At 70.5% G+C, this 57671-nt stretch carries 52 protein-coding genes (1 of these 52 only partly in view); 39 read left to right on the top strand and 13 right to left on the bottom strand.

All coding sequences use genetic code 11. From position 1 onward, the window contains the following. The 4 genes in view from AB0A61_RS29445 to AB0A61_RS29430 are tightly spaced (each overlapping or abutting the next) and all read left to right on the top strand, a layout consistent with a single transcriptional unit that may run on beyond the window. Positions 1 to 164, top strand: the 3' end of a protein-coding gene (locus AB0A61_RS29445) for a glycosyltransferase (RefSeq protein WP_361298700.1). 1105 nt of this gene lie to the left of the window's left edge; the window shows 164 of its 1269 coding nt (coding positions 1106-1269); the start codon falls outside the window, past its left edge; the stop codon is at positions 162 to 164. Further along, positions 161 to 1825, top strand: a complete 1665-nt coding sequence (locus AB0A61_RS29440; protein WP_361298697.1) for a phospholipid carrier-dependent glycosyltransferase — start codon at positions 161 to 163, stop codon at positions 1823 to 1825. The genes AB0A61_RS29445 and AB0A61_RS29440 overlap by 4 nt, the downstream gene beginning before the upstream one ends. Further along, on the top strand, positions 1822 to 3009 hold the full coding sequence (locus AB0A61_RS29435; RefSeq protein WP_361298694.1) for a glycosyltransferase family 2 protein: 1188 nt from the start codon (positions 1822 to 1824) through the stop codon (positions 3007 to 3009). Before AB0A61_RS29440 ends, AB0A61_RS29435 begins: the two co-directional genes overlap by 4 nt. Continuing rightward, positions 3006 to 5417 (top strand): galactose oxidase-like domain-containing protein, encoded by a 2412-nt coding sequence (locus AB0A61_RS29430; protein ID WP_361298692.1) that lies wholly within the window; start codon positions 3006 to 3008, stop codon positions 5415 to 5417. The genes AB0A61_RS29435 and AB0A61_RS29430 overlap by 4 nt, the downstream gene beginning before the upstream one ends. A gap of 36 nt (positions 5418 to 5453) precedes the next feature. On the opposite strand, the gene AB0A61_RS29425 is transcribed toward AB0A61_RS29430, so the two are convergent. The 3 genes from AB0A61_RS29425 to AB0A61_RS29415 all read right to left on the bottom strand — a co-directional run bounded on the left by AB0A61_RS29425 (position 5454) and on the right by AB0A61_RS29415 (position 7839). After that, a complete protein-coding gene (locus AB0A61_RS29425) occupies positions 5454 to 6185 on the bottom strand; it encodes a Mut7-C RNAse domain-containing protein (RefSeq protein WP_361298689.1) in 732 nt (243 codons plus the stop codon). A 33-nt stretch (positions 6186 to 6218) separates the two neighbouring features. Next, positions 6219 to 6857: a TetR family transcriptional regulator gene (locus AB0A61_RS29420; protein ID WP_361298685.1), complete on the bottom strand. Its 639-nt coding sequence runs from the start codon at positions 6855 to 6857 to the stop codon at positions 6219 to 6221. A 268-nt stretch (positions 6858 to 7125) separates the two neighbouring features. After that, positions 7126 to 7839: a hemolysin III family protein gene (locus AB0A61_RS29415; protein ID WP_361298682.1), complete on the bottom strand. Its 714-nt coding sequence runs from the start codon at positions 7837 to 7839 to the stop codon at positions 7126 to 7128. Positions 7840 to 8118: 279 nt separating this feature from the next. On the opposite strand from AB0A61_RS29415, the gene AB0A61_RS29410 reads away from it, so the two are divergent. Next, a complete protein-coding gene (locus AB0A61_RS29410; RefSeq protein WP_361298679.1) occupies positions 8119 to 9951 on the top strand; it encodes a phosphoenolpyruvate carboxykinase (GTP) in 1833 nt (610 codons plus the stop codon). A gap of 173 nt (positions 9952 to 10124) precedes the next feature. Next, the gene (locus tag AB0A61_RS29405) at positions 10125 to 10313 is read left to right on the top strand and encodes a hypothetical protein (protein ID WP_361298676.1); all 189 of its coding nucleotides are present in this window, start codon (positions 10125 to 10127) and stop codon (positions 10311 to 10313) included. 131 nt (positions 10314 to 10444) lie between these two features. Here AB0A61_RS29405 and AB0A61_RS29400 read toward each other — a convergent pair whose 3' ends face one another. Both AB0A61_RS29400 and AB0A61_RS29395 read right to left on the bottom strand, forming a co-directional pair. Next, entirely contained in the window at positions 10445 to 10876 is a 432-nt protein-coding gene (locus tag AB0A61_RS29400) for a hypothetical protein (protein ID WP_361298673.1), read from the bottom strand. A gap of 101 nt (positions 10877 to 10977) precedes the next feature. Beyond that, positions 10978 to 12189, bottom strand: a complete 1212-nt coding sequence (locus AB0A61_RS29395) for a pyridoxal phosphate-dependent aminotransferase (protein ID WP_361298670.1) — start codon at positions 12187 to 12189, stop codon at positions 10978 to 10980. 126 nt (positions 12190 to 12315) lie between these two features. Between AB0A61_RS29395 and AB0A61_RS29390 the strand changes: the two genes are divergently transcribed. Both AB0A61_RS29390 and AB0A61_RS29385 read left to right on the top strand, forming a co-directional pair. Beyond that, positions 12316 to 13074, top strand: a complete 759-nt coding sequence (locus AB0A61_RS29390; protein ID WP_361298667.1) for a hypothetical protein — start codon at positions 12316 to 12318, stop codon at positions 13072 to 13074. A gap of 150 nt (positions 13075 to 13224) precedes the next feature. Further along, the gene (locus AB0A61_RS29385; protein WP_361298664.1) at positions 13225 to 14106 is read left to right on the top strand and encodes a serine protease; all 882 of its coding nucleotides are present in this window, start codon (positions 13225 to 13227) and stop codon (positions 14104 to 14106) included. A 48-nt stretch (positions 14107 to 14154) separates the two neighbouring features. Here AB0A61_RS29385 and AB0A61_RS29380 read toward each other — a convergent pair whose 3' ends face one another. Beyond that, positions 14155 to 15780, bottom strand: coding sequence for a D-aminoacylase (locus AB0A61_RS29380; protein ID WP_361298661.1), 1626 nt, complete (start codon positions 15778 to 15780; stop codon positions 14155 to 14157). A 77-nt stretch (positions 15781 to 15857) separates the two neighbouring features. Next, on the bottom strand, positions 15858 to 17123 hold the full coding sequence (locus tag AB0A61_RS29375) for an amino acid deaminase (RefSeq protein WP_361298658.1): 1266 nt from the start codon (positions 17121 to 17123) through the stop codon (positions 15858 to 15860). Positions 17124 to 17246: 123 nt separating this feature from the next. Between AB0A61_RS29375 and AB0A61_RS29370 the strand changes: the two genes are divergently transcribed. The 5 genes from AB0A61_RS29370 to AB0A61_RS29350 all read left to right on the top strand — a co-directional run bounded on the left by AB0A61_RS29370 (position 17247) and on the right by AB0A61_RS29350 (position 21925). Next, entirely contained in the window at positions 17247 to 18323 is a 1077-nt protein-coding gene (locus tag AB0A61_RS29370; RefSeq protein ID WP_361298724.1) for a sugar kinase, read from the top strand. Beyond that, positions 18320 to 19081, top strand: a complete 762-nt coding sequence (locus AB0A61_RS29365) for an IclR family transcriptional regulator (RefSeq protein ID WP_361298655.1) — start codon at positions 18320 to 18322, stop codon at positions 19079 to 19081. The genes AB0A61_RS29370 and AB0A61_RS29365 overlap by 4 nt, the downstream gene beginning before the upstream one ends. Then, entirely contained in the window at positions 19078 to 19488 is a 411-nt protein-coding gene (locus AB0A61_RS29360; RefSeq protein WP_361298652.1) for a RidA family protein, read from the top strand. The genes AB0A61_RS29365 and AB0A61_RS29360 overlap by 4 nt, the downstream gene beginning before the upstream one ends. A gap of 128 nt (positions 19489 to 19616) precedes the next feature. Continuing rightward, a complete protein-coding gene (locus tag AB0A61_RS29355; protein WP_361298649.1) occupies positions 19617 to 21164 on the top strand; it encodes an SLC13 family permease in 1548 nt (515 codons plus the stop codon). A gap of 65 nt (positions 21165 to 21229) precedes the next feature. After that, complete coding sequence (locus tag AB0A61_RS29350) at positions 21230 to 21925, top strand: hypothetical protein (protein WP_361298646.1); 696 nt, start codon at positions 21230 to 21232, stop codon at positions 21923 to 21925. 91 nt (positions 21926 to 22016) lie between these two features. On the opposite strand, the gene AB0A61_RS29345 is transcribed toward AB0A61_RS29350, so the two are convergent. Together AB0A61_RS29345 and AB0A61_RS29340 are read right to left on the bottom strand one after the other, a co-directional pair. Next, on the bottom strand, positions 22017 to 23264 hold the full coding sequence (locus tag AB0A61_RS29345) for a hypothetical protein (protein WP_361298643.1): 1248 nt from the start codon (positions 23262 to 23264) through the stop codon (positions 22017 to 22019). A gap of 59 nt (positions 23265 to 23323) precedes the next feature. Continuing rightward, a complete protein-coding gene (locus AB0A61_RS29340) occupies positions 23324 to 23839 on the bottom strand; it encodes a SigE family RNA polymerase sigma factor (RefSeq protein ID WP_361298640.1) in 516 nt (171 codons plus the stop codon). Between the two features lie 168 nt (positions 23840 to 24007). Between AB0A61_RS29340 and AB0A61_RS29335 the strand changes: the two genes are divergently transcribed. Genes AB0A61_RS29335 through AB0A61_RS29320 form a run of 4 tightly spaced genes read left to right on the top strand, consistent with a single transcriptional unit; the run spans position 24008 to position 30251 of the window. Next, complete coding sequence (locus tag AB0A61_RS29335) at positions 24008 to 24562, top strand: hypothetical protein (RefSeq protein WP_361298637.1); 555 nt, start codon at positions 24008 to 24010, stop codon at positions 24560 to 24562. After that, on the top strand, positions 24559 to 25218 hold the full coding sequence (locus tag AB0A61_RS29330) for a hypothetical protein (RefSeq protein WP_361298634.1): 660 nt from the start codon (positions 24559 to 24561) through the stop codon (positions 25216 to 25218). The genes AB0A61_RS29335 and AB0A61_RS29330 overlap by 4 nt, the downstream gene beginning before the upstream one ends. Next, positions 25218 to 29912 (top strand): putative T7SS-secreted protein, encoded by a 4695-nt coding sequence (locus AB0A61_RS29325; protein ID WP_361298631.1) that lies wholly within the window; start codon positions 25218 to 25220, stop codon positions 29910 to 29912. Before AB0A61_RS29330 ends, AB0A61_RS29325 begins: the two co-directional genes overlap by 1 nt. 18 nt (positions 29913 to 29930) lie before the next feature. After that, positions 29931 to 30251 (top strand): hypothetical protein, encoded by a 321-nt coding sequence (locus AB0A61_RS29320; protein WP_361298628.1) that lies wholly within the window; start codon positions 29931 to 29933, stop codon positions 30249 to 30251. Between the two features lie 151 nt (positions 30252 to 30402). On the opposite strand, the gene AB0A61_RS29315 is transcribed toward AB0A61_RS29320, so the two are convergent. From AB0A61_RS29315 to AB0A61_RS29305, 3 genes are all read right to left on the bottom strand, one after another. Then, entirely contained in the window at positions 30403 to 32100 is a 1698-nt protein-coding gene (locus AB0A61_RS29315) for a glycoside hydrolase family 18 protein (RefSeq protein ID WP_361298625.1), read from the bottom strand. Positions 32101 to 32264: 164 nt separating this feature from the next. After that, positions 32265 to 32465: a hypothetical protein gene (locus AB0A61_RS29310; RefSeq protein WP_361298622.1), complete on the bottom strand. Its 201-nt coding sequence runs from the start codon at positions 32463 to 32465 to the stop codon at positions 32265 to 32267. Continuing rightward, a complete protein-coding gene (locus tag AB0A61_RS29305) occupies positions 32462 to 33082 on the bottom strand; it encodes a hypothetical protein (protein ID WP_361298619.1) in 621 nt (206 codons plus the stop codon). Before AB0A61_RS29305 ends, AB0A61_RS29310 begins: the two co-directional genes overlap by 4 nt. Positions 33083 to 33475: 393 nt before the next feature. Between AB0A61_RS29305 and AB0A61_RS29300 the strand changes: the two genes are divergently transcribed. The 16 genes from AB0A61_RS29300 to AB0A61_RS29225 all read left to right on the top strand — a co-directional run bounded on the left by AB0A61_RS29300 (position 33476) and on the right by AB0A61_RS29225 (position 49738). After that, positions 33476 to 34285, top strand: coding sequence for a hypothetical protein (locus AB0A61_RS29300; protein ID WP_361298721.1), 810 nt, complete (start codon positions 33476 to 33478; stop codon positions 34283 to 34285). A gap of 54 nt (positions 34286 to 34339) precedes the next feature. Next, positions 34340 to 35047, top strand: coding sequence for a Flp pilus assembly protein CpaB (gene cpaB / locus AB0A61_RS29295; RefSeq protein ID WP_361298616.1), 708 nt, complete (start codon positions 34340 to 34342; stop codon positions 35045 to 35047). A 9-nt stretch (positions 35048 to 35056) separates the two neighbouring features. Beyond that, on the top strand, positions 35057 to 36310 hold the full coding sequence (locus tag AB0A61_RS29290; protein WP_361298613.1) for an AAA family ATPase: 1254 nt from the start codon (positions 35057 to 35059) through the stop codon (positions 36308 to 36310). A gap of 2 nt (positions 36311 to 36312) precedes the next feature. Beyond that, on the top strand, positions 36313 to 36705 hold the full coding sequence (locus tag AB0A61_RS29285; protein ID WP_361298610.1) for a TadE family protein: 393 nt from the start codon (positions 36313 to 36315) through the stop codon (positions 36703 to 36705). A gap of 1 nt (position 36706) precedes the next feature. Next, positions 36707 to 37066: a TadE/TadG family type IV pilus assembly protein gene (locus tag AB0A61_RS29280; RefSeq protein WP_361298607.1), complete on the top strand. Its 360-nt coding sequence runs from the start codon at positions 36707 to 36709 to the stop codon at positions 37064 to 37066. A 42-nt stretch (positions 37067 to 37108) separates the two neighbouring features. Further along, positions 37109 to 38446 carry a CpaF family protein gene (locus AB0A61_RS29275; protein WP_361298604.1) on the top strand — a complete coding sequence of 446 codons (1338 nt, stop codon included), beginning with the start codon at positions 37109 to 37111 and terminating at the stop codon, positions 38444 to 38446. 10 nt (positions 38447 to 38456) lie between these two features. Next, positions 38457 to 39398 (top strand): type II secretion system F family protein, encoded by a 942-nt coding sequence (locus AB0A61_RS29270; RefSeq protein WP_361298601.1) that lies wholly within the window; start codon positions 38457 to 38459, stop codon positions 39396 to 39398. Positions 39399 to 39451: 53 nt separating this feature from the next. Then, on the top strand, positions 39452 to 40339 hold the full coding sequence (locus AB0A61_RS29265) for a DUF5936 domain-containing protein (RefSeq protein ID WP_361298598.1): 888 nt from the start codon (positions 39452 to 39454) through the stop codon (positions 40337 to 40339). 708 nt (positions 40340 to 41047) lie between these two features. After that, a complete protein-coding gene (locus AB0A61_RS29260) occupies positions 41048 to 42367 on the top strand; it encodes a histidine kinase (protein ID WP_361298595.1) in 1320 nt (439 codons plus the stop codon). Between the two features lie 51 nt (positions 42368 to 42418). Beyond that, positions 42419 to 43384, top strand: coding sequence for a response regulator transcription factor (locus AB0A61_RS29255; RefSeq protein WP_361298592.1), 966 nt, complete (start codon positions 42419 to 42421; stop codon positions 43382 to 43384). 150 nt (positions 43385 to 43534) lie between these two features. Further along, positions 43535 to 43768 carry a hypothetical protein gene (locus tag AB0A61_RS29250; protein ID WP_361298589.1) on the top strand — a complete coding sequence of 78 codons (234 nt, stop codon included), beginning with the start codon at positions 43535 to 43537 and terminating at the stop codon, positions 43766 to 43768. Beyond that, complete coding sequence (locus AB0A61_RS29245; protein WP_361298718.1) at positions 43765 to 44388, top strand: pilus assembly protein TadG-related protein; 624 nt, start codon at positions 43765 to 43767, stop codon at positions 44386 to 44388. The genes AB0A61_RS29250 and AB0A61_RS29245 overlap by 4 nt, the downstream gene beginning before the upstream one ends. Positions 44389 to 44404: 16 nt before the next feature. Beyond that, positions 44405 to 44983, top strand: a complete 579-nt coding sequence (locus tag AB0A61_RS29240; RefSeq protein WP_361298586.1) for a hypothetical protein — start codon at positions 44405 to 44407, stop codon at positions 44981 to 44983. 11 nt (positions 44984 to 44994) lie between these two features. Beyond that, complete coding sequence (locus AB0A61_RS29235) at positions 44995 to 45648, top strand: OmpA family protein (RefSeq protein ID WP_361298583.1); 654 nt, start codon at positions 44995 to 44997, stop codon at positions 45646 to 45648. Between the two features lie 189 nt (positions 45649 to 45837). Then, entirely contained in the window at positions 45838 to 48399 is a 2562-nt protein-coding gene (locus AB0A61_RS29230; protein WP_361298580.1) for a hypothetical protein, read from the top strand. A 46-nt stretch (positions 48400 to 48445) separates the two neighbouring features. Next, the gene (locus AB0A61_RS29225) at positions 48446 to 49738 is read left to right on the top strand and encodes a hypothetical protein (protein WP_361298577.1); all 1293 of its coding nucleotides are present in this window, start codon (positions 48446 to 48448) and stop codon (positions 49736 to 49738) included. 118 nt (positions 49739 to 49856) lie between these two features. Here AB0A61_RS29225 and AB0A61_RS29220 read toward each other — a convergent pair whose 3' ends face one another. Then, positions 49857 to 50270, bottom strand: a complete 414-nt coding sequence (locus AB0A61_RS29220) for a DUF192 domain-containing protein (RefSeq protein WP_361298574.1) — start codon at positions 50268 to 50270, stop codon at positions 49857 to 49859. A gap of 124 nt (positions 50271 to 50394) precedes the next feature. Between AB0A61_RS29220 and AB0A61_RS29215 the strand changes: the two genes are divergently transcribed. The 6 genes from AB0A61_RS29215 to AB0A61_RS29190 all read left to right on the top strand — a co-directional run bounded on the left by AB0A61_RS29215 (position 50395) and on the right by AB0A61_RS29190 (position 57645). After that, complete coding sequence (locus tag AB0A61_RS29215; RefSeq protein ID WP_361298571.1) at positions 50395 to 51138, top strand: A24 family peptidase; 744 nt, start codon at positions 50395 to 50397, stop codon at positions 51136 to 51138. A 170-nt stretch (positions 51139 to 51308) separates the two neighbouring features. Further along, positions 51309 to 52184: an LLM class flavin-dependent oxidoreductase gene (locus AB0A61_RS29210; protein ID WP_361298568.1), complete on the top strand. Its 876-nt coding sequence runs from the start codon at positions 51309 to 51311 to the stop codon at positions 52182 to 52184. Between the two features lie 234 nt (positions 52185 to 52418). Then, a complete protein-coding gene (locus AB0A61_RS29205; protein WP_361298565.1) occupies positions 52419 to 53207 on the top strand; it encodes a methyltransferase domain-containing protein in 789 nt (262 codons plus the stop codon). An 832-nt stretch (positions 53208 to 54039) separates the two neighbouring features. Next, positions 54040 to 54813, top strand: coding sequence for an isoprenyl transferase (locus tag AB0A61_RS29200; protein ID WP_361298562.1), 774 nt, complete (start codon positions 54040 to 54042; stop codon positions 54811 to 54813). A gap of 380 nt (positions 54814 to 55193) precedes the next feature. Then, positions 55194 to 56519, top strand: coding sequence for a PhoH family protein (locus AB0A61_RS29195; protein ID WP_361298559.1), 1326 nt, complete (start codon positions 55194 to 55196; stop codon positions 56517 to 56519). A gap of 427 nt (positions 56520 to 56946) precedes the next feature. Further along, positions 56947 to 57645 (top strand): transglycosylase SLT domain-containing protein, encoded by a 699-nt coding sequence (locus AB0A61_RS29190; RefSeq protein ID WP_361298556.1) that lies wholly within the window; start codon positions 56947 to 56949, stop codon positions 57643 to 57645. Positions 57646 to 57671: the final 26 nt, after the last annotated feature.

Below are 57671 nucleotides of genomic sequence, written 5' to 3'. Positions count from 1 at the left end.
TGAAGCTCGTCGTGGGCGGGCCCTTCTACCAGGTCCTCCTCGCGGGGGCCGCGATCCGCGCCGTGTGGCGCGAGCAACGCGGCCGCAACGACTGGGAGCTGACCACGCACGTGGGCGCCCACCTCACCGAAACCGCCGTGATCCGAGAGGACGTTGCCGCGTGACCTCCACACTTCCCGCGGCGACCGGTGCCCAGGTCCCCGCGCAGCGCCGGCCTGTGCCGGAAGCCGGTTCGACCGGTCGGACAACACCGCCCGGCCCGCCGCCGGGCCGCTTCCGCTCCCTGCGCCCGGACCTTCTGCTGTGCGGCGCGATCCTCGTGGCGATCCTGGTCGTGCAGGGCTGGAACATCGCCGACTACCCGACCCTCAGCGACGACGAGGGCACCTACCTCGCCCAGGCCTGGGCCGTCCAGCACGGCAGGGGCCTGGCCCACTACACGTACTGGTACGACCACCCGCCCCTCGGCTGGATCCAGATAGCCCTGCTGACCTGGATCCCGTCCGCGATCAGCCCCGGTGCGATGACGGTCGGCACCATGCGGGTGGCGATGCTGCTGGTCAGCGCGGTCAGCGCGGTGCTCGTCCACGTCCTGGCCCGCCGGCTCGCACTGCCCCGCTGGGCGGCCGGGCTCGCCATGGTGCTGTTCGGGCTCTCGCCGCTGGCCGTGGTCCTCCAGCGGGAGATCTTCCTCGACAACATCGCGGTGATGTGGACGCTGCTGGCGTTCACCCTGGCCGCCTCGCCGAGCCGCCACCTGTGGCACCACTTCGGCGCGGGGCTGGCGGCCGCGGCGGGCGTCCTCACCAAGGAGACGATGCTCGTCGTGCTGCCCGCGCTGTTCGTCACGATGTGGCGGCACAGCCACCGCGACACCCGCAAGTTCGCGCTGACCGGTGCGGTCACCGCGTGCGCCCTGATCGGCCTGTCCTACCCGCTGTTCGCGCTGCTGAAGGGCGAGCTGTTCCCGGGCAGCGGCCATGTGTCGCTGTGGGAGGGGCTCACCTACCAGATGACCAGGCCCGGCTCGGGCTTCATCCTCGACGCGGGCTCCGGCTCGTGGGGGGTGCTGCACTCGTGGCTGTACTACGACCGCGTCCTGCCCCTCGGCGGTCTGGCCGGCGCGCTGCTGCTGCTGGTGACCTGGCGCTGGTCGGTCACCGCCCGCGCGCTGGCCGGACCGGCCCTGACCGTGGCGATCCTCGCCGCCGTGGCCCTGCGGCCCAACGGCTACCTGCCCGCCATGTACGTCATCGGGGCGCTGCCGTTCCTGGCCCTGGTGCTGGCCGGAGGAGCCGCCTCCGTGACGCACCTCGTACTGCGCCGGTGGCGGGCGGAGGGCGAGAGGCGGATCCTCACCGGCGGGCGGTACGCCCTCGCGACGGTCCTGGCCCTCGCCGCCGGCGCCTGCGTCGTCCCCCGCTGGTACGACGGCGACCGTACCGCCGTCACGGCCGACGCCAACGCCCCCTACCGGGCCGCGTCGGCGTGGCTCGGCAGCGAGGTCGAGCATCCCGAGGACACCCGCGTCCTCGTCGACGACGCCCTCTGGCTGGACCTGGTGCACGCCGGGTACCGGCCGGGTCTCGGTGCCGTCTGGTTCTACAAGGCCGACCTCGACCCGGCGGTGACGAAGACGATGCCGCGCGGCTGGCAGGACGTGGACTACGTGGTCGCCTCCCCGACCGTACGCCGTGACGCCCGCGACCTGCCCAACGTCCGGAACGCCATCCGGCACTCCACTCCGGTCGCCACCTTCGGCACCGGAGCGGACCGCATCGAGATCCGCCGGATCCAGCCGCAGACCGCGGGAGGCACCCGATGAGCCACGAGTCCACCGTCCCCGGCGAGCTCGGCGACCCGTCGGTCCGCACCACCGAGATACCCGAGCCGGGCGCCGTCACCATCGTCGTACCGACCTTCAACGAGTCGGCGAACATACGGGAGTTGCTGCGGCGGATCACCGAGTCCGTGCCCTCCCGGCTGCCGTGCGAGGTGGTGTTCGTGGACGACTCCACCGACGACACGCCCCAGGTCATCGGGCAGGCGGCTCAGGACTGCCCGTTCCCGGTGACCCTGCTGCACCGCCGGGAGCCGGTGGGCGGGCTCGGCGGGGCGGTCGTCGAGGGCATGAAGGCCGCCTCCTCGGACTGGATCGTCGTCATGGACGGCGACCTGCAGCATCCGCCCGCCCTCGTCCCGGAGCTGGTCGGCACCGGCGAACGGACAGGCGCCGGGCTCGTCGTCGCCTCCCGCTACGTCAAGGGCGGCAGCCGGGCCGGGCTCGCCGGCAGCTACCGCGTGGCCGTCTCGCGCGGGGCGACCTGGCTGACCAAGGCGCTGTTCCCGGGTCGGCTGCGGGGCATCAGCGACCCGATGAGCGGGTTCTTCGCGATCCGCCGGAGCGTGGTGAGTGCGGAGGCACTGAAGCCGCTCGGCTACAAGATCCTCCTGGAGCTGGCCGTGCGCTGCCGTCCCCGCGAGGTCACCGAGGTGCCCTTCGTCTTCCAGGACCGGTTCGCGGGGGAGTCCAAGTCGACCGCGCGGGAGGGATTCCGCTTCCTGCGCCATCTGCTCGGCCTGCGCACCGCCTCGCCGGTCGCACGCATGGTGGTCTTCGGCCTGATCGGCGCGAGCGGGTTCGTTCCCAACCTGCTGGGCCTGTACGCCTTCACCGTCCTCGGGATGCACTACGTCCCCGCCGAGATCGTCGCCAACCAGCTGGGCGTCGCCTGGAACTTCCTGCTCATCGAGCAGTTGCTGTTCCGCGACCGGCGCGCGCACCGGCGCTGGTGGGACCGCCTGGGCCGGTTCGCGCTGCTGGCCAACGCCGATCTGGTGCTGCGCATCCCGCTGATCGCGCTGTTCGTCGACCGGTTGGGGATGGGCGCCCTGCCGGCCACCGCACTCGCGCTGGTGACGACGTTCGTCCTGCGCTTCGCCGGGACCGAAGCGCTGGTCTACCTGCCGCGCCGCGGGGGTCGCACAACCTCCAGGAGAGCCGCGTGAACAAGCACCGCAGACGGACCGCGCTGGTCGGGGTGGGGGCCCTGACCGCCGGTCTGCTCCTGACCTCGCCGCACAGTGCCGAGGCCGCCAACCTCGTCAGGAACCCGGGCTTCGAGACCGCGGGCACCGGGGCGGGCGCCGACTTGCCGTACTGCTGGGAGAAGTCCGGCTGGGGCGACAACGACTTCGGCTTCGAGACCACCTCCGACGCCCACTCGGGTGCCAAGGCCATGAAGGTGACGCTGACCCGCCGGGGCGACGGCGACCGCAAGGCGCTGATCACCGAGTCCACCGAGTGCGCGCCGGTGGTGACCGTCGGCAAGCAGTACGACCTCGGGCTCTGGTACAAGACCACGACACCCGACGCCAACATCACCCTCTTCCGGCACGACGCCACCGCGGGCTGGCAGTACTGGACCGATCTCAAGACCCTGGACATGCAGCCGGACTGGACCCGGGCCACGGTCCGCACCCCCGAGATCCCGTCCGGTACCGACCGCATCACCTGGGGGGTCTCCGTCTACGGCACCGGCTCGGCGACCACCGACGACTACACCATGGACCAGGTACCGGACACGCTTCCGCCCGCCCGGTGCACCGGCACCGCCGACCAGTGCGCGAACGGCAGCTGGTCGGTGCTGCCCACGCAGAACCCGGTCCGCTCCATGCACTCCGTGGTCCTCGACAACGGCAAGGTGCTGCTGATCGCGGGCTCCGGCAACAGCGAGGAGAACTTCATCGCCGGGACCTTCACCTCCGCGGTCTACGACCCGGCGAACGGCACCTACAAGGTGATCCCCACGCCGAAGGACATGTTCTGCGCCGGGCACGTGCAACTCCAGGACGGGCGCGTGCTCGTGATGAGCGGCAACAAGGCGTATCCGGTCGCCGGGGGGCACGGCTACGAGGGCTTCAGGGACTCGTACGTCTTCGATCCCAGGACCGAGACCTACAGCAGGACCAACGACCTGAACGACGGCCACTGGTACCCGTCGGCGACCGAGCTCGGCAACGGGGACGTGATCTCCTTCGGCGGGCTGCGCGAGGACTCGACCGGCTCGGTGACCAACGAGCTGTGGTCCGACCGGGACCAGCAGTGGCTGCCCCTGTGGAAGGTCAACCAGACCTGGTCCTACTGGGGTCTGTATCCGTCGATGATCCTGATGCAGGACGGGCGGCTGTTCTACTCGGGCAGCCACGTGTTCGGCAACAACATCCCGGGCACGGGTTCGGCGGTCTACGACTACGGCGCCAACACGGTGACGCAGATTCCCGGGCTGCGGAACAAGGACGAGCGGGACCAGTCCGCGAGCGTGCTGCTGCCCCCGGCGCAGGACCAGAAGGTCCTCACCCTCGGCGGCGGCAACATCGACTCCAACCCGGACGCGAACCGCCTCACCGACCTGATCGACCTCAAGCGGGCCGACCCGTCCTACGTCGCCGGGCCGCCCATCCCGCAGGGCACGGTCGACCTCGGCAACGGGCCGCGGCCGGAGACCGGCGACCAGGGCAAGATGTACGTCTCCGCCGTCCTGCTGCCCGACGGCAAGGTCCTGGAGACGGGCGGCGCGCTGCACAACCGGGCCGACCCGGTGCACGAGTCCTCGATCTACGACCCGGGCACCAACACCTTCGATCCCGTCGCCGCCGACCCCGAGTCCCGCGGCTACCACTCCTCGGCGTTCCTGCTGCCCGACGGCCGCGTGATGGCCACCGGCGACAACCCGGGCAACGGCACCTGGAACCACAACGTGTCGATCTACACCCCGCCCTACCTCTACCAGGGCACCCGCCCGACGATCACCTCGCTGATCAACCAGGAGTGGAGGTACGGCGACACCCAGCGGATCACCGTCGACCGCCCGATCGCCAAGGCGGAACTCATCCGCCCGGCAGCGGTCACCCACTCCTCCGACCCCAACCAGCGCTTCGTCGACCTCCCGCTGTCGGTGGACGGCAACAACGTCGACCTGAACGTGACGAGCAATCCCAACCTGGCGCCGCCCGGCTGGTACATGCTCTTCGCGGTGGACGCGGCCGGGGTGCCGTCGGTGGCGAAGTGGGTGCACCTGACGGGCCCGGCGGCCCTCGGCGCCGCCACCGCGTCCCCGCACATCCACTCCTTCGCCGGCTCCCTGTCCGGCAAGGTCTCCGGACCCGCCAGGAAGCGCACCGCACAGCAGGTCGGCCCGGCCGTCTCCGGCTGCGACCGCCACTACGGCTCCGTCAACGTCTGTGTGCCGACGGTCTTCCCGCCCGAGGTGAGGAAGACGGCCGCGGCCCGCTGCGCCTGGCTTCGGCAGAACCACTACGGCCGGCTGAAGGTCAACGGCGGCGACGACCCACTGGGCCTGGACCGCAACCGGAACGGTGTCGCCTGCGACCAGGAGGACGTCGGGCGCCGCTGAGGACCACCGCACCCGGGGCGAGCAGCGCTCCGGTGCTCAGCTCCCCTGGGTGCGCATGGTCAACGCCCGTTCCACGATCGCCTCCAGCTGGTCGTGGTGGGCGCCCTTCCAGTACGCGCGGCCGCAGTCACGGCACTGGGCGAAGACGTCGTACGTGCGGTGCGTGCCGTGCTTGAGCTGAGCGGCCACCTCGTCCTTGGTGGCGTCCCTGAGCAGGCCGTTGCAGGCGGTGCAGCGGGTCCAGGGACGCAGCTCGGGACGGAAGCGGTCGAGGACGTCGCGGAGCTGGTCCTCCGGGCGGGTGCTGTAGACGAAGGCGCCCGCCCACAGTTCACGGCGGCGCAGCAGCCCCCGGTCGCGGCTGAGCATCACCCGCTTCTCGGCCGCCGAGCGGGCGGCGAGCGCCGGGTCGCCGATGTCCGTCGACTCGTACGCCGTGTCGACGCCGAGCAGACGCAGGCGGCGGGCCAGCGTGCCGAGGTGGACGTCGAGGAGGAAGCGCAGGGGAGCGCCCGGGACCTGCTGGGGACGTTCGACGGCACGTACCTCCACGGTCTCCGCCGCCCGCGGGACGTGCGACACCGGCACCTCGTGGCCGTCCACCACCAGCGTGCCGACCTCGGTGAGCGGGACGCCGAGGGACTCGACGACATGGCCGAGCGTCGAGACGCCGTCGGTGACGACCGGCGTGGCCCCCCGGCGGCGGGCGTGCGGGACGAACAGGCGCAGGCCGGGGGCGAACTCGACGTGGATCTCGGGACCGTTCACCCGGCCAGGATGGCACGGGGAAGGGGTGGGACCTCAGCGGTTTTCGGCGGGCAGGCCGTTCTCGAGGACATCCAGGGTGCGGTCGAGGAGGTCCTCGAAGTCCTCCCGGTGGCCGTTCTCGGCCCAGTACATCGAGGTTTCCATCAGGCCGCCGATGAGGGACATCGCGTACACCCGCACTTCCAGGCCGTCCGGGTCACGGCCGGTGCGCTCGCCGATGGCCTGGCAGAGCATGCGTCCGGTGGACGACATGCTCTCCATCATCCGGGAGCGCACCGCGGGCACGTCGACCATCAGCCGGGTCCGCAGTCTGGACACCTCGGGGTCCTCGTTCATGCCCAGCTGGACGGCCCGGTGCATGACGTACCGCAGGGACGCCGGCCACGGCTCGTCCGCCGGCCGGGTCCGCAACTCCGCGAGGATGACCGGGTCCCACTCGTCCGTGAGGACGATGTCCTCCTTGGTCGGGAAGTAGCGGAAGACGGTCGACGGCGACACCTCGGCCCGGTCGGCGATCTGCTCGATCGTCGTGGCGTCGTACCCCTGCCTTTCGACCAGTGCGTACGTCGCGGCGCGGATCGCCTCGCGGGTCTTGATCTTCTTTCGCTCCCGCAGCCCCAACTGGGGGCGGTCGGCGGGGGTCGTGGAACGTGCGGCCGTCATGACGCTCATTGTCCGGCATCGGATCCGGAGCAGGCCGTCGCCGGGGCCTGGTCGGCCTCGTCGCGCCCGGCCGGCGCGGTATCCGGAAGCAACGCGGCCGCCGGCAGGGCGGCAGCCGCCGATGATCGGGCCGAGCGGCAGGCCGAGCGCCGAGGCGGCGGAGACGATGAAAAATGGCAGTAGCGTTCACAATCTACGGCCTGTCAATAGGAAGTGATTCGCGGCATAGTGAAATGGCCACGGCTCGTGAGCCGTGGCCGGGAAGGGGGCGCGGGGGTTACGCGTGCTGGTAGGCCACCAGGGAGATGCCGACGTAGTGCACCACGAAGGCGGCGAGGGTGAGGGAGTGGAAGACCTCGTGGAAGCCGAACCAGCGGGGTGAGGGGTTCGGCCGCTTGATGCCGTAGACGACCCCGCCCGCGCTGTAGAGCAGGCCGCCCACGACGACCAGGACCAGGACGGCGATGCCGCCGGTGCGCAGGAAGTCCGGCAGGAAGAAGACGGCCGCCCAGCCCATGGCGATGTAGCACGGGGTGTACAGCCAGCGCGGGGCGCCGACCCAGAAGACACGGAAGACGATGCCCGCGGCCGCCGCGGCCCAGATGCTCCACAGCAGCCACCGGCCCTTGCCGTGGGGCAGGAGCAGCAGCGTCAGGGGCGTGTAGGTGCCCGCGATGATCAGGAAGATGTTGGCGTGGTCGAGGCGGCGCAGGACGCCGTCCATGCGAGGGCTCCAGTTGCCCCGGTGGTAGAGCGCGCTGACGCCGAAGAGCAGGCAGGCGGTGAGGGCGTAGATCCCGCAGGCGATCCGCCCGCGGGTGGAGTCGGCCAGGGCGGTGAGCACCAGGCCCGCGATGAGTACGGCCGGGAACATGCCGAGGTGCAGCCAGCCACGGAGCCGGGGCTTGATCGGATGCGGCAGGGAGGGCGCGACCGGACCGCGGCCGGCGGCCGGCGTGTCCAGGGGCGCGTCGGAGGCGGACGTAGTCATGCGCGCATGGTACCTACGGCACCGTAAGTCGGGGGTCAGCGCACGGCGATGACGGGCCGGAACGCAAAAAGTCCTTCCGTTGAACCCAACATGGACGCAAAGAATCACGGAAACCGTGGGATTCCTCACGTCGCTCACCTGTGATGCCCTCTGGACAGATGCGCACTAGAATCGGATGATCAAATGAGTGCGGTCGGCACCGGATGAGCGGCTACGAAGCATCCGGGTCGCAGCCCCCACGGGGCGAACAAGACAAAAATCCCTCATTTAGGAGCAATCGTGGCGCGCGACATCGCGGCTCCCCCCGTCATCCCCACCAACCACCAGGAACTGATCTCGTGGGTCAACGAGATCGCCGAACTGACGCAGCCGGACAACGTGGTCTGGTGTGACGGATCCGAGGCCGAGTACGAGCGGTTGTGCGAGGAGCTCGTCCAGAAGGGCACCTTCCGCAAGCTCGACCCGATCAAGCGCCCCAACTCCTACTACGCGGCATCCGACCCGACCGACGTGGCCCGGGTCGAGGACCGGACCTTCATCTGCTCCGAGCAGGAGCAGGACGCGGGCCCGACCAACCACTGGAAGGCGCCCGCCGAGATGCGGGAGATCTTCCAGGGCAAGGACGGGGACGGCGGCATCTTCCGCGGCTCGATGAAGGGCCGGACTATGTACGTCGTCCCGTTCTGCATGGGCCCGCTCGGTTCGCCGCTGTCCGCGCTCGGCGTCGAGATCACCGACTCCGCGTACGTCGCCGCGTCCATGCGCACCATGACCCGCATGGGACAGCCGGTGCTCGACGAACTCGGTGACAGCGGCTTCTTCGTCAAGGCCGTCCACACCCTCGGCGCCCCGCTGGAGCCCGGCCAGGAGGACGTGCCGTGGCCCTGCAACTCCACGAAGTACATCTCGCACTTCCCCGAGACCCGTGAGATCTGGTCCTACGGTTCCGGCTACGGCGGCAACGCCCTGCTCGGCAAGAAGTGCTACGCCCTGCGCATCGCCTCCGTCATGGCGCGCGACGAGGGCTGGCTGGCCGAGCACATGCTGATCCTCAAGCTCACGCCCCCGCAGGGCGAGTCGAAGTACGTCGCAGCGGCCTTCCCGAGCGCCTGCGGCAAGACGAACCTCGCCATGCTGGAGCCGACGATCTCCGGCTGGACCGTCGAGACGATCGGCGACGACATCGCGTGGATGCGGTTCGGCGAGGACGGACGGCTGTACGCGATCAACCCCGAGGCCGGCTTCTTCGGTGTCGCGCCGGGCACCGGCGAGCACACCAACGCCAACGCGATGAAGACGCTGTGGGGCAACTCCGTCTTCACGAACGTCGCCCTCACCGACGACAACGACATCTGGTGGGAGGGTATGACGGAGGAGACCCCGGCCCACCTGACGGACTGGAAGGGCCGCGACTGGACCCCGGACTCCACCGAGCCCGCCGCGCACCCCAACGCCCGCTTCACCACCCCCGCCTCGCAGTGCCCGATCATCGCGCCCGAGTGGGAGGACCCCAGGGGCGTGCCGATCTCGGCGATCCTCTTCGGCGGCCGCCGCGCCAGCGCGGTGCCGCTGGTGACGGAGTCCTTCGACTGGAACCACGGCGTCTTCCTCGGCGCGAACGTCGCCTCCGAGAAGACCGCCGCCGCCGAGGGCAAGGTCGGCGAACTGCGCCGCGACCCGTTCGCCATGCTGCCGTTCTGCGGCTACAACATGGGCGACTACATGGGCCACTGGATCGACGTGGCCAAGGGCAAGGACCAGTCCAAGCTGCCGAAGATCTACTACGTCAACTGGTTCCGCAAGAACGACGAGGGCAAGTTCGTCTGGCCCGGCTTCGGCGAGAACAGCCGCGTCCTGAAGTGGATCGTCGAGCGCCTGGAGGGCAGGGCCGAGGGCGTCGAGACCCCGATCGGCATCCTGCCGGCCAAGGACGCCCTGGACACCAGCGGCCTGGAACTGTCCGAGTCCGACCTGGACTTCCTGCTCACCGTCGACAAGGACGTGTGGCGCGAGGAGGCCGCCCTGGTCCCCGAGCACCTCAACACCTTCGGCGACCACACGCCGAAGGAGCTGTGGGACCAGTACCGCGCGCTGGTCGAGCGCCTGGGCTGAGCACCCGGCTGAGGACTCCGCGGCCGGTCGCCGTGCCCTGACCAGCGATCGTCACGGCCGGCCGCGGTGACAACCCCGAGGCCCCGCACAACGGCGTGCGGGGCCCTCGTGCTGTGCAGGGCTTCGTGCGCCTCGGGTACCCGGCCGTCGCCAGGGGAAGGAGGGACGGCTCCATGGCAGGCGGCAACGACTTCTACTCGCAGGACCGTCCGGAGAATCCGCGCCTGGCGGAGGACCGTCCGCGCGGCGGAGGGCCCGAGGACCGGCCCCGCACCGGTCACCGGCATGTGTGGATCTGGTGGCTCGCGACGGCGGTGGTGATCCTGATCCTGATCCTGATCCTGTTCTTCATTTTCATCTGAGGATCTTCGTCTGCGGATTCTGCGGATCCTCGTCCGACGCCCGTGCAATGGCGCCCGGTCCGCGCGTCGCTGCGGGTGCACGCGGACCGGGGCCGCTTGGGAAGCCCTCGGCGGAGGGCTACGGGGTGGAGCTACGGGGTCGCGCTGCTCAGTCCCTGCGGCACGGCCGACGCGGTGGCGTGCGCGTCCATCCGCTCCGCCGCGAGAATCGCCGCCGCCGTGTCCGCCCGGGACGCCGCCACGACGAGGGCGCGCCCGGCGAGTGCGTGTGCCCGCTGGTGCAGGGCCGACGGCTCACGGAGGGCGTCGGCCGTCGCCATACGGACCGGCGCACGACCTCCCCGCAGCCGGGCCACCTGCCCGGCGAGCCGTTCCGCGGCCGTGTCCAGGTCGGCGGAGGGGGTCAGTGCGCGCAGTTCGTCCGTGACGGCGAGCAGCGCCGCGAGATGTCCCGCGAGCTGGATGTCCAGCTCCTCCTCGCGGGAGCGGTGCGGGAAGTCGGAGGTGTCGCAGGTGGTGCCGGCCATCGTGTGGACCGACTTGGTGCGGATCGGTTCGTACATGGGATGGCCTCCTGTGCGCTGACAGAAGCCATCCTAGCTTAGAACGCGTCTAAAGTTGAGCCGGTTCGCGAATCGGATCGTTCGGGCACCCAGGGTGAGCGTCACGTCTGGCCGTAGCCGTCCAGGAAGGTGCCGATCCGCCCGACCGCGTCCCGCAGGTCCCCGACCGTGGGCAGGGTGACCACGCGGAAGTGGTCCGGTTCGGGCCAGTTGAAGCCGGTGCCCTGGACGACCATGATCTTCTCCCGGCGCAGCAGGTCCAGGACCATCTGCCGGTCGTCCCTGATCTTGAACACCTTCGGGTCCAGGCGCGGGAAGAGGTACAGCGCTCCCTTGGGGCGTACGCAGGTCACGCCCGGGATCTGGGTGAGCAGGTCGTGGGCGACGTCCATCTGCTCCTTCAGCCGCCCGCCCGGCAGCACCAGGTCGTTGATGGACTGCCGCCCGCTCAGCGCGGCGACCACGCCGTGCTGCCCCGGCATGTTGGCGCACAGGCGCATGTTCGCCAGGATCGTCAGGCCCTCGATGTAGGAGTCGGCGTGCGCGCGGGGGCCGGAGACGGACATCCAGCCGACCCGGTAGCCCGCCACCCGGTACGCCTTGGACATGCCGTTGAAGGTGAGCGTGAGCAGGTCCGGCGCGACCGCCGCCGTCGGGGTGTGGGTGGCCCCGTCGTAGAGGATCTTGTCGTAGATCTCGTCGGAGCAGACCAGCAGGTTGTGCCTGCGGGCGATGTCGGTGAGCCCCTTGAGGACCGCCTCGTCGTAGACGGCGCCCGTCGGGTTGTTCGGGTTGATGATGACGATCGCCTTGGTGCGGTCGGTGACCTTGCGCTCCACGTCGGCGAGGTCGGGCATCCAGTCGGACTGCTCGTCGCAGCGGTAGTGCACGGCGGTGCCGCCGGACAGGGACACGGCGGCGGTCCACAGCGGGTAGTCCGGAGCCGGTACGAGCACCTCGTCGCCGTCGTCCAGCAGGCCCTGCATCGCCATGACGATCAGCTCGGAGACGCCGTTGCCGATGAAGACGTGCTCGACGTCCGTCTCGATGCCGAGGGTCTGGTTGTGCATGACGACCGCCCGGCGTGCGGCCAGCAGGCCCTTGGCGTCGCCGTAGCCGTGGGCCGAGGAGACGTTGCGGAGGATGTCCTCGAGGATCTCGGGCGGGCACTCGAAGCCGAACGCCGCCGGGTTGCCCGTGTTCAGCTTCAGGATGCGGTGTCCGGCCGCCTCCAGCCGCATCGCCTCCTCGAGCACGGGGCCCCGGATCTCGTAACAGACGTTGGCGAGCTTGGTCGACTGGATCACCTGCATGTCAGGGAGCTTACGGCCGGGTAACGCTCCAAGGCTCGTGTTTTCCGCCACGTGAGACGGTTCGGTATGGACTGTTATCGCCGGTAGCTGTCTCATCAGCCCCTCGGGTACCTAGACTTTCCGGCCATGTCCATGCCTCCCGAGACCCACGGGGTACCGCCGGCGGGCGGTGCGCTCCAGGGGTCGCCGAACGTGTACCACCCGCAGGCCGCGGCCGCTCCGGCGTACGAAGGGTATGCCGACCCGGCGGCCGCCCACGGGTGGCAGAACGCGTACGACGAGACACGGGAGCTGCCCCCGGTGCCGGGTGGCGAGACGCGCGAGCTGCCCCCCGTGCCGGACGTCGACGCGCCCGGCCGCCAGGCGACTGAGGGGGTGCCTGAGGCGCGGCAGGGCCACCGGGGCCGCCCGCGCGGGCGCAGGATGCGGGAGCAGCGCGGCGGCGGTCGCTCGCGGCGGGCGGCCCTCGTGGCCGGGGCGGCGGGGGTGGTCTCCCTCGCCGTGATCGCCGGATTCTCCGCTCTGGGGTCGTCCTCGGACGGGCCGCAGGGCGCGCGCGAGCGCACGGGGCCGACGGCCGGGGGTGCCGACACGACGGCGGGGACGGCCACCGCCTCCGCCGTGACCGGCTCGCCCGCCGGTCCGGCCGGGGCGGGCGTCCCGGACACCGGGGGCGGACGGTCCGGCAGCGCCCCGGCGAGTGCGAGTGCCGTCGGCTCCCCGGCCGCGTCGGGGAGCGGGGACCGGAGCGCGCCGCCCGCGACCACCCCGGCGCCCGGCACCTCGGCCGCCGCGGCCACCCCGGCCCCGGCCACCTCGGCGCCGGTCACGAGCGCCCCGGCCGGCAGGGGGCATGGCCGGGGCGCCAACAAGCGGCCCAAGTAAGTGCCGGCGCAAGGAAATTGACGTCCCCTCGGCGAACGGCGGATCGCATACGACTGCTTGTGGGCCACCCCTCGGGCCATCACAATGCGCATGACAAGACAGGCGGCCGGAAGATCTCCGGTCGCCCGTGTCCGAAGAGGGGACCCCCACATGAACAAGCCTCTCCTTGCCACGCTCGCGGCCCTGGTGATCACCGGGGCGGGCATGGCGCCGGCGGCCGCCGCCACGGTCACGCGGGCCACGGCACCGGCCGCGGCGACGAAGGCCACGGCGGCCAGGAGCACGACGCCCACTGTCCGGGCCGTCGACTTCGCCGGCACGGTGGCGCTGAGCAACTGCTCCGGCTCGGTCATCCGCTTCCCCAACTCCGCGGACGGCGACCCGGCGCTGGTGCTCACCAACGGCCACTGCCTGGAAACCGGCTTCCCGTCACCCGGCGAGGTCATCGTCGACCAGGCCTCCAGCCGCTCCTTCGGCCTGCTCAACTCGGCGGGCACCCGGGTCGGGACCCTGCGCGCCGGCAAGGTCGCCTACTCGACCATGACCGACACCGACGTCACGATCTACCAGCTCACCCGCACCTACGCGCAGATCAAGAGCTCCTACGGCATCAACGCGCTGACCGTGAGCGACACGCACCCGGTCGCCGGCACCGCCATCAAGGTCGTCTCCGGCTACTGGCAGCGGATCTACAGCTGCAACATCGACGGGTTCGTCTACCGCCTCAAGGAGGGCGACTGGACCTGGAAGGACTCGGTCCGCTACACCTCCGCCTGCAACACCATCGGCGGCACCTCGGGCTCGCCCGTCGTCGACGTGGCCACCGGCAGGGTCGTCGCCGTCAACAACACCGGCAACGAGGCCGGCGAGCGCTGCACCGTGGACAACCCGTGCGAGGTCGACGCGAGCGGGAACGTCACCGTCCGCGAGGGCATCAACTACGCCGAGGAGACCTACCTGATCCCCGCGTGCTTCGGCACCGGCAACAAGCTGAACCTGAACGCGAGCGGCTGCACCCTGCCCAAGCCGTAGCCCTGCTCGGCGGGAGTGGTGCACGCGGGAGCGGTGCACGGCGGGCGGTCACACCGGAGTACGGCGGACCGCCCGCCCCGCAAGCACGTCCGTCCGCCGCCCGTCCTCGACCACGAACCGGCCGTCGACCAGGACGTACGGGATCCCCGTCGGCAGGGCGCGCGGCCGTTCGAAGGTGGCGCCCGGCGCGACGGTGGCCGGATCGAAGAGGACCAGGTCGGCCCGGTACCCCTCGCGGACCAGGCCCCGGTCCGGCAGGCGCAGCCGGGCCGCCGGGCGCCCGGTCAGGTGCGCGACGCACTCCTCCAGCGACAGCACGCCCAGCTCCCGCACGTACCGGCCGAGGTACTGCGGGAAGGTGCCGTACGCGCGCGGGTGCGGCTTGGTCCCCTGGAGGATGCCGTCGGAGCCGCCGGTGTGGACGCGGTGACGCATGATCGCCCGCACGTTCTCCTCGTGGCCGACGTGCTGCATGATCGTCGTACCGAGCCGGTCCTCGGTGAGCAGACGGCGCGCCGTCGTCCAGGGCGCCTCGCCCCGCGCGTTCGCGGCCTCACGGATCGTACGGCCGACGTACCCCGCCAAGGACGGCTCGGTGACACCGGAGATCTCGATCGTCCCCCACTCCACGGGCACGCCGTGGCAGCCGTCCGAGCCGGTGAGCTCCAGATGCCGGCGGATCCGCTCGGCGGTGTCCTCGTCGGTGAGCCGCCCGAGGATCTCCGCGGGGCCGCCCACGCTCGCCCAGCTCGGCAGCAGCGCGACGAGCGTGGTGCAGCCGGGTGTGTAGGGGTAGGAGTCGAGGGTGATGTCGGCTCCGGCGGCGAGCGCGTCGTCCAGCAGCGCGAGCAGTTCCGGTGCCCGGTCCCGGTTCGGACCGAAGTTCAGGGTGGCGTGCGCGAGATGGAGCGGGCAGCCCGCCTCGCGGGCCAGGGCCACCATCTCCTCGTAGGCCCGCAGCGCCCCGGCCCCGTACGAGCGGTGGTGCGGGCAGTAGTAGCCGCCGTGGGCGGCCACCACCCGGCACAGCTCGGTCAGTTCGGTGTCCGGTGCGTACATCCCGGGTGTGTAGGTGAGCCCGGACGACATGCCGACGGCGCCCTGCTCCATCCCCTCGGCGACCAGCCGGCGCATCCGGTCCAGCTCCTCGGGGCCGGCCGCACGGTCCTCCCAGCCGACGGCGAGCGCGCGGACCGTGCCCTGGGGCACCAGATAGGCGGCGTTGACGGCGATGCCCTCGCCGTCGAAGCCGTGGTCCAGCCGGTCGAGGTACTCGCCCACCGAGCGCCAGGTGAAGTCGACGTCGTCGCCGTACCCGTTCCAGCCGGTGATCGCCCGGCGCACCTCCTCCAGCGTGCGGTCGTCGACCGGCGCGTACGACAGCCCGTCCTGACCGAGGATCTCCAGGGTGACGCCCTGCGCGGCCTTCGCGCTGTGGTCCGGGTCGCGCAGCAGGGCGAGGTCGCTGTGGGCGTGCATGTCGATGAAGCCGGGGGAGAGGACCAGGCCCTCGGCGTCCAGCTCCCGGGTCGCCCGGGGGCGCTGGCAGCCCGCCGCCGCGGCCTCCTTGACGATCGAGACGATGCCGCCGCGGTCGACGACGACATCGGCGCGGTACGAGGGCGCGCCGGTGCCGTCCACGACGTCCGCGTCGCGGATGACGAGCTGATCCACGACCGGTCACCTCCTTCGGAAGACGCCTGTCGGAAGACGTCCTTGGGAAGACGAACTCCTCCGCCACCGGCGGTCTCCTAGAAGAACGTGCGGATGTAGTCCACCACCGTTCCGTCCGCCTCGGCCACCGGGATCAGTTGCCACTTGTCGAAGGAGGTGCACGGGTGGGACAGGCCGAGGGCGAGCCAGTCCCCGACCTCGACGTCCGCCTCGGGGGCGGTGTTCAGCCACAGGTGCTGGTCGGACAGGGCCGTCACCTCGATCCCGGCCGCCGGGCGCTCGGTGCCGTCCCGGCGCACCGCCCGGACCACGGGCAGGTCGAGGTCGTGGGCGGCGTCCCGCTTGCCCGCGTTGACGAACGCCTGGTCGGCCGACGGACGGGACACCACCTGCGCCCACAGCTGGAACGCGGGCTCCAGAGCGCCTTCCTCGGGCACCCGGTTGAACGGCGTCAGCCTGCGGTAGTGCACGTCGTCGTGCGAGACGTACGCGCCGGAGCGCAGCAACTTCAGTACGGGAAGCGACAGTTCGGGGATGCCGGCGAAGACGTCGGCGACCGCGTCGAACCACTCGCTCCCGCCGGCGCTCACCACGATCTCGTCCGCCTCCGCGAACCGCCCCGCCTTGTCGAACTCCACGGCGAGGCCCACCAGACGGCGCAGCCAGGCGCCGACCCGCTCCGGGGAGGCGTTCGGGACCTGCGCCTCGTACCCCGCCACACCCACCAGCCGCAGCGTCTCCACGCCCGCCACCGCGTCGGCGACCGCCGTGCACTCGGCCTCCGTACGCACCCCGGTGCGGGCGCCCTCGCCCGCGCCCAGCTCGACGACGACGTCCACCGGGCGGGCGGCACCCCGCAGGGCGGTGTCCATCAGCTCCACCGCGCGCACGGAGTCGACGTAGCAGACGAGACGGAAGCCGGGGTCGGCGGCCAGCTCGGCGGCGATCCAGCGCAGGGCCGGCGCGTCCACCAGTTCGTTGGCGAGGAACACCCGCTGGATTCCGAACGCCCGGGCCACCCGCACCTGGTGCGGCACCGCGAGCGTGATGCCCCACGCTCCGTGCCGCAGCTGGCGGTGGAAGAGCTGCGGGGCCATGGAGGTCTTGCCGTGCGGGGCGAAGGCGAGGCCGTGCCGGGCGGCGTAGGCCTCCATGAGTGCCAGGTTGTGCTCCAGCCGCTCGGCGGAGAGGGCGAGGACGGGGGTGGTGAAGCCGCCGGTGAAGAGGTTGCGGCGCTGGGCGGCCAGCTGACCGACGGTCAGGCCGTGGGCGTCCGGCGGGAGTCCCTTGAAGCGGTGGTCGACTCGTTCCTCGGCCAGACGGGCGAGCGCTTCGCTGCTCATGGAGTCTTCCTCTCGGCGGTTGCAGCATGTGCAACGACCATTGCGTGTGTCGCTTACTGGTGTCTAGCATCTCGCCGACATCGGGTCAACGGAGCCGTGACCCGGCGACCGACAGGAGTCATCATCCTCGACGCTGCTTACGGACCGATCGGGGCCCCCGCCGTCGTGGACGTCGTCGCGCTCGGCGAGTCCATGGTCACCTTCCTGCCCTCCCGGCCGGGCCGCCTCGCCGACGTGCCGTCCTTCGAGCGGACCATCGGCGGCGCGGAGTCCAACGTGGCCTGCGTCCTCGCGGCCGCCGGGCACTCCGCGCGGTGGGTGGGCCGGGTCGGCGCGGACGGCTTCGGCGACCATCTGGTCGAGGCCATCGGGGCGTACGGCGTCGACGTGTCGTCGGTGCGGCGGGACCCCGGGCGTCCCACCGGCGTCTACTTCCGCACCGCCGGCGACCGGGCCACCGACGCGCACGAGGTGGCGTACTACCGGGCCGGCTCCGCGGCCTCCGCGATGGCGCCGGACACCGTCGACCTGGCCGCCGTCCGGGCCGGCCGCATCCTGCACCTGTCCGGGATCACGGCCGCGCTGTCCCGCCCGTGCCTGGATCTGATGCGCGAACTGACCGCGCCCCGCCCCGGCCGCCCGCTCGTCTCCTTCGACGTCAACCACCGTCCGGGCCTGTGGCGGGAGGCCGACGGCCCCCAGGTGCTGCTGGAGCTGGCGCGCGCCGCCGACATCGTCTTCGTGGGCGACGACGAGGCACGCCAGGCCTGGGGCCTCAACGGCGCCCGCGCCATCCGGGAGGCGCTGCCCGAGCCGGCGCTCGTCGTCGTCAAGCAGGGCAGGGGCGGGGCGACGGCCTTCGACCAGGACACCAGGGGCCTGTGCGACGCCGACGGCACCGTCACCTTCGTACGCGCCCCGCACGTCGACGTCGTGGCCGCGGTCGGCGCCGGGGACGCCTTCGCCGCCGGCTTCCTGTCCGCCACCCTGCGCGGTCTTCCCGTCCGTGACCGCATCCGGCACGGTCACCTCATGGCCTCCGCCGCCCTCACCGTGCCCGGTGACCTCGCGGACCCGCCCGCCCGCCACCACGCCGACCGTCTGGCCGCCCTGGACGACGAGGCGTGGGGGAGACTTCGACTCGGCCCCGGATGGACGCGCACCGCGGAAGGGGCCGAGGAGGAGGTACGTACGCCATGAGCCAGACCGTCGACCGCGCGCTGAGCATCCTGCCGCTGCTCGCCGAGGGCCCCGCAGACCTCGGGCAGGTCGCCGACCGCCTCGGCGTCCACAAGTCCACCGCCCTACGGCTCCTGCGCACCCTCCACGAACACGGCCTGGTCTACCGCCAGTCCGACCAGCGCTACCGTCTCGGCGCCCGCCTCTTCGCCCTCGCCCAGGAGGCGATGGAGAACCTGGACATCCGCGAGATCGCCCACCCCCACCTCGTACGCCTCAACGAGACCTGCGGCCACACCGTCCACCTCGCGGTGTACGAGGAGAACGAGGTCCTGTACATCGACAAGGTGGAGAGCCGCTACCCCGTGCGCATGTACTCCCGGATCGGCAAACCGGTGGCCATCACCGTGGCGGCCGTGGCGAAGCTGCTGCTCGCCGACCTGCCCGAGGCCGAGCGGCGCGCGGTCGCCGAAAAGCTCGACTATCCGCTGTACACGGCCCGCTCGACCCCCAACGCGTCCGCCTTCCTGCGCGAGTTGGAGAAGGTGCGCGAACAGGGCTGGGCCACCGACCTCGGCGGCCACGAGGAGTCGATCAACTGCGTGGCCGCACCCGTCCGCGGCGCCGACGGCCGGGTGGTCGCCGCGATGTCGGTCTCCGCGCCCAACGTCGTCGTCACCGCCGACGAACTCCTCACCCTGCTCCCGCTGGTGCGCCGTACCGCGGACGCCATCAGCGGCGAGTACTCCGGCAGGACCCCAGTAAAGGACCCCGAATGACGGACAAGATCGCACTCACGCCCAAGACGCACACCACCCCGCCCGCGAAGTTCTCCCACGGCGTGCGCAAGGGCAACATCCTCCAGGTCGCCGGTCAGGTCGGGTTCCTGCCTGCCGAGGAGGGCAGGCCCCCGACGCCCGCCGGTCCCACCCTGCGCGAGCAGACCCTCCAGACCCTGGCCAACGTCAAGGCGATCCTGGAGGAGGGCGGCGCGACCTGGGACGACGTGATGATGATCCGTGTCTATCTGACGGAGGTCGACCACTTCCCCGAGATGAACGACCTCTACAACACCTACTTCGAGGAGCAGGGCCTCACCCAGCCGCCCGCCGCGCGCACGACGGTCTACGTCGGTCTGCCCCCGGGCCTCCTCATCGAGATCGACGCGCTCGCCGTACTGGGCTGAGCAACCGACGGTCCCTCACCTCCCGCACCACGTAATCCCGCACGGCACGGCACCCCGCACCCCTTCGGGCGCCGCGCCGCGATCCGCCCTGCCCACATGCCACATGTACTTACGCAGAGGACCCCCGAATGTCCCATCCGCTCGCCGCAGCCACGGACACGCCACCGCACACCGGAGGCCTGCTCCTCCTCGTCCACGGCACCACCGGACTGCTCCTCGTCGCCGCCCTGGGCATCGCGCTCCTGCTCCTCCTGATCATCAAGGCGCGGCTGCAGCCGTTCGTCGCGCTGCTCGCCGTCTCCATAGCCGTCGGCCTGCTCGCCGGCCTGTCGGTCACCGAGCTGTTCGGCACGGTCCAGCGCTCGGACGCCGTCTCCACCATCGAGTCCGGCCTGGGCGGCATCCTCGGCCATGTCGCGATCATCATCGGGCTCGGCACGATGCTCGGTGCGATCCTCGAAGTCAGCGGTGGCGCCGAGGTGCTGGCCTCCCGCCTGCTCGGGCTCTTCGGCGAACGGCGCGCCCCCCTCGCCATGGGCCTGACCGGACTGATCTTCGGCATCCCCGTCTTCTTCGACGTCGGCATCTTCGTGCTCGCGCCGCTGGTGTACGCCGCCGCCAAGCGGTCCGGCAAATCGATCCTGCTCTACTGTCTGCCGCTGCTCGCGGGCCTGTCCATGAGCCACGCGTTCCTGCCGCCGCACCCCGGTCCGGTCGCCGCCGCGGGGCTGCTGCACGTACAGCTCGGCTGGGTCGTCCTGATGGGGATCGTCTGCGGCGTTCCGGCCGTCCTGGCCGCCTGGGCGTTCTCCGCGTGGGTCGGCAGGCGCGTCTTCGTCGACGTCCCGCAGGACATGGTGGAGGCGGCCGAGGAGGCCAGGCTCGCCGTGCTCACCGAGCGGCGCGCCGCCGGGACGCCGGGCTGGGGCGGCGGGGCGGGGCCCGCCGCCGCCCGCGGCACGGACGGAGCCGGACCGCCGGCGGCCGGCCCCGAGCCGCAGGAGCGGCCGGTGCCGCTGGGCACGGTCCTCGGCATCATCGGCACGCCGCTCGTCCTGATCCTCGCCGCCACGTTCTCCTCGGTCGCGCTCGACCCCTCCACGGGCCGCTCCGTGATCGAGTTCTTCGGCCACCCGTTCGTGGCCCTCACCATCGCGCTGCTCCTGGCGTACTACCTGCTCGGCATCCGCCGCGGCTGGTCGCGCAAGTCCCTGGAGAGGGTGTCGACCTCCTCGCTGAAGCCGGTCGGCAACATCCTGCTGGTGGTCGGCGCGGGCGGTGTCTTCGGCGCGGTACTCAAGGCGAGCGGGGTCGCGCAGGCACTGTCGGACACCTTCAACGGCGTCGGCCTCCCGGTCGTCGTGCTGGCGTACCTGATCTCCCTGGTGCTGCGGGTGGCGCAGGGCTCGGCGACGGTCGCGATCGTCACCACGGCGGGCATCGTCGCGCCCCTCCTGACGCAGGGTCATCACACCGAGGCCTTCGTCGCCCTCGTCATCATGGCGATCTCGGCCGGGTCCATCTTCGCCTCGCACGTCAACGACGGTGGATTCTGGATGGTGGCGAAGTACTTCGGCATCAGCGAGCGGGACACGTTGCGGACCTGGACGGTGCTGGAGAGCGTGCTGTCGGTGGTCGGGTTCGCGGTGGCGGCGCTGCTGAGCGTGTTCGTGTAGGTGTCTGATAACGAAGTAGGGGCCGGCTGGGCCCGGCACAGGATCTTCGACCATACTGCTGCGCTGTGGAGCAGCGCATAGGTTCGAGCAGCCAGCCCCTGAAGGGGGAGCCCGTGAAGGGCGCCGGATTCGACCCGGCCTTCATCCCCGGGCTCACCGCACCCGCGGCCCCGGAGCCGGCGGACGACATGCCGCAGGACGGGAAGCCGGCCGAAGGGAGGCCGTCTGACGGCAAGCCGTCCGGCGAGAAGCCGTCCGACGGGGTGCCGGAGGAGGCCGAGGCGGAGGCCGTGGCGGACGCCCCGGACGAGGACGAGGACGCGGGTCCCGATGCCGCGGAGGAGTCCGCGGGTCCCGATGCCGCGGAGGAGTCCGCGGGTCCCGATGCCGCGGAGGAGTCCGCCGACGGGGAGGAGGCCCCCGAAGGCCCCGTGTTCGAGGCCTCCGACCGCCGGGCGAGTGTCGTCGCCGACCACAAGGGCGTGCACCTGAGACTGGACGACCAGGCGTGCGAGTTCCGCTGGGACGAGATCGGTGCCGTGGAGACGGAGATCCCGCGCTTCGGCAAGCGGTTCACGATCACCGTGCACACCCCTGACCGCCGCTGGTACCCGATCGAGATCGAGGCGACGGCCAGGGCCCGCTTCAAGGAGTGGGAGTCGCAGCTGGACGCGGTACTGGACGCCTACTTCGATGACGGCGAGGACGGCCACGACGGCCACGACAGTCAGGACGAGCCGGCCGAGGCCGACGCCTCCTGACCGTTTGCGTGAGGTCTCCCGCTCGATGACTTCGTCGGGCGGGTAGAACCCGCCTTCCGCACTGGACGTCGGCGGCTCGGCGGTTCAGCGCTCAGCCGTGCGAGCGCCACTTCGGGCTGGTGGCGATGGACTCCAGCTGCCTCATGGTGAGCGCCGGTGCCGTGCGGCTCGCCGGGGTGTTCTGTGCTCCGGAGTTGAAGGCGCTGATCACCACACGGAAGCCGTCGGGGCGGATGGTGTCCACGGTCCACATCACCACTCCCGCGCCGCCCTTCTCACCGGGCCGCTGGTGCGTGGCCACCTTGGTGCCGTCCGGCAGGGTTCTGGCGTCCGAGCCGAACAACTGGCCCTCGACGTCCGACATGTCGGGCTGGACGTTGACCTGCGCAAGACTCGCGCCCCTGCCGTCGTCGACGACGACGTAACCGAACTCGGCGTCCTTGCCGCTCCGGGCGAGGATCCTCAGCCCCTTGGGCAGCAGCGAGGCGAGGGTCGTGGACACCGGGCGGTTGGGCGCCTTCCGTGTCGGGGCCGGCTGCCGTTCCTTGGGGGGCGCCGGGAGGGCGTCCATGACGGCCCGCCACTCGTGCGAGCCGACGAGCGCCGTCAACTGCTCGGCAGACAGGGGAGGCTCGGCCCTGGTGACGGGTGAGTCCTTCTCGGCGGCGGAATTCCACTCCTGCACACCGATGTGCTCACCCGCCGGCGTGACGAGGTCGGCGGTCCACAGCTTGGTCCCGCTGCGGCGGTTCGGATACTCGTACCCCTTGAGGATCACGAGGGAGGAGCCGTCGGCCAGCTTGGTGCTGGTGCAGGCGTCGTAGGCGATGAACACCTTGTCGGGGCACTGGGTGGTCTGGAGCGCGTGCTGACCGCCGGGCTGGAAACGGTCCAGCGTGACGGCGACGGCGGCCTTGCCCTTGCCGTCGTCGTACACCACCAGGGCGTAGGGGGGCAGGTCGGTCTCGGTGCCGCGTCCCTCCTCGCCGCTGAACCGACCGGGGGGAAGCGCCTTCTCGAGGATCCGCAGGACGTCGTCCCTGGTCGCACCGGTCCGGGGGGTGGTCGACGTGCCCGGTGTCGTCGGCCCGGCGGCCGCGGTCCGCTGCCGCGCGCCGTCCGCGTGGCCACCGGGCAGGACGAGCGCTCCGCCGAGCCCGACCAGCGCGACCGAGGTCACGCCACCGGCGAGGGCGGCCCGGCGCCGCAGCCGCAGCCGCCGGCCGCGCCGCTCACCGGCGGCGACCAGGTCCTGCTGGTCGGTCTCGAAAGTGCCGCCGGCGTCCCGCAAGGCGGTGGCGAACCGGTCCTCGAAAGGGTCGTGCTCCTCAACAGACATGGCAAACCCGCCGTTTCTACGCTGGTCGTGGTGGTCGGTCGCGGCAGCCGGGGAACCGCTCAGGGTCTGGCGTACTCGCCGAGGGAGTCGCCGAGCAGCGCACGCAGCCGGGCGAGTGCCCGGACGCAGCGGGTCCGGACGGCCGCCGAACTGGCGTTCATGACCGCGGCGGTCTCCTCGATGCTCCGGTCCTCCCAGTAGCGCAGGACGACCACCGCGCGGTCCTTGACGGACAGTTGCCGCAGCGCGTCGACGAGCGTCAGCCGCAACGGCGCGTCACCGGCCGTGTCGGGTCCGGCGAAGTCCGGCAGCATGTCGGTGGCACGTTCCTTGCGGCTGCTGTGCCGCCGCTGGTGGGCGAGGAAGGTACGGGTGAGGACGGTCTGGGCGTACCCGGCCGGGTTGTCGACGCCGGAGATCCGGCCCCAGCGGACATACACCCGGCCCAGGGTCTCCTGGACGAGATCCTCGGCGAGGTGGGTGTCCCCACCGGTGAGCAGACAGGCGGAACGGAACAGATGCCCAGCGCGTGCCGCCGCGAACTCCCGGTACCCGTCGCCGAGCCCCTGTCTCATGCCTTCCCCGCTCCCCTGGTGTCCTCCGTACCGCCCTCACCTCATTGATGCGGTGGACCGGCCGGAATGTTTCAAGGATCTTGCCGGAAGGCCGTGCGGCTCTCGGCGGTGACGCAATCGCATCCCTGGAGAGCAGTTGCGCGTTGCAGTCCGCAATGTGCCGATGTGATGATTCCCGGCGTGATTGATCACGGGGGCGACGACCCGGCGGGGCACATGCGCCGGTCCCGGCTAGCCGACTACGCGGAGATGACCGTACCGGGCGCAGAAGCCGGTCGGCCCACGGGCGGTGAGGGCACGCACTCCCCCGAACCGGCGGACGACGACGCCCCCCGCAGACGCCGCGAGTTCGCCGCACTGCTCGGCGAGTTCCGGCGCACGGCCGTACTCGTACCGCTGGACCGGGACGACGCCCCGCTGGCCGGTGACCACGGCGGCGTCCGGTGGATCTACGCCTTCTCCGACGAGGCCGCCCTCGCCCGATTCGCGCTGGCGAGGGGTGAAGGCTCGCGCGAAAGGGCCTACCGGAGGGTCCTCGGCGCGAGGCTGCTCGACGCCGCCGTACCCGCGGCCGGCGTGCCGTGCGGGGTGGCCCTGGACGTGGGCAGCGACGGGGACGGCATGCTGTTTCCGCCGGTGCCGGGGATCGTGCCGGACACGGCGGCCGTGCACAGGGAAGAGGACGCGGAAGAGGACGGGGACAAGGGGGCGCAGCCGCGGTGAGTGGTGGCGGGGGCGAGGACATCAAGGCCGAGGGCCTGGACCTGATCACGCAGGGCATCACGCTGACGTTGAAGGAGCTCGAGGAGATCGGCATCGACGCCGTCGCCGGGACCGGGCGCGGTTTCGAGAACATCGCGCTGTCCGGGTTCGAGTTGGGGCACGACGGGCTGACGTCGGCCGTCAAGTCCTTCTGCGAGCGCTGGGAGTGGGGCGTGCGCGCCCTGGTCGCCGAGGGCAACGGCTTCGCGCGGGGCGTGGGTCTTGCGGCCGGGACTTACTACGAAACCGACCGGTACGTCGACGGCATGTTCAAGGTGGGCGCCAACGCGGTGATGGGCAACCCGCACGCGTCCGAGGACGACATCCAGAAGATGGGCTGGAGCGACCTGGCACAGAACAACGCAGTCGCGCACGCCGACTACAGCAAGGACTCCTTCGAACAGGCCTGGGACAACAGCAAGCAGGGCTGGAAGGACGCCGGCCGCGACATGCTGACCTCGCAGGCCTTCGACGGTGACGTTCCCAGCCCGTTGAACATCAAGCAGGCCACCGGTGCAACCGACGAGCAGTACGAGGCGCTCATCGAGGCGGGCCTGGGGCCGTCACCCGATGAACGGGCCCGCGCGGCGGGGCAGCAGGGCGGGGACACCGGCTGATGGGCATCGGGGATCTGGTCAATTCCGGACTGGGCGAGATCGAGGACGGCTTCGAGGCGGGCAAGAAACTCCTCGGCGAGGGAGTCGACAAGGGCTCCGACCTCCTCGGCAAGACTCTGGACAAGGCCGGAGCCCATGACTGGGCCGAGGCGGTCGAGTATGTCGGAGACAATCTCGCCTCGGACCTCGGCGCCACGCCGGGCGAGAAGCAACTGGGTGAGAGCGACCTCGTGATCGATCTGATCCACGGCAGCGTGTCCGCCATCCGGGCCGGCGCCAAGCACCTCACGGACTTCCACACCGCCTTCGACAAGGTCGGCCAGGGCATGCGGAAGCTGGACTCGTCGGAGTGGAAGGGCGAGGCGGCCGACGCCTTCCGTGAGAAGTTCGCCATGCACCCCACCAAGTGGCTGCACGCGGCGGACGCCTGTGACAAGGCGGCCAAGGCGCTGGACGCGTATGCCGACACGGTGACGTGGGCGCAGGAGCAGGCCAGGGAGGCCCTACGCCTCTACAAGAAGGGCAAGGAGGCCTCCGACCAGGCGGTGTCGGCATACAACAAGCGTGTCGACGCCTACAACGCGGCGATCAAGGAGAACAAGGATCCGGGTCCGCACCCCGACCCCTTCAAGGACCCCGGCACCGCCGACATCAAGCGCGCCCACGAGATCCTCGACGAGGCCCGCCGCCAGCGCAACGACGCGGGCCGCACGGCGGCGGACTCGGTGCACGCGGCCCTCGCGTACGCCCCCGCCGAACCCCCGCCCCTCGACCGGCTGAAGGCGGACGCGGTCGACGGACTCGGCGTGGCCACCACCGAGCTCACCCACGTGGCGGGCGGAGTGGTCAAGGGCAGCGCCGGCCTGGTCGACTTCGTCCGTGGCCTGGATCCCCTGGACCCGTACAACCTCACGCACCCGGCCGCGTACTTCCAGAACGTCAGCATGACCCTCTCGGGCCTGGTCTCCACGGCCGCCCACCCCGACCGCGCACTCAACTCTGCGTGGGAGGGCTTCAAGAAGGACCCCGCCGAGGGCATCGGCCGCATGCTGCCCGAGGCGCTCGGCACCAAGGGGCTGGGGCTGGCGGGGGGTGGGCTGCGGGGTGCGGTGAGGGAGGGGGCGGAGGCGGCCGGGACGACCGGTCTGCGCCAGGGAGCCCGGGAGGCGGCCGAAGAGGGGGCCGAGAGTGCTGCCCGACGGCCGGGCGAGAAGATCTGCGAGCGTGACCCGGTCGATGTCGCGACCGGCCGGATGGTGCTGCCGCAGACCGATGTCTCGCTTCCCGCTCGGTTGCCCCTCGTCGTCAAGCGCAGCTTCGAGTCGTCGTACCGCCTGGGCGGCTGGTTCGGCCCCAGGTGGTCCTCGACGCTCGACCAGCGGTTGGAGATCGATGCCGAGGGTGTCGTGTTCGTGGGCGAGAACGGTCTGCTGCTCAGCTACCCGCATCCGGCTCCGGGACTGCCGACCTTGCCTGTTCACGGTCCGCGCTGGTCACTCGACCGAGAGGCCGACGGTTACACGGTCACCGATCCGGAGTTGGGTCTGGTGTTGCGCTTCGTCCGTCGCGACGACTCGCTGGCCGTCCTCGAACAGATCGACGACCGCAACGGCAACTGGATCACTTTCGAGTACGGCGTCGACGGCGCGCCCCGGTCGATCGCACACAGCGGCGGCTACCGCCTCAAGATCACGACGGAGGAGGGCCGTGTCACCGCCCTGGCGTTGGCAGGAGCGGCTGCCGACGGAACCGACCGCGAATTGCTCCGGTACGGCTACACCGACGGTCACCTGACGCAGGTGGTCAACTCCACCGGCCAACCGATGCGCTTCGGCTACGACGAGCGTGGACGCATCACCTCCTGGACCGATTCGAACGACAGCAGCTTCACGTACGCGTACGACGACGAAGACCGTTGCACCCGCCAGTCCGGCGCGGCGGGTCATCAGCGGTCCACGTTCGCCTATGGCCCCGTCGACCCGGCCACCGGGCACAGCACCACAACGATCACCGACTCGCTCGGCCACAGCACTCGTTACATCGTGAACGATCGCTGCCAGGTCGTCGCCGAGGCCAACCAGTTGGGGGCGGTGACCCGGTATCAACAAGACCGCTACAACCGCCCGCTGTCCGTGACGGATCCGCTCGGCCACACCACGTCGTTGCGCTACGACGAGTGGGGCAACCTGATCGCCGTCGTCCGTCCCGACGGGCGGGAGGCCCGGGCCGAGTACAACCACCTCGGTCTGCCGGTGAAAGTGGTTCGTCCGGACGGCACAGTCTGGCGTCAGACGTACGACGACCGCGGCAACAGAACGTCGGTCACCGACCCGGCCGGACGGACCACCCATTTCACCTATGACGAAGCGGGCCACCTCACCGCCCAGACGGACCCGCAGGGCCACACGACGACGATCCGCTGCAACCGGGCCGGTCTGCCCGTAGCGATCACGGATCCCGTCGGCGCGACGACAAGGTACGAGCGGGACGCTTTCGGGCGCCCGGTTGCGATCGCGGACCCACTGTGTGCGGTGACCCGCCTGGAATGGACAGTCGAAGGTCACCTTGCCCGCCGCACGGCCCCTGACGGCACGACCGAGTCCTGGTCCTACGACGGTGAGGGCAACTGCACCAGCCACACCGATTCGATGGACGGAGTCTCCCGCTTCGAGTACACGCACTTCGACCTGCTCAGGGCCCGAACAGGGCCGGACGGGGTGCGTTACGAGTTCGAGCACGACACCGAGCTGCGGCTGACGAAGGTCATCAACCCGCAGGGTTTGACGTGGAGTTATGAGTACGACGCAGCCGGGTGCCTGCTGGCCGAAACGGACTTCGACGACCGGACCCTGACGTACACGCACGACCCGGCGGGCCGCCTGACCTCCCGGAGGAACGCGCTCGGCCAGGTGGTGACGTTCGAGCGCAACGAACTGGGCCAACTCACACGCAGGGACGCCGCCGGTCGGGTCACGACGTTCGCGTACGACCTGACCGACCAGTTGGCGCAGGCGACGGGCCCGGACGGCACGACGCTGACGGTGCTACGGGACCGGTACGGCCGGGTGCGTTCGGAGAGCGTGGACGGACGCGAGCTGACGTACGGGTACGACGAGTTGGGGCGTCGCACGAGCCGTACGACGCCCACGGGTGCCACGACGACCTGGTCCTACGACCCGGCGGGGCGCCGCACCGGCATGACGGTGTCGGGCCGTACGATCGACTTCACCTACGACCCGGCAGGACGGGAAGTGGCCCGCCGGATCGGCGGCGGGGCGGTCACCCTGGAGCAGGCCTTCGACGCACTCGGGCGTCTGACGGCACAGTCGGTGCTGGGCCCCGACAATCGCCCGGTCCAGCACCGCACGTACACCTACCGTGCCGACGGCAACCTGATCGGCATCGACGACCGGCTCTCCGGTTCACGCCGCTTCGACCTGGACGCGGCAGGCCGGGTGACGGCGGTGCACGCGTCGAACTGGGCCGAACGGTACGCGTATGACGAGGCGGGCAATCAGACAGCGGCGTCCTGGCCGGCGGATCATCCGGGACAGGAGGCGGTGGGCGAGCGCACGTACGTGGGCACGCGCATCACTCGTGCGGGCAACGTCCGCTACGAACATGACGCCCTGGGCCGCGTCACCCTCCGCCAGAAGCCCCGCCTGTCCCGCAAGCCGGACACCTGGCGCTACGAGTGGGACGCCGAGGACCGCCTGACGTCGGTGACGACACCGGACGGTACGCGATGGAGCTACACCTACGACCCGCTGGGCCGCCGCACGGCAAAGATCCGCCTGGCAGCGGACGGCGAAACAGTCGTCGAGCGTGTGGACTTCACTTGGGACGGCACGACGCTGTGCGAACAGACCACGACGTCGCCGGACCTTCCGCATCCCGTGATGCTGACCTGGGACCACGAAGGCCTGCGCCCCATAGCTCAAACCGAACGCATCACGGCGGCAACCGAGGCCCCGCAGGAGGAGATCGACTCCCGCTTCTTCGCCATTGTCACCGACTTGGTCGGCACCCCGAGCGAACTCATCGACGAGCAAGGCGAGGTCGCCTGGCGTTGCCGCAGCACCCTCTGGGGGACCACGGCATGGGCAGCAAACAGCACCACATACACACCACTACGGTTCCCCGGCCAGTACTACGATCCCGAAACGGGACTGTATTACAACTACTTTCGCCACTATAACTCGGAGACGGCGCGATATTTTTCGGCCGACCCTCTCGGCTTGGGACCAGCGCCCAACCCGGTCTCGTATGTTCACAATCCACATGCCTGGATGGATCCGCTCGGACTCGGTCCTTGCCCTCCCCGCGTCAAAGATGGTGGCTGGGATCTGAGGGGGCGCAATCCGCTCGGCGTTATCCCCCATGACGCTGAAATGCGTCAACTGAAGCCGGATCCCAATGGTGGCGCACAGAAGGGTGTTGAATACAAGTGGAAGGATCCGGAGACCGGGAACACCGTTCGCCTCCGTGTCCATGACAGGGATGGGACGGCGCCTGCGGGTTCATATGCGGCCAACGGGGACGTCTATCGAATATCCATTGGTGGTCGGTACCAAGATGAAGCAGGGAATCTGTACCACCGAAACGTTCATAACCCGAACAGTCCCCACTATAATCCGGATGCCGCCAACGCCACCCATATTCCATGGCCGAGCCAGTATCCGCTTCCGTATTAGACAGAAGTAGGTGGTTCCGTGAAAGCAAAGGAATTTCTCGACTTGGTTCGGGACGTGTCGGGTGCTGAGCCGCACAAGAGGGAACGCGGCGCTGACGAAGTCCCTGACCGGTTGAGTGCATACTCGCCTGTCGAGGCTGCCGCGCTGGCGACGCTGTTGGCAGCGGCCGCAGCATGCGAGAAGAGTCCAAGCGCTTTGGAGGCTCAACTTCACGCCATACTCGAAATGACGTCAACCGGTCATGTCGAAGGCAGCCATCTCACCCATCTGAGGGAGATCCACCTAGAAGAATTGCCGGAAGAGCTTCGGGGGTACGTCACCGACTTGCTGGAGGGCTGACACACGGCCTCACGCTCGTGAAGGGTAGTTATGGTGCATCGCTCTGGCAGGCTGCGCCGGAACTCGCTCGTCAGCTTGATGAGACCGTGAGCACGGTAGCAGGCCTGGCGCCCGACGCGAGGGTCGAGCGCCAGCATGCCTCGGGCGGCGATTACGGCAGCCCGTGCACGTGCGCCCCCACCGTGTCCGACCAAGCATTGCCCGACGAAGCGTCCCAGTTCGTCGACCAGGTCATCGCGCCCCGCAGGTCCGGGTAGGTCTTGGACGGCTTGAACGAACCGCATGCCGTGTTCCTCGTCAGGCAGTCGAGGGCGTTGTTCACCACCGACGGCGAGACGTAGCCGCTGCCGGCCGCGCTGGTTGAGGCCGGCAGGCCCAGGCCCACCTGGGACGGGGACAGGCCGCCCTCCAGTTGGATGCAGGCCAGGGCGGTGAGGAAGTCGACCGAGCCCTGCGAGTACACCTTGCCGTCGCAGCCCAGCATGGAACCGCTGTTGTAGTACTGGGTGTTGACGACCGTGAGGATGTCCTTCACGTCGAGGGCCGTCTGGAAGTAGGCGTTGGACGTCGACTGCATGTCGATCGTCTGGGGGGCCATGGTGATGATCAGAGACGAGCCCGCCTTCTGCGACAGCGAGCGCAGCGCCTGGCTCATGTACGTCGCGTTCAGCCCGTTCTCCAGGTCGATGTCGACGCCGTCGAAGCCGTACGTCTGCATCAGGGAGTAGACCGAGCTCGCGAAGTTCGTCGCGGAGGTCGTGTCGCTCACCGAGACCGTGCCGTTCTGGCCGCCCACCGAGATCACGACCTTCTTCCCGGCCGCCTGCTTCGCCCGGATGTCCGCCTTGAACCGGTCGACCGTGTAGCCGCCCAGCCCGGCCGAGTCCAGCGTGAAGGAGACCCCGCCCGGCGTGCTGGTCGCGTCCGCGAAGGCCACCGCGATGATGTCGTACGACGAGGGGACGTCCGAGAGCTTCTGGACCTTCGCGCCGTTGTTGAAGTTCTGCCAGTAGCCCGTCACCGCGTGCTTCGGCAGACCGGTGCCACCGCCCCCGCCGCCCCCGGACGCCGTCGTCGTGCCGGTCACCGCCGCCGACTTCGCCGACTCGCCCGCCGCGTTCGTCGCCGTGACCTCGAAGGAGTACGAGGTCGACGCCGACAGGCCGGTGACCGTCGCCGACGTGCCCGTCACCGTCGTGACCTTCGTGCCGTTCCGGTACACGTTGTAGCCCGTCGCGCCCGAGACCGCGTTCCAGGACAGCGAGACCGACGACGACGCCGTACCCGTGACCGTCAGGCCGCCGGGAGCCGGGGGCACCGTCGGGACCGGGTCGCCTCCGCCGCCTCCGTCCGGTCCGAGGACCGACACGTCGTCGGCGTAGTACGCGGCCTGGCCGTACCAGCCGTGCAGGTACACCGTCACCGACGTGGTCGAGGCGCCGGTGGTGAAGGTGGTCGACAGCTGCTTCCAGCTCGACGTGTCCGGGGTCCATGCGGACACGTCCGTGGTGCCCGTGCCGCTCGCGCCGAGGTAGGTGTAGCCGCCCTGCACCCACGCGCTCAGGGTGTACGTCGAGTTCGGCCTGACCGCCACCGTCTGGGTGCACTGGGCGTTGTCCTGCCCGGCGGGAGTCGCCCTCAGCGCGGCCGAGCCACCGTGCACCGGTGAGGAGACAGTCGTACCGCTGCCGGCCGAGCACGTCCAGTTGCTCAGGCCCGACTCGAAGCCGGCGTTCCTGGCGTTGTTGACGTCCGCCGCCGACGCCTGGCCGGTGGCGGCGAAGGACAGGGCGAGGGCTGCGGTGACGGCACCCGACCAGACGCGCAGAAGTCCTCTGCGTCTGGGCATGCCTGGTAGGCGGTCCACTGGGGCCTCCGGTGGGGAGTGGGGTGGGGAGTGGGGTGGGGGAGGGGGAGCAAGGCGGTGGCCACCGTCCGGCCACCGCCTGGCAATACAAGTTGGTCCAGACCAATTGACCTGTCAAGAGGTCCAGACCAACTTCCCGCTCGCCCTCAACCTCCCTGTCCCACAAGCCCCTTCCGCTGCCTCAGGAGATCCGACTCGATCGGCATGGGCAGGTAGCTGCGGCTGTTTCCCTGCGGAGCGCCCAGGAACTGCGCGTCCGTCAGCGTCTGCGGCCTCTTCTCGGTGCTGAGGGACATACCGAGGCTGAGTCCGAGGTTCAGTTCGAAGCCGTACTCGGCGGCGCTCACCCGGCCGGTGTGACCATCCTGCTCGAGCGGCCCTTGTCGAACATCAGCCGTCCGAAGGGGTCGTCGTCGCCGGGCCGACTGGTCGGCGTGTCGTGTTCGAACATGTACTGGAAGGGCGAGGCGGCCTGTTCGTGGTTGCCTTTCAGCCACCACTCGGCGACGGCCCGCTCGTCGTCCCCGTCGGGACCGGGGGCGAAGCCGAGGGAGCCGGTGACGATCTGAACGCCGGTGTCCCCCCTGCCGCCCCCTTCGACCGTGCGGGTCATGTCGACGCGGACCAGTCTGCCGGTGGTCTTGTCGTAGGTGACGGTGACGGTGACGGTGACGGTGACGGTGCCGGTCCGGGTGGTGGCGGCCGGGGTGTCCGCGCCGGGCGGGCCCGCCTCGTGGCCGGCCGTGGTGCCGTACTCGACGGACGAGGAGTACGTGTACGACCTGGTGTTCTTGTGGGCGTTGTCGGTCCGGGTGACCTCGGGGGAGTACGTGAAGGTGCCGCCGAGCACGGCGCTCAGCCGCTCCTCGTCGCCCGCCGGGATCCTCGGCCCGGCGGCCGCGGAGGTCTCCAGGCCCACCTTGCCGTACGTGATCTTCCGGTTGTCGCCGGGATGGTGCCTCACCCGTTTCTCCGTCTCCTCCTCGTCGCAACCCCATGGGCAGTAGCAACCCCATGGGCAACAGTGCCTTTTCGGTCGGCGAGCGCAAGTGCGGGCGACGGCGGCAGGCGTGGGCCCAGGGGCCCGAAGTCCGGGCCCAAGGTCAGCTCCGAGCGGCGGACCCACGCCTTCGGGTGGGAGCGAGATGCTCAACCTGCCCCGGTTTGACGTGCCTTGTGCAATGACTGTTGCCATCCAGCTGCAGATTCGCTGTTCTCCGGTCACAGAGGCGTGGATACAGTGCTGAGGTAGTCACGCAGTGAAGTCAATCCGGCGTGCCGAAGGGAACGACGGCGGGCCGACAGGCGTGAAACGGGGAGCCGCGTGCCAACTGCCATTGCTGTGACCAGCGCCGACATGGCGCTGCCCGCGCAGGACGACCGGACCCTGCCCGCCGTCGTCCTGCAGGACCTGGACCGGCAGCCGCTGGAGCAGGCGCTGGCCGGGATACAGACGCTGCTCGACCAGCACGGGCACCTCATCGTGGTGTGCTCGCAGGCCGCCCCCAGTGGTGTGGAGCGACGGCTGCACACCGTCCGGTCCCTGCTGGAGAGCGACCGCATCGCCCTGTTCCGCCCGGAGCTGCCGCCGCTGGGACTGGCGGCCCTGGTCCGCCAGTTACGCCAGCTCGCCTCCTGCGACCTCAGCCCCGGGGTACTCGCCTCCGCGGGCCGGCTGCTCACCCACTACATCCACGCCGGCGCGGTCCTCAACTCCGTCACCCGCCTCGACCGTGTCCCCGTCGGCCTCAAGGCGCATGCCAGATCATGGGTGCCGGGCAGTCAGTTCGGTGTGATCGCCCACCCGGAGCCGCAGTTGGCCAGAATCGGCCCCGGAGTCACCTTGCCCGGACCGGAGTTCGGCGCCTGGATGCTGGTCGCCCAGGGGCAGCTCCAGACCGACTGGGTCACCACCACCCTCGCCCCGGCGTGGAACGTGCTCGGGCTGCGCGAGGCCACGCTGCCGGCCGAGTCCGCGAACTGGTGGGGGACGTCGAAGCTGGTCGAGTTCTGCAGCTATCTGCCCGACCTGTCGGTCCTCTACCAACTCGTCACCTCGGTGCGCCAGGGCACCTGCCACTGGTGCGGCATCGACGTCATCGGAGACCGCTGCGTCTTCTGTTCCGCAACCCCGCCCGTCCACGAGACCCACACACCCACAGGGTGAGTTCACACCATTCGACTCCGCTCGACCGATATCCCCAACGAGGTTGTACGGTTCATGAACTCCCGTCAGCGCCGCGGCGTGATACTCCTGCTTCTGTCCGTCCTCTGCGCCCTCGGCGCGTTCGCGGGCGTGCTCTCCGTCATCAGCGACGTCAAGTCCAAGGTCGGTCCCGAGGTCACGGCGTACCGGGTGCGGACCAATGTGAAGCCCTACACGACGCTGAACACGAGCCAGTTCGAGAAGATCGAGATGCCCAAGCGGTGGCTGTCGGCCAACGCCGTCACGGACCTCTCCCAGATCCAGGGCAAGATCGCGGTCACCACGCTGCGCAGGGGCTCCCTGCTGCAGAGCGACATGATCGTGAACCAGCCCGCCCTGCAGCCCGGGCAGCAGGAGGTCGCCATCATGATCGATGCGGCGACCGGCGTGGCCGGCAAGATCACGCCGGGCTCCACGGTCAACGTGTATGCCACCTTCGACGGGCAGCGTGAGGGTGACCCCGCTCAGTCCAAGATCATTGTAACCAACGCCAGGGTCCTCGACGTCGGCGAGATCACCGCGCTGGAACCCGACGCCAAGAACAGGAACCAGCAGCCCACCGACGCCGTCCCGATCACCTTCGCGCTCTCCACCATCGACGCCCAGCGCATCACCTACGCCGAGTCCTTCGCCCAGCGGGTCCGGCTCGCCCTGGTCGCGCCCGGCAGCGACACCAACGTCCCCGCCAAGGACCGGACCTACCGGCTCGCGAACGACAAGTGAGAGGCCCGCATGCCCACCAGGATCCTCCCGGCAGTCGGCGACGCGGACGCGGTCCGGTCCATCACCACACTGCTCAGCCAGCTCCCCGACGCGGAGCCGGTGGCCCCTGTCGCCGACTCGACCCAGCTGATCGACACCCTGGCGCGCCTGGCCGCGGAGTCCGTCGACGAGCTGCCCGAGGTCGTGGTGGTGCACGAGCGGATCGGCCCGGTGCCGGCCCTCGAACTGATCCGCGAAGTGGCCCTGCGCTTCCCGGCCGTGGGGGTCATCCTCGTCACCTCGGACGCCGGCCCCGCCCTGTTCTCGGCCGCCATGGACTCCGGTGCGCGAGGACTGGTGGCCCTGCCCCTGAGCTACGAGGAACTGGTCAGCCGCGTCCAGGCGGTCGCCCAGTGGTCGGTGGGCGTGCGGCGCCATCTCGGTCACGGCGGGGACATGTTCACCGGCGTCGGCGGCCGGGTCGTGACGGTGAGCGGGGCCAAAGGAGGCGTCGGCGCCACCCTGACCGCCATCCAGCTGGCGCTCGCCGCCCAGGCCTCCGGCCACAGCACGGCCCTGGCCGACATGGACCTCCAGGCCGGCGACATCGCCTCCTACCTCGACGTCCAGTTCCGCCGCTCGGTCGTCGACCTTGCCGCCATCACCGACATCTCACCGCGCGTCCTGGCCGACGCCGTCTTCCGCCACGACACCGGGATCGCGCTGCTGCTCGCCCCCGGCGAGGGCGAACGCGGCGAGGAGGTCACCGACCGCGCCGCCCGCCAGATCGTCAGCGCCCTGCGCTCCCGCTACGAGGTCGTCGTCCTGGACTGCGGCGCCCAGCTGAGCGGCGCGAGCGCGGCCGCCGTGGAGATGGCCGACACGGCGCTGCTGGTCGCCACCCCCGACGTGGTCGCGGTGCGGGCGGCCAAACGGGCGGTACGGATGTGGGACCGGCTGCAGGTCCGCAAGGCCGAGGAGACGACCATCGTCGTCAACCGCCACACCCGCGGTACGGAGATCCAGCCGCCGCTCATCCAGAAGATCACCGGCGCGGCGGTGGCGGGCACGGCGATCCCCGCCAACTTCAGGGAACTCCAGGGCGCCGTGGACGCGGGCCGCGTGCACGAGCTGGACAGCAGGAGCACGGTCAAACAGGCCCTGTGGGGGCTCGCGGGCGAGCTGGGGATCGTCAAGGCGCCCGCGGGCGCCCACAGGAGCGGCCGGCTGCGGGGCGACCGGGGGTCGGTGAGCTTTCGCAGGCGACGGGAGGGTGGGGGATAGGCATGCGTACGGCTGTCATGAGGATGCGGCGGGACGACGGCCAGGTCGCCGTCGAGTTCCTCGGGATGACCCCGACGATCGTCATCACCCTGGTGCTGCTGTGGCAGTGCGTGCTGCTGGGGTACACGTACACGCTTGCGGGGAATGCTGCGGACGAGGCCGTGCGGGCGGGGACGGCGGCGACCCGGGGGGAGCGGCAGGCGGTGTGTCAGCAGGCGGGCATGGACAAGCTGTCGGACGCCTGGCGGAGCGGCGCCAGAGTGACATGCCCACCGTCCACCGGCTATGTGACGGCCGACGTCACCCTCAAAGTCCCGGTCCTCTTCCCTGGCGTTGTCGACTTTCCGATCGATGTCCACGGCCATGCGGGTGCCGTGGAGGAGGCGACCAACTGACATGCGGTACGCCCGTGGACGTCGCGAGAGCGGACAAGTCGCCATCGAATACCTGGGGTTCATTCCCATCCTGATGCTCGTGGCCATGGCCGCCATCCAGATCGGTCTGGTGGCCTACACGGCCCAGCAGGCGGGCACGGCGGCGCGGGCCGGTGCGCGCGCGGCCTCGCTCCAGCAGGACGCCCGGCAGGCCTGCACGCAGGCCGTCAGCAACTGGCTCGCGCGGGGAACCACGTGCGCGACTGCGCCCGGCGGCGACACGGTCACCGTCACCGCCACCGTCCACATCCCGTCGATCATCCCCGCCTGGGACGGATTCGGGGAGGCCGTCAAGACCGCCACCATGCCGCTCGACCACTGAACGAGGAACAGACCGAGGAACGGACCGAGGAGCCCTGGACCCATGAGTCTCCGCGCACGCATCAACTCCCCCGAGGAGCACGGCAGCCGGGGCGAGGACGGCCACCTGGTCGCCTCGTACCGGGCGAAGCTGCTGGAGGAGATCGACCTCGCGGAGATGAGTTCGCTGGCCGCCGCCGAGCGCCGGGCGCGGCTGGAGCGGGTGCTCGGCCACATCATCAGCCGCGAGGGCCCGGTCCTGTCGACCGTGGAGCGCTCGCAGCTCATCCGCCGGGTGGTCGACGAGGCCCTCGGCCTCGGCATCCTGGAGCCGCTCCTGGAAGACGCGTCCATCACGGAGATCATGGTGAACGGGCCCGACGCGATCTTCGTGGAACGCGGTGGCCGGGTCGAACAGCTGCCGCTGCGGTTCGCCTCCAACGACCAGCTGATGCAGACGATCGAGCGGATCGTCTCGACCGTCAACCGGCGGGTGGACGAGTCGAACCCGATGGTCGACGCCCGGCTGCCGTCCGGCGAACGCGTCAACGTCATCATCCCGCCACTGTCCCTCACCGGCCCGACCCTCACCATCCGCCGCTTCCCGCGCTCGTTCACCCTCCAGGAGCTGATCGGCTTCGGCTCGCTGGACGAGCACATGCTGTTCCTGCTGGCCGGGCTGGTGCAGGCGAGGTTCAACATCATCGTCTCCGGCGCCACCGGCACCGGCAAGACGACGCTGCTCAACGCCCTGTCCGGGCTGATCCCGGAGGGCGAACGCATCATCACGATCGAGGACTCGGCCGAACTCCAGCTCCAGCAGGCCCACGTCATCAGGCTGGAGTCCCGGCCGCCCAACGTCGAGGGCCGGGGCCAGGTCACCATCCGGGACCTGGTCCGCAACTCGCTGCGCATGCGCCCGGACCGCATCGTCGTCGGTGAGGTCCGCGGCGGTGAGTCGCTCGACATGCTCCAGGCGATGTCGACCGGCCATGACGGCTCGCTCGCCACCGTGCACGCCAACAGCGCCGAGGACGCGCTGATGCGCCTGCAGACCCTGGCCTCCATGTCCGACGTCGAAGTCCCCTTCGTGGCCCTGCACGACCAGATCAACAGCGCCGTCGACGTCGTCGTCCAGCTCACCCGTTTCGCCGACGGCGCCCGCCGCGTCACCGAGATCGCGGTGCTCGAAAGCCACGGCGGCGAGGCGTACCGGCTGGCCACCGTGGCCCGTTTCGCCGCGCAGCCCATGGCGTCCGACGGCCGCATCTACGGTGCCTTCGAGTACTACCCGCTGCCCCGCCGCACCGCCGACCGCCTCTACATGGCGAACCAGCCCATCCCCCAGGCCTTCGGCGTCGCCCAGTCCGCAGACCAGCTCGCCACCCGAGAAGCCAGGTAGGACCGCCCCCATGGAACTGCAAACCCTCGTCACGCTCACCACCGGCGTCACCCTGCTCACCTGCGTCCTGGCCGTCATGGGCCTGCACGCCTACGCCATGGGCAGGGCACAGCGGGCGGCGCTCGTCGACCGGCTCTCGCAGACCGGCCAGACCGCGGTGGGCCGCAGGCGCCGCTTCCGCAACCTCGACCGCCGGCTGCGGCGTACGACGCCGGGCAGGAAGCTGGAACTGCGGCTGGCCGCCACCGGCCTGGACGTGACACCGGGTGAGTTCTTCGTCTACATACTCGCCACCGTGGCCGCCTTGTGGCTGATCGGCCAGGCCTCCCTGGCGCCCTTCTTCGGGCCCATCGCGGGGCTGCTGGGCATCTGGGCGGCGGTGCAGTTCCTCAACTGGCAGCGGCAGAAGCGCATCGAGAAGTTCATCAACCAACTCCCCGAGCTGGCCCGTATCCTCGCCAACGCGACCCAGGCGGGTCTCGCCCTGCGTACCGCGATCGGCATGGCGGCGGAGGAACTGGAGGCCCCGGCCGGCGAGGAACTGGCCAAGGTGGCCCACCAGCTCGCGCTGGGCGCCTCGATGGACGACGCGCTGGGCGAGCTGGCCGACCGCCTCCCGTCCCGCGAACTGGTCGTCCTGGTCACCACCCTGGTCCTGTCGAACCGGGCGGGCGGCCAGGTGGTCAGCGCCCTGCGCAACCTCACCGAGACCCTGGAGGAACGCAAGGAGACCCGCCGCGAGGTCCGCACCCAGCTGTCCCAGGTCAACATGACGTCGTACGCGGTGCCGGTGCTGGGCGTGGGCGCGCTGTTCCTCATGAACGGCGTCAAGGCGGGCGCCCTGGACCGTATGACGGGCTCCCCGGTCGGCCAGGCAGCCGTGATCATCGCGTTGGCGCTGTACGCGGTCGGATTCATCCTGATCCGCCGCCTGTCCCGCATCGACGTCTGAGTCACTGTGCACAGAACGCCCATGGAACGCTCACGGAAGGAGGCGCGGCCGCGATGGCACTCCTGCTCGCCCTCGTGATGGGCCTCAGCGTCTGGGGCATCTTCGCCGGCATCCGCATGTACCGGGCCGACGCCAAGCTGCCCGGCGACCTCGCGCTGGCCCTGGAGGTGGGCGCGACCCGCACCGGAGCGGTGGACTCGCTGATCGACCGCCTCGGCATGCGCTACGCCCCCGCCGTGCTGCGCCTGATGGGTCCCAAGCTGGTCGCCAAGTACCGACGCAAGATCGACCTGGCGGGCAACCCGGGCGGTCTGACGATCGACCGCTACGCCGCCCGGCGCGCCGTCTACGGCTTCCTCGGCGGCCTGGGCGGCCTGGTGTTCCTGATGCGGGGCAACATCTTCGTGGCCCTGCTCCTCTTCGCCTTCGGCGCGCTGTGGACCGAGGTCGGCATCTGGTCGGCGATCCGCATCCGCAAGGACGAGATCGAACGGACGCTGCCCGACTTCCTGGACGTCCTGGCGGTCGTGGTGAGCGCGGGCCTGGGCTTCCGCCAGGCCCTGGACCGGGTGGCGTCGAAGTACGAGGGTCCCTGGGCGGACGAACTGCGCATCACCCTGCGCCAGATGGACCTGGGGATGAGCCGCCGGCAGGCCTTCGCCGAACTGCGCCGCCGCAACGACTCCGAGCAGGTGGCCATGTTCGTGACCGCCCTGCAGCAGGGCGAGGAACTGGGCGCGCCCATCGTCGACACGCTGGTGGCCCTGGCCAAGGACATGCGCCGCACGGACGCGCAGAACGCCCGCCGCAAGGCCGCCCGCGCCGTCCCCAAGGCCACCGTGATGATCACCACCTTCATGGTCCCGGCCACGATGATTCTCCTCGGCGCGGGCCTCATCCTCGGCTCCGGCGTGGACTTCGGCTCCATCACGGGCAAGTAGGGGGCTACGACGGACATGGCGACGACGAAGGAACGCACTGGGCTGCTGCGCCGCCGCCCGAAGGCCCCGGAGATCACCACTCCGCCGGCGGGCACGGTGCTGCCCGCCCACGTCCGTACGGGCGCGCCCAACATCCCCGTGACGTCGGTGACCCCGGCCCTGCCCCCGGGCTGGGAACCGGCGGACGCGCCCCTGCCCGGGGTATCGCAGCAGGCGGATCCGCGGGGCGGGGGAGGTGGGGCGACGGGGGTGCAGACGGGGGCGCAGGCCGGGGCGCAGACGGGACGTTCGCCGGGGAGCGGGGGTGTGTCGCGGGGCGAGGGCTTGGCTCGGGGTGGGGCCGTGGCGCGGGGTGGGGGCGTGCCTCGGGGCGATGCTGTGGCGCGGGGTGGCGCCGTGCCTCGGGGCGAAGGCGTGCCGGGGGGCGAGGGCGTGCCGCGGGCTCGGTGCGGGTCCTGGGCGTGGGCTGGGCGGTCGGGCGGGGTTCGGCAGTCGTTCGGGGGGCAGGCCCCTGGGGGGCAGGCCGCCGTTGGGCGTGCTGCCGAGGGGCAGACACCTGTAGTGCGTGCCGGCGAGGGCCAGGCCCCCGTGGGGCGTGCCGGCGAGGGGCAGACACCTGTAGTGCGTGTCGGCGAGGGGCAGGCTCCCGTGCGGTGTGCTGCCGAGGGCCAGGCCCCCGTGGGGCGTGCTGCCGGAGGGCAGGCCGCCGTGGGGCAGACCGCCGGTGAACCGCCTCCCGGGCACTCGGCCGCCGCCGCCGACGGTGGACGCCCCCCGCAGGAGGCCTCCGCACCCGAGACGACAACGGCCATTCAGATCAACGCGCTCCAGGCCCTGTGCCGCCAGGTCTTCGGCTTCCGCCTGGCGATGATCGCCCTGGCCTCCCCCGCCGCTCTCCTGCACGCGGCCCCAGGCCTGGCCACCCGTCTGGTCAGCGCCGCCGTGGTCGTCACCTTCATGGGCTCCTACGTCCTCTTCAGGGACTGGGAACGGTTCGGCCCCGTCCTCCTGCGCCACCCGTCCCTGCTGGTGGTGGACACCCTGTTCGGTTCCCTGCTGCTGGTCGCCGCGGGCCCCGACACGCCCCTGGCCTACGTCAGCGTCTGCACCCCCCTCCTGGCCGGCCTCGTCTACGGCTGGCGCGGCGCCGCCGCCTTCGCCTCTCTGCAGTCGCTGATCCTCCTGCTGGTCCACACGGCCTCGAAACACCCGCACGCCGGGCTGGCCCAGGCGTTACTGCTGCCCGGCCTCTGCGTCGTCGCGGGTGCCATGGGCTCCACCCTGCGCAACCTCATGCTCCGCTTCGGCGAGGCCACCCAGGCCCTCACCACGGTCCAGGCCCGCCTCGCCGTCACCGAGGCGGTCGGCGCCGAACGCGCCCGCCTGGCACGCGAGATGCACGACTCGGTGGCCAAGACTCTGCACGGCGTGGCCCTGGCGGCGGACGGCCTGGCGGGCTCGGCAGGCGCCGGCCGCATGGACCCGGCGCTGGTGAAACAGCAAGCGGAACTGGTCGCCCGTTCGGCCCGCAGGGCCGCTGCGGAGGCCCGCGAACTCCTGGCGGACCTGCGCCGCGAGAACGACCCCGGCCACGGCACCGACGTCCTCGTAGAGCTGGCCGCCCGCACCCGCGACTTCAGCACCCGCACCGGCCTGCCCGCCGTCTACCACCCCACGGGCGAACACGGTGTCCCGCCCGTCCCGCCCGCGGTGGCCCGCCAGCTCCTCACGATCGCCTCGGAGGCGATGGAGAACGCCCACCGTCATGCCGGGCCGAGCCGCGTCGACGTCAGCGCCGGCGTCCACGGCGACCTGCTCCGCATCAGCGTGTACGACGACGGCCGCGGCCTGCCGCCGGGTACCACCCTCGAACAACTGCGCCGAGCGGGCCACTTCGGCCTGGTAGGCATGGTCGAGCGGGCGGCCTCGGTCGGCGCCCGCATCCGCATCGGCCGCGGCGCCCACCCGCGGGGCACCGAGGTTCGCCTGGAACTGCCGTTGGCCGCCCTGACGACACCGGCCGCCTGACACATGCTTATGCCGCCCACGTACTCCCTACGACCCGAGAGGAGGCCGCAGATGCCGGACCCGACGACGCCGACCCCGGCCCCGTACCCCGGCCCCCAGCAGTCCTCACCCCCGAACCCCTTCGAGAACTTCCCTCGGACGGCCCCCTCCGGGCCCCTGCGGGTCGTCGTGGCGGACGACAACCCCGTGGTGCGGGCCGGACTGACCGTCCTGCTCTCCGGGCGCGAGGACATCACGGTGGTGGCGGAGGCCGCCGACGGCCGCGCGGCCTGGGAGGCAGCACACCACCACCGCCCGGACGTCGTGCTGCTCGACGTCCGCATGCCGGGTGTGGACGGCATCTCGGCGCTGCCGTACCTGGTCCGGATCGCGCCGGTCTTGATGCTGACCTACAGCCGCGAGTCGGAGATCGTCCAGGAGGCCCTGCGGCGCGGTGCGGGCGGCTACCTGGTGCACGGCGAGTTCACGGCGGACGAACTGGTCAGCGCCGTGCGGAACATCAGGGAGGGACGGGCCCACTTCACCCCCACGGCAGCGGGCGCCCTGCTGGACCAGCTGCGTCAGCGGCAGGGGCCGTCGGGCGGACCACTGCCCGAAGGGCTGGGAGGTGCGACTGCACACACTGCTGGCTGCCCGCCGCCAAGGAGTCAACCTCAGGAAAACCCTTACCAGTCAGGCGGATTCGGCCTCGACGCCTTCCCGTCATCGGCTATTTCTTCAGAAAACCTTTCGCAAGTGCAACCAGATGTGGGACAGTCCTCGTCTGGGTGGACAGGCGGCCGTCCGGCCGCCGTCGACAGGTCGCGGTTCCAACTCAGTACCAGGGAGGCGGAGATCATGGACCTCATCGCGTCCGGCATGACGAACCAGCAGATCGCCGCCACCTGCTTCATCAGCGAGAAGACGGTCAAGAACCACATCAACCGCATCTTCGCCAAACTCCACAGCACCAGCCGAGCGGAAGCCGCCGCCAAGTGGCTCGGCACGGCACCGGGTTCGGCGCGAGGGCTGGGGTGAGGTGAGCCGTGGCGAGTGTGCGGAGCAAGAACGGTCGGCTCCCTCTTTGGGCCCGGGATTGGGCCCAGGGGCCCTCCGGCCTACGGCGTCTCCCGCCGTACGTTGCCCGTGTCGCGAGCGGCACCGACACCGAGCCTGGAGGGGAACACGATGAGCGACCTGATGCTGAAGACGGCGGTTGCGACCAAGATCCGCGTGAACGGCTGGAAGAACACGACAGCCGAGGCGATGCGCCGCCGCGCGGACGACAGGGGGCAGACCGCGGTGGAGTATCTGGGGATCATTGCGGTGGTGGTGGCGATCGTGCTGGCGATTACGGGGACGGACATCGGCCAGACCATCCTCGACAAGATCAAGGCGCAGGTCGCCAAAGTCGCTCCCTGACGCGATTCCGCAAGTACGGCGATGCAGGGCAGGCCTTCCCCATCTACATCACGGTGGTGGGGGGCCTGCTCTTTCTTGCGCTCGCCTACTTTGCGGTCGGCCAGGCTGCCGTGAACAGAAACGGCGCTGAGACGGCGGCCGACGCGGCCGCACTGGCGGCGGCTCAGAACACCCGGAACAAGCTGGCAGGTGAGTGGGCGAAGTCCGTACTCGAGCCCACCAAGTGGCAGGCCATCTTCGACGGTGAGGGTGTGGTGTTGGACGGCTGCTGGCGTGCGAACGAGCTTGCCTCTCGGAATGACGCGCACGTGGAGCCGGGCGGGTGCCAACCCACACTGACGCCGCTGGGCTACACGGTTTCTGTGCAGACAGACAAACCCATGGGAGATTCCGTCGTTCCGGGCACGGCGGATCGAAGGTCCAAGGCATCCGCCACGGCTGTGATCGAATCCCGCTGCAAGTTCAAGCTTCCCGGCGCCGACGCCGGAAGTAAGGCACTGCCCCAGCTGACGTGCAAAGGCAAGAAATGGGATCCGAAACCGGACGACCTCACCCATCTCCCTGGACCCGAGGACCTTTTCGACGTCCATCTGGCCGACCGACAAGCGAACGACGAGTGAAGAAGGAAGCAGAGCGATGAGCATTCGGTTCACTGCGAAGGTCCGCAGGGGCGTGGTCGCGTTGACCGTGGCGACCGGGTTGGCTCTTGGTGTAGCCGGTTGCGGTGGCGGTGGTGACGGTAAGAAGTCGGACACTCCGGCCTCCGCCTCCCAGGGTCGTGGTTCCAAGCCGAGTGCTCAGGAAGGCCAGTCCGATCAGCCGTTGGCTGAACTGAAGGGCCCCAATAGCTTGCTCCTTCGTATCGAATCCGCCAAGCGGGACTCAGGCGGATTCGTCACTGTGAACGCCACCATTAAGAACGATGGTGGCGGCAGTGTCATCATTCCGTCCAACCTCAGTGGCAACGAAACCGAGATCATCAGGAATGGCAGCTCACTCGGTGGCGCCACGCTTGTGGACTCAAATGGCAAGAAGCGCTACTACGTGTTGCGCGACACAGATGGTCGCCCCCTGACAACCACGGGGCTCCCCTCCCTGAAGGCCGGCGAGTCCATCCCCGTCTTCATGCAGTTCCCGTCTCCTCCAGTCAGCACAAGCGAAGTCGAATTCCAGCTTCCGGGCTTCGCCATCGCCACCATCAAGATCTCCGGTTGAGGCGGCCGGTGATGACGCACACCCGAACCAGCAGGGCCATCCGAGCCCCACGCCTCGCCGTCGCCCTCACCACAGCCACCCTCATCGCCACCACCACCCTCTACGCCACTCCCACCGCCCATGCCGACGGCGGACCCAGCGTCCCCCCGGGTACCGAGGCCTCCGCGTCCGCGCCCGTGAAGATCGACCCGAAGGACCCGGACCTGAAACTGCCCGAGGGCGCCACTCTCGCCGCCCCCAAGGTCCTCGACATCAAGTCGGTCGTGGAGGACCAGGGTGGAGAGGAGCGCCGGGAGGACACCAACACGGACGTGACGTTCGCGCTCCAGGCCGAGGTGCTGTTCCCCAAGGACAGCGCGAAGCTGAGCGACGAGGCGAAGTCCCGTATCCAGGCCATCGCGGAGGAGATCAAGAAACAGAGGGCGACCCAGGTCCGCGTCTTCGGGTTCACGGACAACCTCGGCACCCACGAGCACGGCGTCGTCCTGTCCAAGCAGCGCGCCAACGCGGTCCAGGACGTCCTCTCCCAGGAGCTGAACGACCCGAACGTCACCTTCGACGTCCGCGGCTACGCCGAGCAGTACCCCATCGCAGACAACTCCACCGAGGACGGCCGCAAGAAGAACCGCCGCGTCGAGGTCACCTTCCCGCGCTCCACAAGCTGAAGGGGCGGACCGAGACGCCGACGGACCCGTGGGCGGTGAGCCCGGGGCAGGACGCCCGCAGAGGACGCCCGGCGTAACTCCGTGCGGGCAGCGGGGATTGGGCGTCCATTTGGGCCCACGGGCCCATGCCGGGCAGGCGGTCCCTTCCTAACCTCTGGCGAAGTTGTGCGCCAAGGTGGGGGAGGGAGCATGGCCTCGGTCGGGGGAGTGCCGGAGTTCGAGGGGGCGTGGTCGTCCGGGCGCGGGGGCCGCCGGGAGATGCCCCCGTCGCTGTCCGTGGCCCTGGTGCTCGTGCACGCGCTGCTCGTCGCCACCCTGCTCGGTGGGGTCGGGCTGTTGCTCACCGCCTCCTCGTACGACTCCCTCGACGGCGAGGTGCTCGCCCTCGTCGCGTACGCGGCCGCCCCCGGCGTCCTCGGGTGGTGGCTGGCCCGCCGGACCTGGCAGGGCGGGGTCCGGGTCAGACGCGGGCTGATCGGCGTGCAGGTCTGGCTGATCCTCGGCGCCCTCGCCAATCTCACCGCCGGCTCCGCACGCGGTGGCATCCAGCTCTTCCTGCCGGTCCTCATCCTCTGCTTCCTGCGCCGGCCGGAGAGCCGCGAGTGGTACGAGTTGCCGGAGCCGGACCGGGCCGAGCGCCGCCCCTTCTCCGTCGGCCGGATGATCCGCCGACGGCGGGACGAGGGGCAGACCGCGGTCGAGTACGCCGGCCTGGTCGCCCTCGTCGCCGCCCTGGTCACCGCGCTGGTGGTCAGTGGCCTCGGCACGCAGATATACGGGGGCATAGAGGCCCAGGTCTGCAAGGTCGTCGGTATGGGCTGCCCGGCCCCGGCGGGCAGCGACGACAAAGACACCAACGCCACCGGCACCAGTTCCACCGGCACCAGTTCCACCGGCACCAATCCGACCGGCACCAATCCGACCGGGACCAACCCCAACGCCACCAACCCCAACGCCACCAACCCCAACGCCACCAACCCCAACGCCACCAACCCCAACGCCACCAACCCCACCGGCGACGGCAAGAGCGACAACGGCAGCGCGCAGAAGAAGGACGACGGCTGTTTCTCCGGATTCGGCGCCTTCTTCGGCTGCGCCGGCAACCAGGTCAAGCAGGTCGGCCAGGGCCTCTTCGTCGACGGCGTATGGGGCGACGTCACCGGCATCTACGGCATGGTCCGCCACCCCCTGAACACCCTCAAGGGCATCGGCGACTACGGCAAACACCTCGGCGACGACTGGCTGAGGAACTCCAGGAACGCCGGGAAGAAGTGGTCCGACGGCGACTACTTCGGCGCCGTCCTGGACTGGGGCGGCGCCTCGCTGAAGACCGGCGGGACCGTCCTGTACGACCTGTTCGTCGGCGACGACGTCGCCAAGGACTGGAAGGGCGGCGACAAGACCCGCGCGGTCACCCACGTCCTCTGGAACGTCGGCTCCCTCTTCATCCCCGGCTACGACGGCGCCAAGGTCGTCGAGAAGGTCGGCGAACTGGGCAAACTCGGCAAGCTCGGAAAGCTGGGCGAGCTCGCGGAGAAGGCGGGCAAGGCGGCCGAGGACGCCAGGAAGGCCGCCAAGGCCGGTGACGTCGAAGGCGCCGAGAAGGCGGCCAAGGAAGCGGACGAGGCGGCCGACGAGGCCGAGAGGAAGGCCAGGCAGTCCGGCTGCACCATCTCCGCCCCGGCCCGCAGGACCCCGTACGGCGACGGCCCACGCGATGGGACCCCCGCCCCCCTCACCGGCTCCCCCGGCACGAACACCACCGTCCTGGCCGCCGGCCCCTCCGCGCCTTACGTGCTCCTCGCCGACGACGGCTGCGACGAGAACGCCAAGAAGGCCGCCGAGGAGGCACGCAAGCAGGCGGACGAGGCGGAGCGGGCGGCCGCCGGCGTGGACCTGCAGCAGGCTGCGGACGAGGTCAAAAAGACGATCGCGGAAGCCAAGGACAAGCAGAAGACGCCCAAGGGCGACAGGTTCCAGCTCGACGAGAACAAGATCGACGACCTGGTGGCCAAGGCCAAGGACCACCCGGACCTGAGCAAGGGCGAGATCGGCAAGGAAGAACTCGCTCAGTCGCTCAAGGACCTCTCGGACATGCTGAAGACAAGGAGCATCGACAGTCAGAGCCGTGGCTCGCTCGGTGGTCCCGTACTCAAAGCCGGCAACCGGCATCAACTGGCTGAGGCCATGGCGGAGGTCAAGGCGGCGAGGCGAGCTGCGGACGAGGCCGCCGAGGGCACCAAGGTCTATGCCGGGGTCGGCGCGAAGAAGGGCCGCAAGGCAGTGGACCTGGGGGACGGAACCACCGCCGATCTCAGCGCCATAGACGACGCCGACGTCGTCTACAAGGGTAAGGACGGCAACCTTCACGTCGTTGAGGTCAAGAACACCGGCCAGGCTGCCACGCAGGCCTCCATACGCGCCCAGGCCAGAAGGCTGGCCGACTGGCAGCAGGCGTACCCGGGCCGGAGGGCGCGCTACGAGATCGAGACGCAGCAGGGCTGGGACAAGGTCTTCGACGGATTCCAGAAGGACAAGAAGACCGGAGAGTTTCCTCCCGGCACGCCGGCGGAGACCCTGGCCGACAACGGGCTCGATCTCCGCGTTGCCGGGCAGGACATCTCGCCTCGGCAGCTCAAGGCGATGAACGACGCGTGGAACAGGAAGACGGAGGCCGAGAAGCAGGCGGCTCGGAACTCGGGCAAGATGAAGGATCCGAAGACCGCGATGGAGTACCTGGGTGTTTCGTGATGCAGAGCGGGCGAGCGGACGACGACCGGAACGGAGCGGCCGGGCTGTGACCGCACACCATCTGCTGCCCGAGAGCATGCGCCAACTGCCTCTGCCGTGGTCCGACCTGACCGGGGAACGGACACGGAGACTCGAGGAACTCGAGCACACGGAAGCGAACGAGCAGGCCGCTCTTGAAGCGCTGAGGACTGCCCTGTCCACCCCGCCGGTTCCCACGGAGGGCGGCGTCTGGAACGACGAGTCCTGGGAGCTCTTCGACCGCATCCGTCGGGAAACCCGGCAACTGCTCGCTCGGACCATGCCGACAACCGAAGAGTTCACCCGCGAGGGTGTTGCCTCGGTACTCGAGGAGTGGGCGCGGACGGCTGAGCCGGCGGTTCCGGATTGGTGGCTCGAGGAGCACATCGACCTGATCTGCCGGCTCTCGGCCCGCCACGTACTCTCCCAGTGGGCCCATGACGTACTGCGGTGGCTGCAACAGGAGACGCACGACGCGTCAGGCGTCGCGGCGGTGGCCGAGCGTTGCGTCGACAGCGGGCTCGCTCCTCGCCAAGCGGTGGATCTGCTGCACGCCCTCGGCGCACCCTACGGTGAGCAGGCGCTGCTACGAGTCGTACGAGAAGCAAGGGCCGGTGAGGACAGCCGCTCATGGGCACGGGAAACGCTCGTGCGGCTCCGTCGCCCCGGCTACCGGGCTCGCGCGCGGCAACCGGCACAGGGAGAGGAACCCCTGCTGCCTCCAGCCGTACGAGAACTTCCCTACAGCTGGGGCGCCGGATTCCGCTGGCCGGCGGATCTGCCGGAGAGCGAGGAGAACATCGCTCGCGCGCGGGCGGTCCTCCAGGCCCTCGCGCCGGCCGAGCCGTTGCGTGAACCGGTCCCCGATCCCGTCTGGAGCGGGGACGAGGACGAGGAGTCGCCCGGCTGGCTCGAGGTCCGCAAGGTCATGTGGGACTTCATGCCCTACGCCCGCCTGGTCACCAGGGAACGGATGTCCGAGGCGCTGCGGGAGTGCGCGCTGCTCGGCATCCCCGGCGTGCCGCAGGATCCTGACAGCGAGGAGGGCACGCGGCTCGTACGGCAGTGGGTGACATGGATCGGCGGCTGGATGGCCGGCGAGGTGTTCACCTGGCTCGGCATGTACGTCGACGACGACGCTCTCGTCACGCCGTGGGCGATGGAACTCGCCGAGCGGTACGTGCGGTGCGGCCTGGCTGCGGAGCAGGCCGTGAGTTTGCTCCGCTGGCATGACACCGTGCCGCGCAGCCGTGAGGCTCTCGCCCGCATCGCCGCCGACCCGACGCTTCCGCCGCAGGTGCGCCGGCAGGCCGCGCTGTGACCGCCCGCATCGGCGAGCCGTTCGAGTCGGCCCGGGCCTTCGCCGACGTCGACGCTCTGCTCGGCCGGTCGTCGACCTGGAGGGCGGCTGATCCTCCCCGGCTGCTGCCCAGTGTTCGCTACCCCGGCTCCACCGTCACCCGCACCCCCGCCCGCAGCCCCCACCCCGCCATCGCTCCCGCCTCCGCCTCCAGTACGTGGCGGGAGCGGAGGCGGGGCAGGCCCAGGCGGCCCGGGTTCATGGTGCGGACGGTGAGGACCGTGAGGTCGCGGTCGAGGTAGGCGACGTCTATGGCGAAGCGCATGCGGAAGGTGTGCACGCTGTTGGCGGGGGAGAGCAGGATCGCGCCGTCGAGCGAGTCGCGGCCCAGCAGGCCTTTCGTACGGGCCCGGTACGACGTCGCCAGTTCCAGGGGGACCGTCGCCGCGGGCGTCGACCCGTTCCCGTTCCCCTTCCCCTTCCCGTTCCCCTTCCCGTCTCCGTTCCCGGGCACGACCAGTCTGCCCCGCCCGTCGCGCCAGCGTCGCCCCATGCCCGAACCGCCCTCCCGTTCCGACGCGTTCCCGTGCCGGACCGACCGTATCCGCGCCACAGTGGGCCCCACATGGGCCCACGGGCCCATGCCGGAACGGGCGTCCCGGCCGTAGGGTCCCGGCGTGCGCGTACTCCTGATCGTCGTGGCGACCCTGTGGGGCGTGGGCGCCGGACTGCTGCTGCCGCGTGCCGCCCACCGGTTGTCGGTCGACGCCGACGAGCCGTGGTGCGACGAGTGCCCCGGCGGACACCCGATCACCGGGGCGTTCGGGGGCTGGGTGGGCCGGGCCCGCTGCACGGACACCACGGCGTGCGGAACGTACGGACCGAGCACCCGGGCCGTGGCCGCGGTGACCGCCCTCGTCTGCGCCGCGCTCGCGGCGGCCACCGGACCCCGTCCCGAGGCCGTGGTCTGGCTGCTCACCGCGCCCGTCGCCGTACTGCTGGCACTCGTGGACCGCCGGGTGCACCGGCTCCCGGACGTCCTGACGCTGCCGCTCGCCGCCGCGACCGTCGCGCTGCTCGGCGTCGCGGCCCTGCTCCCCACCGCCGCGGGCTCATGGCCGACCGCGCTGCTCGGCGGACTCGCCCTCGGTGCCGCGTACTTCGTGCTCTTTCTCGTCAACCGCGCCGGGATGGGCTTCGGCGACGTCAAACTCGCGCTCGCCCTCGGGGCGGCCCTCGGCTGGTACGGCTGGCCGGTCCTGGTCACGGGCGCCTTCGCCGGGCTCCTCTACGGCGCCGTGTACGGCATGGGGCTGGTGGTCTTGCGCCGGGCGGGGCGCAAGTCGACCATCCCGCTGGGGCCGTTCATGGTCGGAGGGGCCCTCACGGGGTTGCTGCTGGGGGCGCTCGCCGCCGGGTGAGACGACGCACAGGGCCTGACGGGCGTGCAGGGCCTGCGGGGCGCGCAGGGCATGCGGGGAGGGCGTGCAGGGTGCGCCGAGTCTGCCGGGGGCGTCGGCTGTTCGGCAGGTCAAGTCGGCGGCGTGGTAATTCGGTTGTTCTTCATGTGCCCGCTCGGTAGGAAGTCCTCATGACAGGACTTGGCGCCGTGTTCCGCCCCCAACTGCCCCCCGAGCGACTGCGGGCGGTGGCCCGCCTCGCCGACAGCACAGGCCTGGAGGAGTTGTGGCTGTGGGAGGACTGCTTCCGGGAGGGCGGGATCTCGACGGCGGCCGCCACGCTCGCCTGGACCGAGCGGGTGCGGGTCGGCGTGGGTCTGCTGCCGGTGCCGCTGCGGAACGTCGCCGTCACCGCGATGGAGGCTGCCACACTGCACCGGATGTTCCCCGGGCGCGCGGTCCTCGGCGTCGGGCACGGTGTGCAGGACTGGATGGGCCAGGTCGGGGCGAGGGCCGAGTCCCCGCTCACCCTGCTGCGCGAGCACCTCGCCGCGTTGCGGGCCCTGCTGCGCGGGGAGCGGGTCACGACGCAGGGCCGGTACGTCCGTCTGGACGACGTTGCCCTGGACTGGCCGCCGGACGGTGCGGTGGAGATCCTGACCGGCGCCACCGGTCCGCGCACGCTGCGCCTGTCCGGTGAGGCGGCCGACGGCACGATCCTCACCGCGGCCACGCCCCCGGACGGCGTACGCCGGGCCTGTCGGCTCATCGCCGAGGGCCGCGAGTCCGCCGACCGCACCGACGACACCCACCGCGTCGTCGCCCACCTGCTGACCGCCACCGGCCCCGACGCCGAGGCCCGCCTGCGCGCGGAGTTGGCAGCCGAGGGACTGTCCGAGGTCCCGGACCTGGGTGTCGCCGGAGACGCCGCCACCGTCGCCAAGGCCGTCGCGGACCTCGCCGACGCCGGCGCCGACACGGTGATCCTTCAGCCGACGGGCGACGAACCGGACCCCGAGGGCTTCATACGCTTCACCGCACAGGAGGTACGACCACTGGTGCGCTGACCGGGGTCGGCCGCAACCGGAACCCGCTGGAGCCGGGACCCGGACCTCCGCCACGCGACCAACGAGCCCCGACACCCGACATCGATCCCCAACCACCGACCCCAGATCCCCAACCACCGACCCCAGATCCCCAACCACCGACCTCCGATCCCCGACCCCCAACCACCGCCCTCCGATCCCCGACCCCCAACCACCGCCCCGAACACCACCCCCACCCAGAAGAAGACCACCCCCATGCCAAGCACCCCCCACCCCTCCTTCGAAGACCTCGTCGCCGAAGCGACCGCCACCCCCACCGAGGGGTGGGACTTCTCCTGGTTCGAGGGGCGGGCCACCGAGGCGCGGCCCTCGTGGGGGTACGCCGTGTCGTTGGCCGGGCGGCTGGCCGGTGCGCGCGCCGTGCTCGACGTGCAGACCGGGGGCGGGGAGGTCCTCGACTTCGCCCTCGGCCGCGCGCCCGCGACCCCCGCCCTCCTCGCCGCCACCGAGGGCTGGCCGCCGAACGTGGCCAAGGCCACCGCCCTGCTGCGCCCCCGCGGAGTCGCGGTCGTCGCCTCCGCCGAGGACGCGCCGCTGCCGTTCGCCGACGGGACCTTCGACCTCGTCGTCAGCCGGCACCCGGTCCGCCCGCACTGGCACGAGATCGTCCGCGTCCTGGAGCCCGGCGGTGCCTACTTCGCCCAGCACGTCGGGCCGCACAGCGCCTTCGAACTCGTCGAGTACTTCCTGGGGCCGCAGTCCGAGGAGGTGCGCAACGCCCGTCACCCCGACCGGGAGCGTGCCGACGCCGAGGCCGCCGGGCTGCGGATCGCCGACCTGCGTGCCGAACGCCTCCGCATGGAGTTCCACGACATCGGCGCCGTCGTCCACTTCCTGCGCAAGGTGGTCTGGATGGTCCCCGGCTTCACGGTCGAGGCGTACGAGCCCCGACTCCGCGCCCTGCACGAGCGGATCGAGGCGCACGGACCCTTCGTCGCGCACAGCACCCGCCACCTCTTCGACGCGCGCAAGCCCGAGGCCTGACCCTCCTCGACGCGCGCAAGCCCGAGGCCCGAACCTCGGGCCGACTACCCGCCGGACGGCGTACCGGCCAGGTATGACCGGGAACCGACGCCTCGGGCGGCGCGGGCTCAGTACCTCCGGATCACGGTGTCCACATTGTTATCGTCAGCCGCTCGCGTGACGCGACCGCCCTCACGTAAGTTCAGACCAAGGTAATTCGCGTGAGCAAAGCCACGCGGATGGCATCGCGCAGTGGAGGGGGCTGCGCGGCGCCGTACCCCGGTCGGCGGCATCCGTCCGTCACCCGGACGGCCGAGGTGGAGCCGCCCTCGGCGTCAAGCGGGCGTGTGTGGACGGGTCGCCCCTGAGGGGGATCCGGAAGCAACTCGCCGATTGCTCCCCAAGATGGCCCACATCCCGTGGATCTCGCCACCTCCCGGCCGTTCTTCCTTGGAATCCGCTGTGATCCGGCCATGGTCAGGCCCGGAATGGCGGCTTCCAACCCGCTCGACGCGTTGCCGGACGGTTTCGGAGAGTAGTTGTGTCCCGCCAATGCACGCATCATCACTTACGAAGGGTTATGGTGGAAGCCCCCCCTCGGGCCGGTCCGTCTCCCCCCCACGGACCGGCCCGTTTCTTTGTGCGGCCGCGGCGGCCCGGAACTGCTGCAACCGGGCGCATCGGGGCACCCGTTGGGGTTGTCGCCCCGTCGGTCGAGGCACGCGTTGGGGGCTGTTGACCCGTCGGGGGTAGGCTTCGCCCCCGGGGACCGCCATACGGACGAGGCCGCCGCACGGACAGGGACCGCCCCCGGCCGCGCCTGTCCGATCCATACGGAGGGGCTGACGAACACGTGAACCTGCGCGACAAGCTGCGCGGCCTGCTGGTCAGGCTGTACGCACGCCGGGTGGAAGGTCACCTGGACCACGCTCAGGTGCCCAAGCACATCGGCGTCATCATGGATGGCAACCGCCGCTGGGCGAAGGCCGCGGGTTCCACCACCGCCCAGGGCCACCGGGCCGGCGCGGACAAGATCGAGGAGTTCCTCGGCTGGTGCTCCGAGACGGACGTCGAGGTCGTCACCCTCTGGCTGCTGTCCACGGACAACTTCGACCGCCCCCAGGACGAACTCGGCCCCCTCCTCGGCATCATCGAGGACGTCGTGCGCTCCCTGGCCGCCGACGGGCGCTGGCGGGTGCACCACGTCGGCACCACGGACCTGCTGCCCTCGCCGATGCAGACCGCGCTCAAGGAGGCCGAGGAGGCCACCGCCCACGTCGACGGCATACTGGTCAACGTCGCCATCGGCTACGGCGGCCGCCAGGAAATCGCCGACGCGGTCCGCTCCATGCTGGCCGACGCCCATGACCGGGGCATCGCTATGGACGACCTCGCCGAGGCCGTCGACGTCGACATGATCGGCCGGCACCTCTACACGGGTGACCAGCCCGACCCCGATCTGGTGATCCGCACCAGTGGAGAGCAGCGGCTGTCCGGTTTCATGCTGTGGCAGACCGCCCATTCCGAGTACTACTTCTGTGAGGTCTTCTGGCCGGCCTTCCGCAAGGTCGACTTCCTGCGCGCCCTGCGCGACTACGCGGCCCGCCACCGCCGCTACGGCGGCTGACCGGCCGTTTCGGCGGACGTACGCACACTCGGCTGCAGGCGTACGCGCCCTTCCGGGGTGCTTCGGAAAGGTCCCCGTTTACCCCGTTCGAGGCGGATGTAACGCGGAGTTCACCAGCGCGCCGCCCCATGAATTTGCATGGCAGCGCATGTTCGAGGGCATAAGCCAGACAGGTCGACACCCGAACCACGGGTGTCGGATCTCAGCGGGCGGCTCGGGGCCGTCCGCCCGGGAGGCCCTTTGCACCAGCCCGACCGTGCGGTCACAGCGCGGACGAAGAGGCGGAGGGCCGGTTCTCGGCCCGCCGTGCGCGGGGGCCGTCGACCGGTCCAGCTCCTTCTCGTCGCTCCCCGACCTCATCCGAGGGGGTACGTCCTTCCGTGGTGACCAGCACAAAGCGCCACAAGCCAGACCGGCGCACCTATGTTCTCGACACCAGCGTCCTGCTGGCCGACCCGAATGCTTTGAGCCGCTTCGACGAGCACGAGGTCGTGCTCCCGGTCGTCGTGGTCACGGAGCTGGAGGCGAAGCGGCACCATCCCGAACTCGGCTACTTCGCCCGGCAGGCCCTGCGCCTGCTCGACGACTACCGGGTCCGCCACGGCCGTCTGGACGCCCCCATCCCGATCGGAGACCTCGGCGGGACGCTGCGGGTCGAGCTCAACCACTCGGACCCCAGCGTGCTGCCCACCGGCTACCGCCTGGGGGACAACGACTCGCGCATCCTCGCGGTCGCCCGTAATCTGCAGGCCGAGGGGTACGACGTCACCGTCGTCTCGAAGGACCTGCCGCTGCGCATCAAGGCCTCCTCCGTCGGTCTCCTGGCCGAGGAGTACCGCGCGGAACTCGCCATCACGGACGCCTCCGGCTGGACCGGTATGTCCGAACTGACCCTGTCCGCGGAGCAGGTGGACATCCTCTTCGAGGACGGCCACGTCCATGTGCCGGAAGTCTCCGACATGCCCGTGCACACCGGCCTGACGATCCAGTCGGAGCGTGGCAAGGCGCTGGGACGGGTCACCCCCGAGGGCAACGTCCGCCTGGTGCGCGGCGACCGGGAGGCGTTCGGCATCAAGGGCCGCAGCGCGGAGCAGCGCATCGCGCTGGACCTGCTGCTCGACCCGGATGTCGGAATCGTGTCGATGGGCGGCCGGGCCGGCACCGGTAAGTCGGCGCTGGCGCTGTGCGCGGGTCTCGAGGCGGTTCTGGAGCGCCGTCAGCACCAGAAGGTGATGGTCTTCCGTCCGCTGTACGCGGTCGGCGGGCAGGAGCTCGGTTATCTGCCCGGGACCGAGGCGGAGAAGATGAGCCCCTGGGCGCAGGCGGTCTTCGACACCCTCTCCGCGGTCACCAGCCGCGAGGTCATCGAGGAGGTCACCGCGCGCGGGATGCTGGAGGTCCTCCCGCTGACCCACATCCGCGGCCGCTCGCTGCACGACGCGTTCGTGATCGTGGACGAGGCGCAGTCCCTCGAACGGAATGTCCTGCTGACCGTTCTGTCCCGGATTGGCGCCAATTCGCGGGTCGTTCTGACCCATGATGTGGCGCAAAGGGACAACTTGCGGGTCGGCCGCTACGACGGTGTCGTGGCCGTCGTGGAGAAACTGAAGGGGCATCCGCTTTTCGCGCACGTGACGCTGACCCGGTCCGAGAGGTCCCAGATCGCGGCCCTTGTGACCGAAATGCTGGAGGACGGGCACATCTGATCCGATCCGCCCTTACCGCCCCATCTGGAGGCGGTTACGCGTGAGTTGGCGCCGTCCGGCAAAGGCCTGAGCCTAGCCGGGCGGCGCCTTCGCGTGCGCAGGTTTCAGGAAATCCCAGGGGTCAAACAGGATGTGAGCTTTCACACCCGACTCGGAATTGCCTTGCGTGGTCCGGTTACGGCAGAGTCTCACTCCTGTCAGGCCCCGCATACGGAACACCTGTACCCCCAGCGGTACAGCACCACATGAGCAACACGCCAACTCCATAGCGTCTCCGTATGCCGCCCGAGCACCACGCGGCGCTCCCGTGACGGGAGTTGCCCACCGGGCCCGCGCCTCCCGTGACCCCGCAGTTGGGAGGCCAGTGTCAGGGGCACGATTGCGTCCGCCAGGGTCACCGAAGCGGGCGATGCTGGAAGGAAACCGTGTGAGCCGGATCTCGGTCCGGGGATTCGCAGTGGCCTCGGCCACCGCGGTCACCGCTGTCGGAAGCGTCGTCGGCGTTGCCTCGGGCAGCACCGCAGCGCAGAACAACGACGCCGAAGCGACGGCAGCCGACGCGACGCTTCTTGCGGACATACCCGCGGGCCAGCAGGCCCAGGTGCAGACCGCCTCCCTCGCGCAGCAGGCCGACGCGCAGGCCATCGCCGCGGACGCCACCGCGAAGAAGGACGCGGAAGCAGCCGCCCGCAAGGCGGCCGCCGAGACCGCGATCGCCAAGAAGGAGGCGGCGCAGAAGGCGGCGGACGAAGCCAAGAAGCGCGAGGAACTCAAGCAGGCGGCCAGCCGCTCCGCGCCCCGGGACGCCTCCAGCTTCCCCGTCCAGAGCTCGTACAGCGTCGCGCAGGTGCAGGCGATCGCGCGGCAGATCGTGCCGAGCGGCCAGTTCCAGTGCTTCAGCAACATCGTGGAGCGCGAGTCGACCTGGAACTACCAGGCGGTCAACGCCTCCTCCGGCGCGTTCGGCCTCGTCCAGGCCCTGCCCGCCTCCAAGATGTCGTCCGCCGGTGCCGACTGGCGGACCAACCCGGCCACCCAGATCAAGTGGGGCCTCAGCTACATGAACGAGCGCTACGGCAGCCCGTGTGACGCCTGGTCGTACTGGCAGGCCAACGGCAACTACTGAGGCCCGGCCGCTCTCAACCTTGCGCA

This window comes from Streptomyces sp. NPDC046197, from assembly GCF_040646295.1.
GTDB lineage: Bacteria > Actinomycetota > Actinomycetes > Streptomycetales > Streptomycetaceae > Streptomyces.
This window is presented reverse-complemented; position numbering and strand designations above follow the sequence as displayed.

Bases quoted from the DNA above. Each gene is read 5' to 3' on its own strand.
- AB0A61_RS29255 (WP_361298592.1), top strand. From the start codon at position 42,419: ATGCCGGACCCGACGACGCCGACCCCGGCCCCGTACCCCGGCCCCCAG.
- AB0A61_RS29265 (WP_361298598.1), top strand. From the start codon at position 39,452: ATGGCACTCCTGCTCGCCCTCGTGATGGGCCTCAGCGTCTGGGGCATC.
- AB0A61_RS29395 (WP_361298670.1), bottom strand. From the start codon at position 12,189: ATGCAGGTGATCCAGTCGACCAAGCTCGCCAACGTCTGTTACGAGATC.
- AB0A61_RS29345 (WP_361298643.1), bottom strand. From the start codon at position 23,264: ATGTCTGTTGAGGAGCACGACCCTTTCGAGGACCGGTTCGCCACCGCC.
- AB0A61_RS29240 (WP_361298586.1), top strand. From the start codon at position 44,405: ATGAGCATTCGGTTCACTGCGAAGGTCCGCAGGGGCGTGGTCGCGTTG.
- AB0A61_RS29220 (WP_361298574.1), bottom strand. From the start codon at position 50,270: ATGGGGCGACGCTGGCGCGACGGGCGGGGCAGACTGGTCGTGCCCGGG.
- AB0A61_RS29360 (WP_361298652.1), top strand. From the start codon at position 19,078: ATGACGGACAAGATCGCACTCACGCCCAAGACGCACACCACCCCGCCC.
- AB0A61_RS29250 (WP_361298589.1), top strand. From the start codon at position 43,535: ATGAGCGACCTGATGCTGAAGACGGCGGTTGCGACCAAGATCCGCGTG.
- AB0A61_RS29280 (WP_361298607.1), top strand. From the start codon at position 36,707: ATGCGGTACGCCCGTGGACGTCGCGAGAGCGGACAAGTCGCCATCGAA.
- AB0A61_RS29400 (WP_361298673.1), bottom strand. From the start codon at position 10,876: ATGTACGAACCGATCCGCACCAAGTCGGTCCACACGATGGCCGGCACC.
- AB0A61_RS29275 (WP_361298604.1), top strand. From the start codon at position 37,109: ATGAGTCTCCGCGCACGCATCAACTCCCCCGAGGAGCACGGCAGCCGG.
- AB0A61_RS29315 (WP_361298625.1), bottom strand. From the start codon at position 32,100: ATGCCCAGACGCAGAGGACTTCTGCGCGTCTGGTCGGGTGCCGTCACC.
- AB0A61_RS29300 (WP_361298721.1), top strand. From the start codon at position 33,476: ATGGCGCTGCCCGCGCAGGACGACCGGACCCTGCCCGCCGTCGTCCTG.
- AB0A61_RS29390 (WP_361298667.1), top strand. From the start codon at position 12,316: ATGTCCATGCCTCCCGAGACCCACGGGGTACCGCCGGCGGGCGGTGCG.
- AB0A61_RS29290 (WP_361298613.1), top strand. From the start codon at position 35,057: ATGCCCACCAGGATCCTCCCGGCAGTCGGCGACGCGGACGCGGTCCGG.
- AB0A61_RS29205 (WP_361298565.1), top strand. From the start codon at position 52,419: ATGCCAAGCACCCCCCACCCCTCCTTCGAAGACCTCGTCGCCGAAGCG.
- AB0A61_RS29325 (WP_361298631.1), top strand. From the start codon at position 25,218: ATGGGCATCGGGGATCTGGTCAATTCCGGACTGGGCGAGATCGAGGAC.
- cpaB (WP_361298616.1), top strand. From the start codon at position 34,340: ATGAACTCCCGTCAGCGCCGCGGCGTGATACTCCTGCTTCTGTCCGTC.
- AB0A61_RS29385 (WP_361298664.1), top strand. From the start codon at position 13,225: ATGAACAAGCCTCTCCTTGCCACGCTCGCGGCCCTGGTGATCACCGGG.
- AB0A61_RS29365 (WP_361298655.1), top strand. From the start codon at position 18,320: ATGAGCCAGACCGTCGACCGCGCGCTGAGCATCCTGCCGCTGCTCGCC.
- AB0A61_RS29375 (WP_361298658.1), bottom strand. From the start codon at position 17,123: ATGAGCAGCGAAGCGCTCGCCCGTCTGGCCGAGGAACGAGTCGACCAC.
- AB0A61_RS29415 (WP_361298682.1), bottom strand. From the start codon at position 7,839: ATGACTACGTCCGCCTCCGACGCGCCCCTGGACACGCCGGCCGCCGGC.
- AB0A61_RS29435 (WP_361298694.1), top strand. From the start codon at position 1,822: ATGAGCCACGAGTCCACCGTCCCCGGCGAGCTCGGCGACCCGTCGGTC.
- AB0A61_RS29230 (WP_361298580.1), top strand. From the start codon at position 45,838: ATGGCCTCGGTCGGGGGAGTGCCGGAGTTCGAGGGGGCGTGGTCGTCC.
- AB0A61_RS29420 (WP_361298685.1), bottom strand. From the start codon at position 6,857: ATGAGCGTCATGACGGCCGCACGTTCCACGACCCCCGCCGACCGCCCC.
- AB0A61_RS29405 (WP_361298676.1), top strand. From the start codon at position 10,125: ATGGCAGGCGGCAACGACTTCTACTCGCAGGACCGTCCGGAGAATCCG.
- AB0A61_RS29340 (WP_361298640.1), bottom strand. From the start codon at position 23,839: ATGAGACAGGGGCTCGGCGACGGGTACCGGGAGTTCGCGGCGGCACGC.
- AB0A61_RS29235 (WP_361298583.1), top strand. From the start codon at position 44,995: ATGACGCACACCCGAACCAGCAGGGCCATCCGAGCCCCACGCCTCGCC.
- AB0A61_RS29335 (WP_361298637.1), top strand. From the start codon at position 24,008: ATGATTCCCGGCGTGATTGATCACGGGGGCGACGACCCGGCGGGGCAC.
- AB0A61_RS29285 (WP_361298610.1), top strand. From the start codon at position 36,313: ATGCGTACGGCTGTCATGAGGATGCGGCGGGACGACGGCCAGGTCGCC.
- AB0A61_RS29355 (WP_361298649.1), top strand. From the start codon at position 19,617: ATGTCCCATCCGCTCGCCGCAGCCACGGACACGCCACCGCACACCGGA.
- AB0A61_RS29210 (WP_361298568.1), top strand. From the start codon at position 51,309: ATGACAGGACTTGGCGCCGTGTTCCGCCCCCAACTGCCCCCCGAGCGA.
- AB0A61_RS29270 (WP_361298601.1), top strand. From the start codon at position 38,457: ATGGAACTGCAAACCCTCGTCACGCTCACCACCGGCGTCACCCTGCTC.